This is a genomic window from Massilia sp. Se16.2.3 (assembly GCF_014171595.1).
GTDB lineage: Bacteria > Pseudomonadota > Gammaproteobacteria > Burkholderiales > Burkholderiaceae_D > Telluria.
The window spans coordinates 4,720,811-4,777,279 of sequence record NZ_CP050451.1; the positions used below are offsets into that span (position 1 = coordinate 4,720,811).

Genomic DNA, 56,469 nt, shown 5'->3' on the forward strand with positions numbered 1-56,469 from the left:
ACCGGCAAGCTCGGCGCCAGCCTGATCGCGCGCCTGATCGGCTGCCTCCTGAATGCCGGCGGCAAGCATGCGGGCGTGGCCAATGGCGAAGGCCTGTACCTCGACGGCCGCCAGGTGCACAAGGGCGACTGCACCGGCTTTGCCGCGGGCGAGCGCCTTCTCATCAACCGCAACATGGAAGCGGCCGTGTTCGAATCGAATGCGCGCAGCATCCTGGCCGAGGGCCTGCCCTACGACCGCTGCGCGGTGGGCATCGTCACCGACATGGGAGGCCTGGAGGACGTCGCCGAATTCCATATCCGCGACAGCGAGGCGCTGGCGAACGTCATCCGCAGCCAGGTCGACGTCATCCTGGGCGACGGCAGCGCGGTGCTGAACGCGGCCGATCCGGAAGTGGTGAAGCTGGCCGAATTCTCGGACGGACGCGTGATCTTCTACGCGATGGACGAGCAGCTCGCGGTCATGCGCGAGCACCGTGCGCGCGGCGAACGCGTGGTCTTTGCCCGCAACAACCACATCGTGCTGGCCGAAGGCGAGATCGAAACCTCGCTCCTCGACCTCGGCAAGATCAAGCCCGCCACCGTCAAGCATCCCGCCAGCGTGCTGGCCGCCACCGCCGGCGCCTGGGCGCTGGGCCTGCCGCACGACCTGATCTGCGGCGGCCTGCGCGCCTTCGACGCCACGCCCAAGAAAACGAATTATTAAACATGTGTCCCCGCCGGCCGGGACACCAGTGCACACATTGTCCCGGTCCGCCGGGATATCGGCGCCGCCGCTTCCACGGACGGGGCGGCCCTCATAAAGGAATACAGGTTTATGGAAGTATCTCGCGTAAGGGCCCTGCGCGGCCCTAACCTCTGGAGCCACCACACCTCGGTCGAGGCCATCGTCGCCTGCACCCCGGACGAGGAATCGATTGCCGCCCTGCCCGGCTTCGAGACGCGCCTGCGTTCGCGCTTTCCCCAGCTCGGCGACCTGCAGCCGCAGGGCCATGAAGAGGACACCCTCGACCCGGTGCCGCTGGCGGAAGTACTGGAAATCGTCGCCCTGGCCCTGCAGGCCGAAGCCGGCTGCCCCGTCACCTTCAGCCGCACCACCGCCACCGTCGACAGCGGCATCTACCAGGTCGTGGTCGAATACAGCGAGGAAGCAGTCGGGCGCCTGGCGCTCGAACTGGCCCGGCAACTCATCGACGCCGCGCGCAACGATGCGCCTTTCGACCTGCAGGCCGCGCTGGTCCAGTTGCGCGACCTCGACGAAGACGTGCGCCTCGGCCCGTCCACCGGTTCGATCGTGCAGGCCGCCGTCGAGCGCGGCATTCCCTACCGCCGCCTGACCGAAGGCAGCCTCGTGATGTTCGGCTGGGGCAGCAAGCAGCGCCGCATCCAGGCCGCCGAGATCGACGCCACCGGCGCGATTGCCGAAACCATCGCCCGGGACAAGGAATTGACCAAGCGCCTGCTGGACGCCGCCGGCGTGCCCGTGCCGCTGGGCCGTACCGCCGTCGACCCCGACGACGCCTGGGCCGTGGCCCGGGAGATCGGCCTGCCGGTCGTGGTCAAGCCGAAGGACGGCAACCGGGGCAAGGGCGTCACCGTCAACATCATGACGAAAGAGCAGATCACGGCCGCCTTCCATTCGGCGTCCGAGTTCCGCGACGATATCCTGGTCGAACGCTACCTGCCGGGCCACGACTACCGCCTGCTCGTCATCGGCGACAAGCTGGTGGCCGCCGCGCGCCGCGATCCGCCGAACGTGGTGGGCGACGGGGTGCACACGGTGCGCCAGCTGGTCGAACAGGTGAACCTGGACCCGCGCCGCGGCAACGGCCACTCGACCTCGCTGACCAAGATCCGCTTCGACGACATCGCCCTGGCCAGCTTGAGCAAACAGGGCCTGCAGGCCGACTCCGTGCCCGAGAAGGGCCGCCGCGTCATCCTGCGCAACAACGCCAACCTGTCGACCGGCGGCTCGGCCACCGACGTCACCGACGACGTCCATCCGGAAGTGGCGGCGCGCGCAATCGCTGCGGCGCACATGGTGGGCCTGGACATCTGCGGCGTCGACCTCGTCTGCGACAGCGTCCTGAAACCCATCGAGGACCAGCACGGCGGCATCGTCGAAGTGAACGCCGCGCCGGGCCTGCGCATGCACCTGTCGCCTTCGTTCGGCAAGAGCCGCGACATCGGCTCGGCCATCGTCGACATGATGTTCAAGGACGGCGACGACGGCCGTATCCCGGTAGTCGCCGTCACCGGCACCAACGGCAAGACGACCACGGTGCGCCTGATCGCCCACCTGTTGACGGCTTCCGGCCTGCGCACCGGCATGACCAACACCGATGGCGTCTACATCGAAGGCCGCCGCATCGACAGCGGCGACTGCAGCGGCCCGCGCAGCGCGCGCAACGTGCTGCTGCACCCGGACGTGGACGCGGCCGTGTTCGAGACCGCGCGCGGCGGCGGCCTGCTGCGCGAAGGCCTGGCCTTCGACCGCTGCCAGGTGGCGGTGGTGACCAATATCGGCGCCGGCGACCACCTCGGCCTGAACTACATCACCACGCTGGAAGACCTGGCGGTGCTGAAGCGCGTGATTGTCCAGAACGTCGTCGAAGGCGGCATGGCGGTGCTGAACGCGGCCGATCCGATCGTTGCCGAAATGGCGGATTACACCCGGGGCGACGTCACTTTCTTCGCCCAGGATGGCGGCCTGCCGCTCATCGCCATGCACCGTGCCCAGGGCCGGCGCGTGGTCTTCGTCGACAATGGCTTCCTGGTCTGCGCCCGGGGCAGGCAGGAGACGAGGATCGCCCTGGCGGAAGTGCCGATCACCCGCGGCGGCGTGATCGGGTTCCAGGTCGAGAACGTGATGGCCTCGGTGGCCGCGGCCTGGGCCGTCGGCCTGGACTGGGACAAGATCCGCCTCGGCCTCAAAACCTTCGTCGGCGAAAGCGACAACGCGCCCGGCCGCTTCAATGTGTTCGATTATCGGGGCGCCACCCTGATTGCCGACTACGGCCACAATCCGGACGCGATCGCGGCCCTGGTGTCGGCGGTGGAGAACATGCCTGCCAAGCGCCGTCTGGTCGTGATCAGCGGCGCCGGCGACCGCCGTGACCAGGACATCACCCAGCAGACCGAGATCCTCGGCAAGTCCTTCGATGACGTGCTGCTCTACCAGGACCAGTGCCAGCGCGGCCGCCCGGACGGCGAAGTCGTCGCCCTGCTGCGCCAGGGTCTGACCGGCGCCACCCGCACCACCCACATCGAAGAGATCAACGGAGAATTCGTCGCGATCGACCGCGCGCTCGCGCGCTTGAACGCGGGCGACCTGTGCCTGATCCTGATCGACCAGGTGGACGACGCATTGGCGCATATCGCCAGGCGGGTCGCGGAAGCATGATTCGTAGGGTAGGCGGGTCTCCCGCCTACGCGTTCGACAGCGGCTCGCATATCCGTACCGGTAATTTCTTGCCGTGGTTGAACGCGTAGGCGGGGAACCCGCCTACCCTACGTCCGCATCATTATTCGAATAAGAAAACCATGCTCGCACCCGACCAGTTCCTCGCCTTCCTGCTCGCCGCCATCCTGCTCACCGCCTCTCCCGGCCCGGACAACCTGATGGTGCTCGGCCTGGGCATGTCGAAGGGACGCCGACCCGGCATGGTGTTCGGACTGGGATGCGCGCTGGGGTGCCTGAGCCACACGCTGCTGGCCGTGGTCGGCGTCAGCGCGGCGATTGCCGCCAACCCGGCCGCCTTCGACGCGCTGCGCATCGGCGGCGGCGTCTATCTGGTGTGGCTCGGCATCGGCGCGCTGCGCAGCCAGGGCGGCGCTACCGCCAGCAAGGACGTTGCCCCGCACTCGCTGCGCAAGCTGTTCATGAAGGGCCTGCTGGCGAACGCCATCAACCCGAAGGTGGTGCTGTTCTTCCTGTCGCTGCTGCCGCAGTTCGTGGTGCCCGCCAACGGCAACGTGCCGGGCCAGATGCTGGCGCTGGGCGTGACCTTCACCGTGCAGGCGGCGGTCCTGTTCGGCCTGCTCGGCTATTTCGCGGGCGCCATCGGGGCCTGGCTGGAGCGTCAACCAGGTGCCGGCAAGTGGCTCGACCGTCTTGCCGGCACCGTGTTCATCGGGCTTGGCGCCAAGCTGATCCTGTCGCGCTGAGCACCTGGCCCGGCTGCCGCCATGGACGATTTACGCGGCCGCGCGCCTGCGCCGTGCCGCGCCGATCCCGCACAGGCCCGGGCCCAGCATCGCGAGCGTCGCCGGCTCCGGCACCTGGACGGCGCCGTTGGCGTCGGGCGTAATCGCCACGCGGGCACGGAAGTATTCGAGCGGATCGCTCGGGAAGAAATCCTGCATGTACAGGGTCCAGCTGCCGTACATTTCCATCCCGTCGAAGGCCGACAGCGCCTGCTCGGGCCGGAACACGCCGGCGCTGATGCGAGGACCTGGGCGGTTTGCCGCTTCATCGTCGAAGCTCACGCCAACGCGGCCGGCGCCGCTGCCCGCCCGGACCTTCGTTGTAGGTACCGTAGGCACGGACCAGGTCGACGCGCCGGCCGTCCGGCGCAATCAATGCGAACGAGAACTCGTCCTCATACGGAATGCCGCGTCCGATGCAGCGGCTGCCGTCCGCGCCGATCGGCGGGTCGTCGCATTTCGAAAATTCAAGGTAGATGTTCAGGTCGGAAATAATGCCGCGCGCATTGACCCGGAGCTGACGGGTCGCTTCACTGCCATCGACGAGCGCGTATCGGGAGTTGGTGCCGATAACGGTGGCCGAAGCGGAGGCGCAAAACAGGAAGGTCGCGATGGCGGGGGCGAGACGTCGGGCAGCGTGGCGCATGGGCTCTCCTTATTGTTGGAATAAACCATGAAGCAAGTTTCGCGCCGCATTCGGAATCTGCGCGATATCAAGCGCTTGGCAAGCCGCCAGCAAAGGCCAGCGCGGCGCCTGTAAAGCATATCGACAAGGCACGGCCGGCGCGCCTTGTCTTCGCTACGCCCTGCCGCGTTCAGTCCTGCCCGGCGCCGGCCACGCGCCGCGGCAGCAGTTCATGGATGATCGCGTGCAAGCCGTCGATCGACACCGGTTTGCCGAGGTGGGCCGAAAAGCCGGCACTGCGCGCCTGGGCGATATCGATGTCGCGCTGCATGCCGCTGACGGCGATCGCCGGCAGTGCCGCTAGTTTCGGATCCTCGCGCACGCGGCGCAGCAATTCGTAGCCATCCATTTCCGGCATCGAGATATCCGAGATCAGGAGATCGACCGGTTCGTGTTCGAGAATCTCGAGCGCCTCGCGCGCGCCGGTGGCTTCGAACACGGTCGCGCCGCCCATCTCGAGCAGGGACTTGAAGACCATCAGCATCTCTTCCATGTCGTCGACGGCCAGGATGCGCAGCCCGGCCATGGTGTCATGGATGTCGCCTGTGGACTCGTCCTGGGGAATCGCGCGGCCGTCGAGCAGCGGTAGCCAGAAGCTGAAACGGGAACCTTTGCCCACGCCTTCGGAGTAGGCCTCGACCCGTCCGCCGTGCAGCGCCACGATCTCGCGCACCAGCGCCAGGCCGATACCCAGGCCGCCCTTCGAGCGCGTCGTCACCGAGGTGCTCTGGCCATACATGTCGAACACGTGCGGCAGGAAAGTCGGTGCGATGCCCTGGCCGTTGTCGACCACGTCGACGCGGGCGTGCCCGTCGTCGCGCCCGATGCGCACTTCGATGCGCCCGCCGGCCGGCGTGAATTTCACCGCGTTGCTCAGCAGGTTCATCATCACCTGTTCGATGCGCACCATGTCGGCCAGCACATAGGCATCGTCGGCATCGTTGACGACGTCGATGCTGACGTCGCGCGTGGACGGGTCGGCACGCTGGACCTCGGCGATGCCCTGCAGCATCGGGCCCAGCGCCGCCGGGGCCATCGCCAGCGACAGCTTGCCGGTGCGTACCCGCGACATGTCCATCAGGTCGTCGATGATTTTCGCCTGGCTGATCACCGCGTTGCGGATCGTGCTGGCGGCGCGCGTGAAGACCGGGGACTTGCGGATCTCCGGCATGCGCGCCAGCAGTTCGACGTTGATGTTGATCATGTTCAGCGGATGGCGCAGCTCGTGCGACATCACCGACAGGAACTCGTCCTTGAGGGCGACCGCGTTCTGCACTTCCGACTCGCGCGCCGTGGCGTCGCGCGCGATCTTCACGTAGCCATGGAATTCGCCATTGCGCAGCGGTGTCGTCACGCCGCTGCAGTAGACGCGCTTGCCGTCCCTGCGCATGTGCCAGCGCTCGTCCCGGCGCGACCCTCGGCGCGGGCGCGCCGCAATTCGTCGACCGGCACGCCGGCGACCACGTCTTCCGGCGCGAACAGGCGCACCGTGCTTTGCCCCTCCATCTCCTGGAAGTTCCAGCCGAACAGGCGCGTGGCGCCGTTGTTCCAGCTGGTGACGAGTCCCTCCTCATCGAGGGTGATGATGGCATAGTCGTCGGTGCTCTCGGCAACCATGCGCATGCGCGCCTCGCTGGCGCGTGCCTGCTCCTCGGCCTGGCGCCGCGCCGTGATGTCGAAGAAGGTCATCACCGCGCCTTCGATGCGGTCTTCGTTGGTACGGTAGGGCAGCAGGCGCACGATATAGCAGCGCCCCTCGGTGCTGCGCACCTCGCGCTCGACCAGGCGCAGCGTCTCGAAGGTGGCGCTGACGTCCTCGGCCAGTCGGTCGTAGTCGAGGCGGTGCGTCAGGTCGAGCAGGGAGCGGCCGATGTCGGTGGAAATGATCGAGAACAGGTCGGCCGCGCGCGGCGTGAAGCGCTTGATGCGCAGGCCGCTGTCGACGAAAATCGTGGCGATGTCGGTGGAGGCGATCAGGTTGTTCAGGTCGTCGTTGGCCTTGCCGGTTTCTTCGACCTTCACCTTCAGTTCATAGTTGACGGTGACAAGCTCCTCGTTGACCGATTGCAGCTCTTCCTTGCTCGTTTCCAGCTCCTCGGTGGCCGAACGCAGCTCTTCGTTAATTGCCTGCAGTTCCTCGTTCGATGCGCGCAATTCCTCGGTCGAGATTTCCGAATTCTCTATCGTTTCCTGCAACTGCTCGCGCTTGCGCTGCAGTTCCGCTTCGAGCTGGGACAGCACCACGTCGTGGCTGCCATACGTGGTCGACACGGCGGTGCGTTCGGCCGCCGGTTCGGCGCGCTTGAACAGCACCAGCAGGAAGTCGGTGTCGGCCTCCTCGTCACGGAAGGGCCGCACCGTCATGGCGACGGTGCCAAGCTCGGGTTTCTCATGCAATTCGATCGGCCGGCAATCGACGTTGTTGCCATTCTGCGAGGCCTGGTACATCGCCGAGCGCAGTTCCAGGCGCAGTTCCGGCAGCACCAGGGTCAGCAGGCTGCGCGAGGGCTCGCCGCCGGCAAGGCGCAGGAACTGCCCCGCCTGCTCCGACATGTGCACGATATTGCCTTCGGCGTCGACGATGGCCGACGGCGGCGCGCACTGGGCCAGCGCGCGCTGGTGCAGCTCGGCATAGGAATACTGGCGCTTGCCCGTGGTCTTGGAACGGACCGTCTCGACCGGGCGCGCACCGGCCGCAGCCGAGCTCGAGGGCTGGTAGCTCACGGTGCGCATGCCGCCGCGGGCGCGGTAGATCCGGTTCTTCTTGTCTACCGGAACGAAATATTCGGACACCGACTCGGCCGACTCGGAACTGCCGAGGAAGAGGTAGCCCCCGGGTTTCAGCGCGAAATGGAAGATCTGCAGTACGCGGGTCTGGACTTCGCGGTTCAGGTAGATCAGCAGGTTGCGGCAGGAAATCAGGTCGAGCCGGGAAAACGGCGGATCGCGCAGCAGGTTGTGGGAAGCGAACAGGATATGGTCGCGCAGCGACTTGCGGATGCGGTAGCGGTCTTCTTCCTTGGTGAAGTACTGGCGCAGGCGCGCCGGCGCCACGTCGGTAATGATCGCGGAGGAGAAGGACCCCGAGCGCGCGCTGGCGATGGCGCGATCGTCGATGTCCGATGCGAACACCTGGTAGCTCGGCGGATGGTCGGACTGCGCGGCCTGGTCGGCCAGCAGCATCGCCAGCGAATAGGCTTCCTCGCCGGTGGCGCAGGCCGCCGTCCAGACACGCACCTCGTCGCTAGGGCCCTTGTCCTTGAACAGTTCCGGAATGATCTCGCGCTCGACCGCCTCGAAGGCCTCGCGGTCGCGGAAGAAATTGGTCACGCCGATCAGCATGTCGGCCAGCAGGGCCTTGTGCTCGGCGGCGTCGGAGGCGAGCAGGTCACGGTATTCGGGCAGTGTGCGCATGCCGCGCACCTGCATGCGGCGCTCGACACGGCGCAGCACGGTAGCGCGCTTGTAATGGCGAAAATCGTGGCCGGTATTGTTCAGCAGCCCGGCAAGGATGTCGCGCAGGGCGTGCTCGGCGTCGGCGGTATCGACCGGGCTGGTCGTCAGCGCGAGCGGCGCGTCGCCATCGTCCACCGGCGGCAGCTCGATGCTGCGGGCATTGTTCCACAGGTCGATCAGCCTTTGCGGCATCTCGATTACGGGCAGCACGAAATCGACGGCGCCGGTGAGAATGGCCGCGGCCGGCATGCCTTCGTGTTCCGCGTCAATCGGCGCCTGCACGATCGTGACGCCGCCCTGCTCCTTGACCCGCGCCAGGCCGACCGCCCCATCGGCACCGGTACCGGACAAGACGATCGCCACCGCGCGCTCGCGGTGCACTTCGGCCAGGGTACGGAAGAACATGTCGATGGCGATATGCTTGCCGCGCGGCCGGTCGAGCTGGTCGACCACCAGCAAGCCGTCCATCATCGACATCTGCTGGTTGGGAGCAATCACGTACACGTGGCCACGCTCGATGTGGACGCGCGAACTGACTTGAATGACAGGCATGCGGGTGGCACGCTGCAGGATCGCCGCCGCCGAGCTCGGATGCCTGGGCGAGAGGTGCAGGATCACCACGAAGGCCATGTCGTTTACTGCTGGCATGTTTTCGAACAGCTGCACCAGTGCAGGCAGACCGCCGGCGGAGGCACCGATGCCGACTACCGGAAAATCGAGGTTGCTGCGCACGACCCCGGGGTGGGTGGGCGTGCTGGGCGCGTTAGTGGAATCGTACATCGTAGCCATCGAGGAAAAGGATACGCAAGTCTAAACGATCCGCCATCGCACAGGGAAAAGTTATGAACATAATTAACACATTATCCCGTACGCATGCCCCCACTCGTCAGCTTCCGAAGTAGCGCAGGTCGAAGTCGAGTACCCACTGGATCTTGGACGTGGACAGCGGCTCGGCCACCGTCGCGTCGCATTGCGCCTGCCACGCTTCGTTGGCGGCCGGAGCGCCGGGGGGCTCGATGCCGACAATAGCGGCGCCCGGCGCCAGCGCCCGCAGCTTCTGCACATAGCCGCTCGCCTCGCCCTCCGCGCTGCCGGACATGGCGGTGAAGATGACGTCAAAACGCACTGTGCCGAGCAACTTCAGCGCCGCTTGCCGGGTGACGGTCACGGCGATGTGGCCCATGCTCCCCAGCAAACTGCGGATGTCGGCGGGGGTGTGGTCCGATGAATGGATCACCAGGATCGTTTTTCGTTGAGTTGCCATGCTACTTGGGTTACGTCGTTCAGCGATAAATCAAGACCAGCTCCCTATTTTATTTTCGTGCCGTTCCTTTTGGAACGGTTTCGGACCGGCAAAAAGACCGGCTTGGATGGGCGAGCGACCGCGCGGGCAATCGTTCGCTGCGGATTCACCGTTTGCTTCATACTGAAGCCTGTTCCGTACCCGAACAGGAAAGGCGGGTTGGTATGCAATCGATCGGGAAAATTGCAATGCAGGCTACACTGAATGTCGACTGGTCTTTTTCCAGCATGACGAAGCCACGCGCCATGCCCGCGCATGGCGAGCGAGAGAACGAACACGCCCAGTCCGGCAGCCTGGTCCGCAAGGTGATGGTGGTCGACGACGAGGAAGACCTGGCCAACCTAGCCGAGGCCTTGCTCAGCAGCGAGGGGCTGGAGGTCATGGTCGCCAACTCGGCCAGGGACGCGCTGGACCTGCTCGGGCAACACGACGACATCGACGCCATCTTCTCCGACGTGATGATGCCTGGCATGACGGGGCTGCAGCTGGCCGACGCCGTGAGCGATATGTATCCGCGCATTAAAGTGGTGCTCACTTCCGGCTACACGCTGCCGGCCCTGCTGGCCGACCGCAAGCGCCAATACCTGTTCACGCCCAAGCCCTACCGGCTGGAGACGATCATGAAGCTGCTGCGCAGTTAAAGGACAAAGGGCCCTGAGCTGGGGCCCGCACCATTTTCAACACACTTGGGGGAAGCACCATGCGACACATCCAGCTCGAACGACGCAACGACCTGCACCGCGAACACCTTGTCGATGTCGGCCTCATGCTCAAGAATGCCCACGGCGCCGACTTCGCGCGCGACTACCTCGAGGAAGCCGAGGTTCCCGAATCCCTGATCAGGCGAGTGCTCACGGTGTCGAAGATGCGCGCATCGGACGCGGTGACGCCGAGCGGCTTCGACGATTTCATCTGATGTCGGCCCCACTGCCACCCGTCTTGCATAAAATGCATTGTTGATCTTGCCACCTTTACTGGATGGATATACAGTTGTGCGCTCTATCCGCACGACACATCCATCCAGGGAGGATCACATGCTCGACCACATGACGTTTCGCGTGACCGATATCGGCCGCACCAAGGCCTTTTACAGCGCGGCGCTCGCGCCACTGGGCTACAGCCTGCATGCCGAGGGCAACTACGGCATGAACGTACTGGGCTTTGCGCGTCCCGACGCGCTTGAGCCCGACGGCAAGAAGACCGATGTCTGGTTTGTCGATGGCCCCTCGCCCTACGGTGGTCCCGCGGCCACGACCGGCTGCCACCTGGCCTGGCGTGCCGCCAGCCGCGCGCAGGTCGATGCCTTCTACGAGGCGGCCATTGCTGCCGGCGGCAAGGACAACGGCGCACCCGGCCTGCGCCCGGACTACCACCCTCATTACTACGGCGCCTTCGTGATCGACCCGGAGGGCAACAATATCGAAGCGGTGTGCCACCAGCCGCGATAGCGGACACCGGCTGCCGGGTGCGCTCGCCGCCCCGGCGCTATCACTTCGCCATCTCCAGCCCAGCCGATGGTTGTAGAATGTCGGTCCTGGCCCGGCGCCGCCGCCCGGCCTCCCAGAACCCGATCGACATGACCACCGTCCCTACCGAAATCAACGCCGCCGCGGCAAAAGCAGCGTCGGAGAAGCACACGCCCATGATGCAGCAATATCTGCGCATCAAGGCCGACTACCCCACCATGCTGGTGTTCTACCGCATGGGCGACTTCTACGAGCTATTCCACGACGACGCCGAAAAGGCCGCGCGCATCCTCGGCATTACCCTGACCGCGCGCGGCGCGTCGAACGGCAATCCGATCAAGATGTGCGGCGTGCCTTTCCACTCGCTGGACGGCTACCTGGCCAAACTCGTGAAACTGGGCGAATCCTGTGCGATTTGCGAGCAGATCGGCGACCCCGCAACGTCCAAGGGTCCGGTCGAGCGCAAGGTAGTGCGCGTGGTCACGCCCGGCACCCTGACAGATTCCGACCTGCTGCCGGAAAAGGCCGAGCGCCCGCTGCTGGCTTTGTACTCTCTGCCCGCGCGCAAGAACGTCACGGTCGGCCTGGCCTGGCTGTCGCTGGCCAGCGGCGCGCTGCGCCTGATGGAATTTTCCGGCGACGCGAAAACCGTCGACACGCGGCTGGCCCAGGAACTGGAACGCATCGCCCCGGCCGAGATCCTGCGCGCCGACGATGGGGCGCATGGCGGATTCTTCGACGACGATCCGATTGCACACACCCAGCGCGTGCCCGACTGGCATTTCGATGTCGTCAAGGGCCACAAGGCCCTCCTCGACCAGCTGAACGTGGCCACCCTCACCGGCTTCGGCGCCGAGGGACTCGGTGCCGCGTTTGGCGCGGCCGGTGCGCTGCTGCGCTATGCCCAGGCGACGCAAGGGCGCGGCCTGCAGCACGTGAACAGTCTTTCGGTCGAAAGCGAAAACGAATTCATCGGCCTGGACGCCGCCACCCGCCGCAACCTGGAACTGACCGAGACCATCCGCGGCCAGGAGTCGCCCACGCTGTTCTCGCTGCTGGACGGCTGCAAGACGGCGATGGGTTCGCGCCTGCTGCGCCACTGGCTGCACCATGCACGGCGCGACCAGGCGGTCGCCCGTTCGCGCCATGAAGCCATCGCCGCACTGGCCCAGGCGGACGCGGGTGCGGGCTTGTCCGGGACGCTGGGCGAGGTGCCCGATATCGAACGCATCACCACGCGCATCGCCCTCCTGAGCGTGCGTCCGCGCGACCTGGCCAGCCTGCGCGATGGCCTCAAGCAGCTGCCGGCACTGCGCGAGCAAGTGGCGCGCTGCTTCATCCCCGGCGACTCCTGCCTGCTGCGCGCACTGCACGACGCCATCCAGACGCCGACGGCCTGCGCGGATTTGCTGGCGCGTGCGGTGGCCCTTGAACCGGCCGCGATGGTGCGCGACGGCGGCGTGTTCGCACCCGGGTTCGATGCCGAGCTGGACGAACTGCGCGCGCTGTCGGAAAACGCCGGCCAGTTCCTGGTCGACCTGGAAACGCGCGAGCGCGCCCGCACCGGGATTGCCAACCTGCGCGTGGAATACAACCGCGTGCACGGCTTCTACATCGAGGTCACCAACGGCCAGGCCGACAAGGTGCCGGATGACTACCGCCGCCGCCAGACCCTGAAGAACTGCGAGCGCTACATCACGCCGGAACTCAAGGCCTTCGAGGACAAGGCGCTGTCGGCGCAGGACAAGGCGCTGGTGCGCGAGAAGCAGCTCTACGACGAGCTGCTGGCCTGCCTGGCACCGCACATCGGCGAGTTACAAAGCGTGGCCGCCGGCCTGGCGCAGATCGACGCGCTGGTGGCACTCACCAACCACGCGCTGGCCCACAACTGGTGCGCCCCTGCCCTGGTCGACGCGCCCTGCCTGAGCATCGTCGAGGGCCGCCACCCGGTGGTGGAGCGCCAGATCGAGCGCTTCATCGCCAACGACTGCAAGCTCTCGAACGACCGGCGCCTGCTGTTGATCACCGGCCCGAACATGGGCGGTAAATCGACCTTCATGCGCCAGACCGCGCTGATCGTCCTGCTGGCCTATGTGGGCAGCTACGTGCCGGCGACCAGCGCCACCATCGGCCCGATCGACCGCATCTTCACCCGCATCGGCGCCAACGACGACCTGGCCGGCGGGCGCTCGACCTTCATGGTGGAGATGACCGAATCGGCCGCGATCCTGAACGGCGCCACCGAGCACTCGCTGGTCCTGATGGACGAAGTCGGGCGCGGCACGTCCACGTTTGATGGCCTGGCGCTGGCCTGGGCGATTGCGCGCCACCTGATCGACAGCAGCCGCAGTTTTACCCTGTTCGCCACCCACTATTTCGAGCTGACCCAGCTTCCCGAGACCCACCCGAGCGCGGCCAACGTGCACCTGTCGGCGGTCGAGCACAAGGACAGCATCGTCTTCCTGCACGCGGTGCAGGAAGGCCCCGCGTCGCAGAGCTACGGCCTGCAGGTGGCGCAACTTGCCGGCGTGCCGCCGGGCGTCATCAAGGCTGCGCGCAAGCACCTGGCGCGGCTGGAATCGCAGGCGGTGGGCAGCACACCGCAGCTCGATCTGTTCGCGCTGCCCTGCGACGAGCCTGAGGACGCCGATGCCGCGGCTGCTGCCGCTGCGCCGGAGCCCCAGCTTGCGCCCGCGCTGCTCGACGCCCTGGCCGAACTCGACCCGGATGCGCTGACGCCGCGCGAAGCCCCTCGCGCGCCTGTATGAACTGAAGCGTCTCGCTGCCGACAGTTGCGCCGTGAGCGGCACCGCCTGATGGGGCGCCCGCGCGTCGCCGCCCTGCTGGCCGCCGCGCTGTGCGTGGCGGCGTGCGCGTCGTCTGCCGTCGCAAGGGACGGGGTACCGGACAAGAAGCACGAACTGGCCCGCCACGGCGCCCGCCTTGACGCCCGCAAGGCGCGGCCTGACGGCGCCGCGCACCGCTTCGGCATCATTGGCCACAGTTTCGCCGTGCCCGGCGACACCCGCTTCAAGAAGGCCCTGGCCGACACCAACGACAGCTCGCTCGCCTTTGTCGTCGTCACCGGCATCAAGGGCGTGCAGGAACCCTGCGGCGACAAGCTGTACCGGGAACGGCGCGAACTGCTCGAGCGCGCGAGGCGTCCCGTCATCGTGCTGCCGGCGGGGAGCGACTGGACCGAATGCCGCAACACGGCGGGCCGCACCAACGCGGCCGAACGCCTGAACCGCATGCGCGAGCTGTTCCACGGCGAGCCGGAGTCGCTCGGCGCGAAGAAGCTCCCGCTCACGCGCCTGTCGACCAGCCCGCGCTTTCGCAGCTATGCCGAGAATGCCCACTGGACGGTGGACCGGGTGATGTATGCCACCGTCAACCTGCCGGCGAATAACAACCACTACCTGGCCGCAGCGGGTCGCAACAGCGAGTACGAAGACCGGCAGGTGGCCACGCGCTTCTGGCTGAACCGCCTGTTCACGCTCGCGCGGCGAGACAAGGTCGATGCCATCGTGCTGTTCTCCGAAGGCGACCTGAAACCCCTGGCCGAACCCACGGGCTTGCGTAGCCTGCTGCGGCGTGCTCCCGCCACCTTCGACGGCTTCGCCTCCGCGCGCAAGCAGGTCCAGGCGCTGGCGCAGCGCTTTGGAGGCAAGGTTTTGCTGGTCGACAGCGCGGCACTGCCGAAGAACGGCCATCCGGCGATCGAATGGCGCGAGAATGTGGGGCACCTGTCGGTGGGGGGCGAGGCGGTCGAGGTGGATGTCAGGCCGGGGGAGAAGAACCTGTTCAGGCTGAAGGAGGCGGGGGAATAAGCCCTTCAGGCGCCGTTTCGGTCAGGGCGAACGAAACGCCGAGCGTTGCGGCATGTCCCGCGTGGGCACAGGGCGCCCACCCTACGAAAGTTGGCACGCGTAGGGTGGGCGCCCCGTGCCCACCGCGCATGTTCGATTCGCCTTGGTTCGTAGGGTGGGCGCCCCGTGCCCACCGCGCATGTTCGATTCGCCTTGGTTCGTAGGGTGGGCGCCCCGTGCCCACGCGGACATCGGATTCGTCACCTCGCCCGTTCGTCCCGCATGTCGAAACCGTAGGGTGGAAGGCTCCACCTCGATGCCTGCACCGAGGCAGCGCATGCGCCGTCCACGCGTTCAACCACCACCCGAAACCTCGCGACCGGCATCCGGCGCTTGAACGCGTGGACGGCATCACGGCAGCGTGCCTGCCCATGCTCGGGTTCAGCCGTCCACCCTACGCAAGGCCCAATGCAAAACCGGGGACACCAGGTTCCCGGTTCTCGACTACTTAATGCAGCGGCTGGCTACGGAAATGATCGCCCGGCTCGCCTTCGTCGCCGCCCTCTTCCTCTTCACCATGGTGGTGACCGTGGGCGCCGTGCACGTGGCCGTGGGCGATTTCTTCGGCGGTGGCTTCGCGCACGTCGATCACCGACAGCTCGAAACGCAGGGCCATGCCGGCCAGCGGGTGGTTACCGTCCAGCACGACCTTGTCGTCGGCGATTTCGGTGACGGTGAAGATCAGCGGCTCTTCGTCCGGCGCGCCGTCGGCCATGCCCTCGAACTGCATGCCCACTTCCAGCGGCTCGGGCAGGACCTTGCGGTCTTCGACCTTGACCAGCTCGGCGTCGTAGTCGCCGAATGCGTCTTCCGGCTCGACCTGCAGGGTCGAGGTGAAGCCGACTTCCTTGCCGTCGAGGTGTTCTTCGATTTTCGGCAGCGTGTTCTCGTAACCGCCATGCAGGTAGACCATCGGCTGCACGCCTTCTTCGATCAGGTTGTTCTGCGCATCCGACAGTTTGTAGTTGACCGACACGACCGTGTTCTTGGCAATCTTCATCGCACTTCCTTTCGTTGTAAGCTGCGGATTATACCCCTGCCCCAGCCTTGCCTGCGCATGGGCCGTGCATGGCCCTGCTTTGGCCTCCACGGGGCTCGCTCCGCTATAATGAAGCATGAAAAATTTACCGCTCCTGGGGAACCTCACCCCCGCCCAGTTCCTGCGCGATTACTGGCACAAGAAGCCACTCTTGATCCGTAACGCCATCCCCGGTTTCAAACCCCTGCTCAAGTTCGACAAGCTGGTCGAAGCCGCCGCCAGGAATCACGTCGAGTCGCGCCTGGTCACCCTGCAGGACGGCCAGTGGGACATGCAGCACGGCCCCTTGCTTGAGCTGCCGCCGCGCACCCAGCGCGAATGGACGCTGCTGGTGCAGGGCGTGAACCTGTTCGACGAACGCGCCGACGCGCTCCTGCGCGAATTCCGCTTCCTGCCCGACGTGCGCCTGGACGACCTGATGGTCAGCTATGCCACCGATGGCGGCGGCGTCGGCCCGCACTTCGATTCCTACGACGTCTTCCTGCTGCAGGCGCACGGCCGCCGCCGCTGGAAGATCAGCGCCCAGCAGGACCTGTCGCTGGTCGAGGGCCTGCCGCTGAAGATTCTGTCGAACTTTACGCCGGAACAGGAATTCGTGCTCGAACCGGGCGACATGCTGTACCTGCCGCCGCACTACGCCCACGACGGCGTGGCCGAGGGCGAATGCATGACCTATTCGATCGGCTTCCGCTCGCCCTCTTACCAGGAACTTGGCGAAGCTTTTCTCCAGTTCATGGCCGACTCGATCGACCTGCCGGGCCGCTATGCCGACCCCGGCCTGCAGCCGGCGAAAAACCCGGCCGAGATCCCGAAGGAGATGCTCGCCAGCGTCACCGAGGAACTCAACAAGGTGCGCTGGGACCAGGAAGACGTGACGATCTTCTTCGGCGAGTACATGTCCGAGCCGAAGCACAACGTCTTCTTCACGCCCCCGGGCAAACCGCTCGTCGTCGGGCGCTTCATGGAGGCTGCCGCCAAGCGCGGCCTGAAGCTGTCGCCCAAGACGCTGATGCTGTATCGCGGCAAGCATGTATTCATCAATGGCGAGTCGTTTGCCGTCAGCCGCGCCGACAAGCCCGTGCTGGACCTGCTGGCGAACGAGCGTCGCCTGGAGGGTGCCGCGCTGGAGCAGGCGTCCGACGATGTACTCGAGGCGCTCTACACCTGGTACCAGGACGGCTGGATCGAACTGGGCTGACTGAAAGGAACCGAACATGCTTGAACCGGCAAGCCTGCGTTTCGACACCCGCCGCGACTGCGAAGCGCACTGGCGCCAGGTAGTGGGGCTGGCGCGCATGCGGCTCGACATGTTCGATCCGGACTGTTCGGTCTTTCCCTTGGGCGCGGTGGATGTCGAGACGCTGCTGCGCGGTTTTTTCGCGGCCGGCGGCCGGCTGCGCCTGGCGCTGCACGACAGCCGCCACATCGAACGCCATGCGCCGCGCTTCCTGCGCCTGCAGCGCGACTACGGCCACCTGATCGAGTGCCGCCAGACACCGCGCACGCTGCGTCACCTCACCGATTCCTTCACGATCGCCGACGATCTGCATGTGCTGCGCCGCTTCCATAGCGACCACATGCGCGGGGAAGCTGCCTTTGCCATGCCGAGTGCCGTCGAGCTGCCCGCGCACCGTTTTGGCCTGCTGTGGGAAGAGGCGCATCCAGCCCTGAAAACGACGCTGACCGGCCTTTAATTGTGTATACATTTCAACAAGTTAGGCCTAATTCTTGTTGCTGTAGCATCTTGTAACAAAATGAACCTTAACAAGTCACAAAATACTTACATTTTGGCATGCTTTTTCTATTGCGATTCGGTAAATTTGGCTATAATATCGGGTTAGGAAGGTTCCGTTGTCTATCAGGCACTGTTACCAGTATGAAAGTACACGAGAATTCCGACGAGCGATAATTACCGGTAATTATTAATCGCGACAACAAGAGTACTTACTTAATTAAGGAAAAAATCATGAAAAAATCCCTGCTGATCATCTCCCTGATGGCTGTTGCCCTGGCTGCTTGCTCGAAGAAAGAAGACGCTGCTACCACCACCCCAGCTGCGACCGAAGCTCCTGCTGCAACCACCACCACGACCACCACCGACGCTGCTGCTCCTGCTGCTGCACCGGCTGACGCTGCTGCTACCACCCCAGCTGCTGACGCTGCTGCTGCTGCCGCTACCGCTTCGGCTGCTGCTTCGGAAGCCGCTTCGGCTGCTTCGACCGCTGCTGACGCTGCTGCTGACGCTGCCAAGAAGTAATCAGATTTTTTCTGATGCGAAAGCCGGCCTACGGGCCGGTTTTTTTTCGCCTGGCGGTTTGTGGACGGTGGGCTCGGGGCGCCCACCCTACAGCTGCACGCATGTCAATTGGGGCGTAGGGTGGAGTCCCGACTCCACGCGGTGCGCCGGATGCACAGTGTTCCCATTCTCCTGGAGCGGTACCCGTGCAGCCCGGTGCTCTTTACCGTCGGGCCGGCGCAGGCACGGCCGCGTGGAGTCAGGACTCCACCCTACGGATGGGTGCCACTGGCGCACTCTGCCTTTGCGTCACTTACGTAGGAAACCCAGCGTCTGAAGGTTCGCAGGGTGGAGTCCCGACTCCACGCGGTACAGCACATGCATCGCGCTCAGGACGCGTCGCCCAGCACGCAGGCATTCCGATGCTCTTTACCGTCGGGCCTGCGCAGGCACGGCCGCGTGGAGTCGGGACTCCACCCTACGGATGGGCAGCACCCGTGCTCTCTTTCCTGGGGGCGCGAACGTAAAAAAGCCGGCCACACGGGCCGGCTTTTTGCTGAGCATGATTGACGCTTACTTCAGCTCGTCGTTCAGCTGCGTCAGGATCTTGGTCGCGGTCGCCGAGGTATCCGGCTGGCCGGCGTTGTCCTGCACCGTCACCGTGCTGCTGGTGCCGGTGTCGGCGCCCTTGACGATCACGCGGTAGCGCTGCGCTTCCTTGGCCTTCTCGGACTCGCCGAAGCTGAACAGGCGCGAGAAGAAGCCTTCCTTGTTCGAGCCGTCCGGATCGACGTAGCGCACGAAGTAGACGCCCTGGACGCGGTCGCGGTCTTCGACGGTGAAGCCGACGCGGTCGAGCGCCAGGCCGACGCGGCGCCATGCGCGGTCGAAACCCTCGTCGACTTCGACAGCGTTGCCCACCAGCTTGGCGTGCAGCGGCGCCTGCGTGGCGTTGGCAACCGTTTCCTGCGCGGCCTTTTCCTGCGCCGGCTCGGTGGCGCCGGTCAGGCGTGCCACCAGGCGGCCCAGGAACTGGGCTTCCAGCGCCGGATCGTTCGGACGCACGGTCCAGACCGTGGTTTCCTTCTGGGCGCCGCTCAGCACCTCTTCGGCGCCGCGGTGGCTGATGTAGATTTCGGTCGAGCCGTCCGGCAGGCGCTCGAGGCGGGTGCGGTATTTGTCGCGCTCGCCGGTCGAGTAGGCATTGCCGAACACGCGGCCCAGGGTGCTGCGCAGCATGTCCTGCGGGATCTTCGAGCGGTTTTCCTGCCACTCGGTTTCCATGGTGCCGGTCGTCTGCGATTCGCTGGCGATCGTGAAGCCGGCCTCTTCCCAGAACTGGCGCAGTTGCGGCCAGAGCTGCTCGGGGGTCTGCTTGACCACCAGCCAGCGCTGGTCGCCGGCGCGCTCGACGCGCACAGCCTCGGTCGAGACCGGGCCGATCGTGCCACTGGCGGCGGCAAGGCCCGCGCCAGGAGCGGCCTGCGTGCCCGCGCCCATGCCGGACGCGGTGGCCACGCCACGGCCTTCCGGCACGGCATAGCGATTGTCCTTCTGCAGTTGGGTCAGGTCCGGCGGCACGTCCAGCGGCGCCGCTTTCTTGGAGGACTTGTAGTCCACCCGGTCGGATTCGAAAATGGTGGTGCACGCCGCCATCGACAGCGCCAGCGCGGTCAGGGCGACGACGCGTGCGGCAGGCGCGGAAACGTTCGCAAGCGGGAAGGTCATCTTGTTGCTTTTAGTCATATCGCAAATCACTATTTCAGATCGGTAAACCAACACCCTTGCGGGACTCAGGATTGTGGGAGCAGGCCCGCGCCAACCAGCGCGCCGCGAACGGTGTCGTGGAAGGAGCTCGACAGGGGTGCCAGCGGCAGGCGCAGGCCGGCGGGCATCTTGCCCATTTCCGCCAGGGCCCACTTGACCGGCACCGGGTTCGGCTCGATGAACAGCTTGGCGTGCAATGCCATCACGCGTTTATTGATCTCGATGGCGCGGGCGATGTCGCCGGCCATGGCGGCCGCGCACAGTTCGTGCATCGCGCGCGGGGCGACGTTGGCGGTAACCGAGATATTGCCGGCGCCGCCGCAGAACATCAGCGCCATCGCGGTCGGATCGTCGCCCGAGTACACGGCGAAGGACTTGTCGACCATGCTCAGCAGCTCGATGCCGCGGCCGATGTTGCCGGTGGCATCTTTCACGCCGACGATATTGTCGATCTGCGCCAGGCGCGCGATGGTCTCGTTGCTCATGTCCGCGACCGTACGGCCGGGCACGTTGTACAGGATGATCGGGATGTCGACCGCTTCGGCAATGGCCTTGAAGTGGCGGTACATGCCTTCCTGGGTGGGACGGTTGTAGTACGGCACCACCTGCAGCGAGGCGTCGGCACCGACTTCCCTGGCGTGACGGGTCAGCGCGATGGCTTCGACGGTCGAATTGCCACCGCTGCCGGCGATCACCGGGATGCGGCCGGCGGCATGGTCCACCGCCAGCTTGATCAGTTCGCCGTGCTCTTCCGGGCTGACCGTCGCCGATTCGCCGGTGGTGCCAACGATGACGATGCCGTCGCTGCCTTCGTCCACATGCCAATCGATCAGTTTGCGCAGGCTGTCCTGGTCGAGACTGCCGTCGTCGAACATTGGCGTGACGATTGCTACAATGCTGCCCTTAATCATATTCAGTGGAACGTGCCGAAAAATAAAAATCTGATTGTAGCGGATCGTCCGCCAATATGGTTCATTCCCGACCAGATAAATGGTCGAGCTTCGCCCCGGAGAATGCATACGCCCACCCTGCCGCGCACAGGCGCTGCACCCGCGCCGGCTTCGGATCGGCAATGACGCCGTCCTCGTAAGCCAGCACCTGCAGGCAGTTTGCCCCGGCCAGTTCCAGCAATTCGCCGGGACGCAGCAGGAAGGCGGGATTCGACGGCTTGCCAAAGGCTTCGTTGCCAAGGGCAAAGGTTTCGTAGATCAGGAGGCCGCCCGGCGCCAGGCCCGACAGCAGTGCCGGCAACAAGGGCCGGTGCAGGTAATTGGTGACGACGATGCCGGCGAAGCGGCCGGGGGCGAAGGGCCACGGTGCACCAGGGGCTTCCAGGTCGTATTCGAAGGTCGCGATGCCGGGCCCGGCGCTCGCGGCCAGGGCAGCGGGGTCGCGGTCGACCGCCAGTACGGCATGCCCGAGGGAAGCGAACAGGCGCGCATGGCGCCCGCCGCCGCCAGGCCAGGTCGAGCACCTCGCCCGCCGGCACGCAAGGCGCGAAGCGGCGGACCCAGGCGGACGGCTTGTCGAGCGGCGCGTGCATCAGCTCAGCAGCAAGGTGAGCGGGGTCGCCAGCAGTTTCACAGCCTGGCCGCCCAGCCACATCACGGGCTGCACCCAGAACGAGAGCACGTTCAGCCACAGCAGCGCCAGCAGGATGAAGAATCCGTACGGCTCGAGCTTCGCGAACTTGTAGGCCAGGCCGTGCGGGAGCATGCTGGTCACCACACGGCCACCGTCGAGCGGCGGCAGCGGGAACAGGTTGAAGGCGAAGATCAGCAGGTTGGTGACGACGCCCGCCTGCGCCACCTTGTGCGGGAATTCCTCGCCCACGTTCAGCGCCACCAGCACCATGGCGAAGATCAGCCACAGCAGCGCCATGACGAAGTTCGCGCCGGGACCCGCGAGCGCCACCCAGGCCATGTCGCGTTTCGGGTTGCGCAGGTTACCGAACTGTACCGGCACCGGCTTGGCGTAACCGAACACGAAGCCGGACGTCATGTACAGGGCGATCGGAATGATGATGGTCCCGAACAGGTCGATGTGCGACAGGGGATTGAGGGTCATGCGTCCCTGTGCATAGGCCGTGTTGTCGCCGAAGTAGCGGGCGGCAAAGGCGTGGGCAGCTTCGTGCAGGGTAATCGCGAACAGAACGGGCAGCGCGTAGACTGCGATATTGCGAATGATTTCATCCATAAGGGAACGATTCTAGCAGAGCCGGGCGCAATGGCCCGGCCTGGTGGGCGGCCTGTCAGAGGCCGAAGGCGGCGGGATCGCCCCTGCCCTCGCGCACGAGCTCGGGCTCGGCGCCGGTGAGGTCGATGACCGTGGTCGGTTCGAGCGTGCCGGCGCCGCCGTCGATGACGAGGTCGATCTGCTTTTCCAGGCGCTCGCGCACCTCGTCCGGGTCGGACAGCATGTGCTCGTCGCCCGGCAGCTGCAGCGTGGTGCCGATCAGCGGCTGGCCCAGTTCTTCGAGCAGCGCCAGCGTGATCGCGTTTTCCGGCACGCGCAGGCCGATGGTCTTGCGGGACGGATGCGACAGGCGGCGCGGCACTTCCTTCGTTGCTTCCAGGATGACCGTATAGGGCCCGGGCATGGTGGCCTTCAGCAGCCGGTACTGGACGTTGTCGACGCGCGCGTACTGCGCGATTTCGGACAGGTCGCGGCACAGCATCGTCAGGTGGTGCTTGTCGTCGATGCCGCGCACGCGGCGCAGCTTTTCGACCGCGCCCTTGTCGTCGAGCTGGCAGACCAGCGCATAGGCCGAGTCGGTTGGCAGCGCGACCACACCGCCGGAGCGGATGATCTGCGCCGCCTGCGCGATCAGGCGCTTCTGGGGATTTTCCGGGTGGATCTGGAAGAATTGACTCATGCGGTCGCTCCCTGGCGCAAGGCCTGCAATGCCGCGATGCGTTCTTCCATCGGCGGGTGGGTTGAAAAGAGTGCGCCCCAGCCGCCGCCGCTGCCGGAAATACCGGATGCCGTCATCGACGAGGGCAAGGCGCCGGGCTGCAGGCCGCCCAGGCGGGCCAGCGCGTGCTGCATCGGTACCGTGCTCCCCAGCAGTTTAGCGGAACCGGCGTCGGCGCGGAATTCGCGCTGGCGCGAGAACCAGGCGACGATGATCGAGGCCACCAGGCCGAAGGCGATCTCGCACACGAACACGGTGGCCATGTAGCCGATGCCGGGGCCGCGGTTGTCGTTCCTCAGCAGGACCTTGTCGACAAAGAAGCCGACCACGCGCGCGAGGAAGACGACGAAGGTATTGACCACGCCCTGGATCAGGGTCAGCGTCACCATGTCGCCGTTGGCGATGTGCGCGACCTCGTGGCCGAGCACGGCCTCGACCTCGTCCTGGTGCATGCCTTGCAAGAGGCCCGTGGACACGGCGACCAGCGCGGAATTCTTGAAGGCGCCGGTGGCGAAGGCATTCGGTTCGCCCTCGTACACGGCCACTTCCGGCATGCCGATGCCGGCGCGCTCGGCCAGCCTGCGCACCGTATCGACCAGCCAGCGCTGGGTGCTGTTTGCCGGCTGCGCGATGACGCGCGCACCAGTCGACCATTTGGCCATCGGCTTGCTCATCAGGAGCGAAATGATGGCGCCAGTGAAGCCCACTACCAGCGAGAACACGGCCAGGGCGCCCACATCGATTCCCTGGGCGCTCACCGCCCGCCCTACCCCCAGCAGGTTGAGGACGACCGTCAGCACGAGCACAACCGCGAGGTTGGTCGCAAGGAATAACAGGATGCGTTTCATGGGGTGCTCCAGGGGCTTGATGGCATTAAGAGGCTGCCAAGATATGGCTGCGCAGCGGGAAATTCAAGCGTGGAGGCTTATGGCGGGCTTAAACGTAGGGTGGGCACTCCGTGCCCACCCTACGCCTGGCGTATCGGCCCCTCAGAACCAGTCGTGCCAAACCGGCGTCACGCCGCTCGGCAAGGGCGGCAGGGCATCGAACTCCACCCGCGACTCCCCCGGTGCATGAAAATCCGTCCCGCGCGATGCGAGAAAGCCATACCGCCGCGCCACTTCCGCGTACGTGGCGTACTGGTCCGGCGTGTGGCTGCCGGTGACGACCTCGATGGCATTGCCGCCCAGCTGGCGGAAGGTGTCGAACAAGGCGTCCTCGCCCGTTTGCGTGAACTTGTAGCGGCCCGGGTGGGCGATCACGGGGATGCCGCCGGCGCTCTTGATCCAGCCCATCGCGTCTTCCAGCGAGGCCCAGCGGTGCGGCACGTAGCCTGGCTTGCCTTCGGTGAGGTATTTCTTGAACACTTCCGCGGTCGTCTGGCAGGCGCCGCACTCGACCAGGTAGCGCGCGAAGTGCGTGCGCGAGAGCAGGTCCGGGTTGCCGACATATTTCACGGCGCCCTCGTAGGCGTTCGGGATGCCGGCCGCGTCCAGCTGGCGGGCGATCTCGCGCCGCGCGCGTCGCGGCCATGGCGGGTGGCCGCCAGGCCGGCGAGCAATGCCGGGTCGTCCTCGTCGATCTGCAGGCCGACCAGGTGCACGGTCTGGTTGGCCCAGGTGACGGAAATCTCGACGCCGGACACGAAGTGCATGCCCAGCTCATCGGCCGCGACCCGCGCCGCCTTGATGCCGCCGACCTCGTCGTGGTCGGTCAGGGCCCATACACCGACGCCGGCCTTGCGTGCATAGGCGGCGACGGCGATCGGCGCGAGGACGCCGTCGGACACGTTCGAGTGGCAGTGCAAATCGACTTTCAACGAATCATTCAACATGGTACTGAGGCGGTGCTTTCCTGGAAGAGCAAACATTGTACGCCGCATCCTTGCGCGGCGCATTCCGGGCCAGGCGCGGCTGCATAGTCATGCCACCAGGAATGATAGAGTTGGCATTTCGGCCAGGGGAAACGACAGATGAAGACCTACCACGGCAGCTGCCATTGCGGCGCGGTGCGTTACGAAGCGGACATCGATTTCAGCCGCGGCACGATCAAGTGCAACTGCACGGTCTGCACCAAGATGCGCTTCTGGGCGGCGCAGGTGCCGCCGGAGGCGTTCCGCCTGCTGAGCGGGAACGACAGGCTCGGCGAATACCGCTTCGGCGCGCGCCGCGACGGGCACCATTTCTGCCGGCAGTGCGGGATCAACCTGTTTTCGACCGGGACGTCACGCAGTGGACGTTTTGTTGCGGTGACGGTGGCGAGCCTGGATGATGCGAGTGTTGCCGAGATGATGAGCGGGCCGGTGCGATATATCGATCGGCGCAATGATGAGTGGGATGTGGCACCGGAAGAGATTCGGCATTTGTGAGGCGCGTTTGGATGCCGTGCAGAGGAAATTTGCATTGGAGGCTGGCGAGGCAAATATTGTTTGCATTGTGGGCAGAGGCGATGTCGCCGAAATGCAGGTGATGAGACCGCGTGGGCTCAAGAGCCCACCCTACGTACCACGGCAGATCGTAGGGTGGGCTCTTGAGCCACGCGGTATGACACTCTCCATACCGCTCGGCATCCGACACCACGAGAAGCTAATCGGCGATACCGCTATTTGGCTCACTTCGCCAAAAACGCCTCGATCAAGCGTGCCAGCACCTCCGGCGAGACCGCGTGGGCTCAAGAGCCCACCCTACGTACCACGGCAGATCGTAGGGTGGGCTCTTGAGCCCACGCGGTATGACACTCTCCATACCGCTCGGCATCCGACACCACGAGAAGCTAATCGGCGATACCGCTATTTGACTCACTTCGCCAAAAATGCCTCGATCAAGCGTGCCAGCACCTCCGGCGAGACCGCGTGGGCTCAAGAGCCCACCCTACGTACCACGGCAGATCGTAGGGTGGGCTCTCGAGCCCACGCGGTATGACACTCTCCATACCGCTCGGCATCCGACACCACGAGAAGCTAATCGGCGATACCGCTATTTGACTCACTTCGCCAAAAACGCCTCGATCAAGCGTGCCAGCACCTCCGGCTGATCATGGTGCACCATATGCCCGGCATCCGCCACGATATGCGGCTCGACCGAGGCCATGTGCGCCAGGCGGCGGTCGACCTCGGCGCGCATTTCTTCCTGCGGCCCCATCCACTTCCACATCTCGGTATCACGCGCCTCGATCCACAGCACCGGCGCCGTGATGCGCTTCCACGAAGCGATCATCTCGTCCAGGTGGTAGAGCAGCGGCCCGCTCATCTTGTGCGCCGGGTCGCCGAGGATCTCGTATTCGCCCGCCGCGTTCTTCGCCGACCAGTGTTCGGCCAGGAAGGCCGCCCGCTCGGCAGGCAGGCGCGGATTGGTTTTCGTCAGGCGCGCCGCCACCTCTTCCAGGCTGGCATAGCTGCGCATCGTCGGCGGGTTGCGCAGTTCTTCCAGCCACTTCGCCATGCGCTTGGGCGCCTGTTCCGGCCGCGCACCCATCAGGCCGATGCCCTCCAGGTTGATCAGCCTGGCAACGCGCTCGGGCCGCGCACCGGCGTACAGGCTGATGACGTTGCCGCCCATGCTGTGGCCGAGCAGGTTCACCGGCTGCCCAGGCGAGTAGTGTTCCAGCAGCGCGTCGAGGTCGGCCACGTAGTCGGGGAACCAGTAGGTGTCGGAATGCGTGCGCTCGGACAGGCCGAAGCCGCGCCAGTCGTGCGCGATCACGTGCCAGTCGCCCTCCAGGGCGTCGACCATGAACTGGAACGAGGCGGACATGTCCATCCAGCCATGCGCCATGAAGAGCTTGGGTGCGCCCTCGCGGCCCCAGTGGCGCACGTGGGTGCGCAGGCCGCGAATGGTGAGGAATTCGGAACGGGAAGGTGTCATGGCGGGCTCGAACGGTAAAAAAGGCAGAAAAAAAGAACGACCGTTCGCATTATACGGGAGCCGTTGAATTCCTGCCGGCCGCCCCCATTTGCCGTCAATCGACAGCAGGACGGCGCCGGCGAGCGGACCGAAGGGCGTAAAATAGCGGCAACTTCACCCTTTACGCGATCACATCCATGGCGATTTACCAGCTGGGCGAGCATGCGCCCCAGATCGATGCGTCGGCCTTTGTCGCCGATACGGCCAGCCTGATCGGCAAAGTGACCCTCGAGGCGAACGCCTCGGTATGGTTCGGTGCCACGCTCCGCGGCGACAACGAGCGGATCACGATCGGCGAGAACAGCAACGTCCAGGAGGGCACGGTGATGCACACCGACATGGGCTACCCGCTCGTGCTCGGCAAGAACGTCACCGTCGGCCACCAGGCGATGCTGCATGGCTGCACGGTGGGCGATGGTTCGCTCATCGGTATCCAGGCCGTGATCCTGAACGGCGCGAAGATCGGCAAGGGATGCCTGGTCGGGGCCGGTGCCCTGGTTACCGAGGGCAAGGAGTTCCCCGACCATTCGCTGATACTCGGTTCGCCCGCCAAGGTGGTGCGTACCCTCACGGAAGAAGACCTGCAGCGCCTGCAGGGCAGCGCCGCCAGTTATGTGGCGCGCGGCCAGTTGTTCAAGGCGCAGCTCAAGCAAATCGGATAAACAATGACGACAGTAGAAACCCGCGACACCCTCCAGAAATTCATCTTCGACAACGCCGCCGTACGCGGCGAGCTGGTCGAGATCTCCGACACCTGGCGTGAAATCCAGGCGCGCCACGGCTACCCGAAAGCGGTGCGCTCCATGCTGGGCGAAATGGTGGCGGCCGCGGCCCTGCTGTCGGCCAACCTGAAATTCAACGGCTCGATCGTGATGCAGATCCACGGCCACGGGCCGGTGCGCCTGATGGTCGTCGAGTGCGACGCCGACCTGCGCATCCGCGCCACGGCAAAACTGGCGCCGGACGTGGACATCGCCGACGACGCCACCATGACCGAGCTGCTCAACGTGAATCGCCTCGGGCGCTTCGTGATCACGCTCGACCCGCTGGAAAAGATGCCGGGCCAGCAGCCCTACCAGGGCATCGTCCCGCTCGACGGCGACAGCATGGCCACCGTCATCGAAAACTACATGCTGCGTTCGGAACAGCTCGACACGAAACTGTGGCTGGCGGCCGACGACCAGGTCTCGCGCGGACTGCTGCTGCAAAAACTGCCGCGCCACAGCGGCAAGGAAGACCAGACGGCGCAGGCCACCGTCGAGGAAGACCTGGAAACCTGGAACCGCGCTGTCGTGCTCGGCAGCACGCTGAAGCAGGAAGAACTGCTGAGTACCGATATCCAGACCCTGCTCACTCGCCTGTTCTGGGAAGAGACGATCCGCGTCTTCGATCCGCAGCACCCGCACTTCCACTGCAGCTGCACCCGCGAAAAGGTCGGCAACATGCTGAAAATGCTGGGCCAGGACGAAGTGGAATCGGCACTGGCGGATCTCGGCGAACTGGGCATCAACTGCGACTTTTGCGGCAAGCACTACGCCTTCGACAAGGTCGATTGCGCGCAACTGTTCGCCACCCCGACGACGGCCGACGCGATGGTGCCGGCCGGCGAAGCGAAACATTAATCGAGGAACCCGTTGACGATGCGCGACACGCCCCGCTCCGCCTTCCCCCACTTCCTGGCGCTGCCGACGCGCTGGATGGACAACGACAGCTACGGGCATGTCAACAACGTCAACTACTACAGCTTCTTCGACACCGCGGTCAATCGGTTCCTGATCGACCGCGGCGTGCTCGACATCCACAAGGACGAGGTCGTGGGCTTTGTCGTCGAGACCAGCTGCTCCTACTTCAGTTCGATTTCCTTCCCCGACACCGTCCACGTCGGCGTGCGTGTCGCCAGGCTCGGCAATTCCAGCGTGCGCTACGAACTGGCCCTGTATCGCAACGACGAAGCCCTGCCCTCGGCGGCCGGGCATTTCGTGCATGTGTACGTGGACCGGCGCACGAACAAGTCGGTGCCGATTCCGGAACCGGTGCGCGCCCTCCTGGCGACCATCGCACCGGCCTAAGAGCCTATCCCGGTAGTCCGGGGAAAGCTGGTGGCGATGCATGGCAAGCGCGGGCAAGGCGCGAGGAGGCCGCATGGCTGGCCATGCAACGACGAGCAACGCAGCACGCGTTTGTCAGGCGCGCCAGCAGCGACTCCGGACTACCGGGATAGGCTCTAAGTACTCGCCCAGAAATAAATGTGTTTTTGGCTGCCATAACCGGCGCGCTGCTGCGTTGGCTCCCGCTTGCAGTGCTCGCACTGCGGCGCACTCGCCGCCTAGCATCGCATCCGGTTCTGTTTGCCAAAACTCACATTTATTTCTTGTCGAGTACTTAGCCCGCGCCGCAGCCGGCATGGCCGGCCGCACGCCACCCATCGGCCCGGCTGTCGATTCGTCGCATGCCGCTTTGCCGCCCGGCTTGCCGCCCTTAAAATGCGGCAATGAAACTTTCTTCCACCCTTGCCGCCGCCGGGACTCGCTCTGGGTCCTGCAGAAGCGCCGCAGCCAACCCGCCTGGGCGCGCGTGCTGGCATGCAGCGGCGTGGCGGCCGGGCTGGGTGCGGTCATGATGCTGCTGACGGGCCTGTTGACAGGCCTGGCCAGCGACGGCAACTGGTGGCGCCTGATGGGGCCGGTCAACCTGACCATCTGCATCGTTACCGCCAATACGGTGCTGGCGCTGTTTCGCCTGCTCGAACTGCTGCTGCCGGCGCGTGTGCTGGCCGCCATGGCCGAGGGCCGCTACTGGAGCACGACCGTCATCCTCAACACCGTCGGCCTGGCCGGCCTCGTGCTCGGCTTCGTGCTGGCCCTGCTGGTGCTGACCGGGGCGACCGGGCTGGGCCTCGAGGGTGTACGGCGCAATATCGGCGTTGGCGGCATCCGGCTGCGCATCCTGCTGTTCTTTGTCGTGGTCGGCATCGCCAACTGGGCTTGGTGGCGCCTGCGCGCCCGTGCCCGGGCCCAGCGGCGGCAAGCCACGGAAGCGCAGCTGCGCCTGCTGCAGGCGCAGATCGAACCGCACTTCCTGTTCAATACCCTCGCCAACGTGCAAAGCCTGATCGCCCCGACGACCGCGCGGCCGCGCGCCAGATGCTGGCCGACTTCAGCGGCTTCCTGCGCATGGGCCTGGAGCGCCTGCGCCACACCGACAGCACGCTGGCGCAGGAACTGGACATGGCACGCAGCTACCTCGACCTGTTCCGCATCCGCATGGGCGAACGCCTGCGCTACAGCATCGATGCCGATGCCGCCGCGCGCGCCGCGATCCTGCCGCCGCTGCTGCTCCAGCCGCTGATCGAGAACGCCATCACCCACGGCCTCGAGCCAAAAGTCGACGGCGGCACGGTGCACATCCATGCCCGGGTGCGCGATGGCCGGCTCGAAGTCTCCGTCAGCGACGACGGGCTGGGCCTGGATGCGCCCCGGCGCGCAGGCAAACCCCGCGGCAACGGCATGGCCCTCGAAAACATCCGCGCGCGCCTGCGCACCCGCTACGGCGCCAATGCGGCATTGAACCTGGCAGCGCGCGCCATGGGCACCCACGCCGCCATCCACCTTCCCTACACCGCGACGCCATGACACGTGCCCTGATCGCCGACGACGAACCCCATCTTGCCCAGCACCTGAAGGAGCAGCTTGCGCAGCTCTGGCCGGAACTCGACATCGTTCACGTGGCCAGGAACGGCTTTGACGCGGCCGAGCGGATCGCCGAGCTCCGGCCCGACCTGGCCTTCCTCGACATCCAGATGCCGGGCCTTTCCGGGCTCGAAGTGGCGCAGGGCATCGAAGGACCGACGCGCGTGGTATTCGTCACGGCCTACGACGAGTATGCCGTGCAGGCTTTCGAGCATGCCGCGCTCGACTACCTGCTGAAACCCTTGAAAACCGAGCGCCTGGCGCGCACGCTCGAGCGCGTGAAGGGAGCCCTGACCACCCCGCCGGCGACCGACGCCCAGCTCGCGCAGGCCCTGCAGAAGCTGCTGGCGCCACCTGCCCCGGCACCCCAGCGCCTGCGCTACGTGCGCGCCGCGCAAGGGCCGCTGACGCACCAGGTCCCGGTCGCCGACGTCCTGTTCTTCCATGCGGACGACAAGTACACGGTCGTGCGCACCGCCGCCGGCGAGCACCTGATCCGCACGCCGATCGCCGAACTGGCCGCCCAGCTCGACCCCGACCGGTTCTGGCAGGTGCACCGCTCTACCCTGATCAACCTCGATTTCCTGGCCGGCACCCGCCGCGACGAGACCAGCCGCCTGTTCGTGCGCATGGTCGGCATCGAGGCCGAACTGCCCGTCAGCCGCGCCTTTGTCCACCTGTTCAAGGCGATGTAGGGCGTGCGCGTGAACGCGGGCAAGGCATGGGCGGCATTCTGGACCTTGCGCAAGGCGCGGGGCGAGCCGGCATGGATGCGCGTAGCGATCGCCAGCGCGCTTGCCTGCGCGGTCAGCCTCGCGCTGGTCCTGCTGGCGGGCCTGCTGCGGCTCGCCCTGTTCGAGCCGGCCTGGTGGCGCGCGAATGCCCTGCCCTTCGTCTGCATCGGCGTCGTCACCGGCAACACCCTGCTGGCCCTGTTCCGCCTGCTGGAATTGGGGAGTTCGGAAGCCAGGCTCGCACGCCTGCGGGTCGATACCGGCTGGAGGACGGGCCTCCTCTTCATTGCCCTTGCCCTGCTCGGCATCGTGCTGGGCTGCGCGCTTGGCCTGGGGCTGGTCCACGTCTTCCATGACCCGGCCGCCTGGGGGCGCCTGGCCCAGCCAGGCCAGCGTATCCGTTTCGCGCTGTTCATGCTGGTGCTGGCGGGAGCGGGTGCCGTGGCATGGCTGCTGCGGGCGCGCCGGCTGGCGCGGCGGCGCAGCACGCTCGAAGCGCAGCTGCAGCTGCTGCAGGCGCAGATCGAGCCGCAATTCCTGTTCAATACGCTGGCCGATGTGCAGATTCTCCTCGAGCTCGACCCGGACGGTGCGCGCCAGATGCTCGAGGAGTTCACCGACTACCTGCGCGCCAGCCTGGGCCAGCTGCGCCGGGCCGACAGCACCGTCGCCGCCGAGCTGGACATGGCGCAATGCTACCTGCAGCTGCTGCGGCTGCGCATGGGCGAGCGCCTGCGGTTTTCGATCCAGGCGAGCACGGGGGCGCGCGCCGCAACCATGGCGCCGCTGCTCCTGCAGCCGCTCGTCGAAAATGCGGTCAAGCATGGGCTGGAACCGAAGCCAGAGGGAGGCTGCGTGCAGATCCATGCCGATGTGCGTGACGGCCGGCTGGAAATCGCCGTGATCGACGACGGCGCAGGCTTGCCCGCAACACCGGATCGGGCCGGGCTGGCACTCGAGAATATCCGCGCACGCCTGGCGGCGCGCCATGGCCCGGATGCGGCGCTGACCCTTGCGCCGCATGGCGCCGGCACGCGTGCGATGATCGTCTTGCCGTTGATCGGCGCTGCTGTCGATTCGTCGCAAGCCATGTAGCTTGCAGCCGGCGCCCTGCCATCCTTTGTCCTGTTCACACCACCATGACAAAGGATCCACAGCATGCCGGCCCCTCGCTTTAACCTGGTTTTCGCTTTTCTCGTCCTGACCGGCCCTGGAGCCCATGCGCTTGCCGCCGACGACAAACCTTTCGAACCCGAGACGATGGCCATTCCGGCCGGCAGTTTCACGATGGGCTCGAACTACTGGAAAAGCACCTCGCCCGAGCGCGCCGTGCAGGTCAAGGCGTTCAGGATGGGCAAGTACGAAGTGACGGTGCGGGAATTCGGGCGCTTCGTCAATGCCACCGGCTACCGGGCGCCGCGCCAGTGCATCCAGATGGCCGGCAACCCCTGGTTTGCCAGCATGGCCGGTAGCTGGAACGCCAACACGCTCTCGCGCAGCCGCTACGAGCCCGTGACCTGCATCGGCCCGAAGGATGCAGAGGCCTACCTCGCGTGGATGTCGAAGGAAACGGGCAAGAAATACCGCCTGCCGACCGAAGCGGAATGGGAGTACGCGCACCGCGCCGGCAGCACGCGCAAATACCCTTTCGGGAACAACGAGGAGCTCGCCTGCCGCTACGGGAATATCGCCGACCGCTCGGCGGAAGCCGCCTTCAAGCGCGACTACGACGGCCTCGATTCGAAGTCGCACGTGGGCGTGGCACCCTGCGACGACAAATCGGAGTATGCGAGCATCGTCGGCATGTACGAGCCGAATGCGTTTGGCCTGCATGACACCCTGGGCAATGTGTCGGAGTTCGTGCAAGACTGCTTCAAGCCCGGTTACACGGGTGCCCCGGCGGACGGTTCGGCCGCCGTCGAGGCGAAGTGCGTGGCGCGGGTGAACCGCGGCGGCAACTGGCACTGGGAGGGCTGGGCCGCGTATCGCCGCGGCGACATGCCGGAAGACCTGGTCGGCGCACTGGAGGGCTTCCGGGTCGCGCTCGACGTGGACGATGCGGACGATGTCGTGGCCACGGCTGCGACGAGCGAGTTCGCGGCCGAGCTCGCGGACGCCCGGCAGAAGGAGCGCGACAGGCGCAGCCAGCGCGCAGCCATCAAGGCGGACTGATCCAGTTGCGCCGTGGGCGCACCGGCCACCCGGGGCCGACCGCAAGACCCCGCTAGCGCAGGTGCGCGATTTCGACGGAACCTTTTTCGTCGAAGATCGGCGAACCTGCGCCAGCCGGACGGCGTCGTTGAAGTCGCTTGCCGCGATGACGCAGTAGCCGGACAAGGGGCTGCTGCTCAGCTTTGCACCGACCAGCCGGGTGGGCACCTCGACGCTGCCGTGGCTGAGCGCGCCCCGGTCGAGCAGGGCCTGCCCCAGCCCCTCGAACCAGCTGTCCCAGCGCAGGGGATCATGACGCGGACCTTCCGCCTCCCCGACCGTGGCACCCCGAAAACGACCAGAAATTTTTCCATGCCGACTCTTCTCCGATGAAGTGCGGGGCCGCGCCCCTGCTGCGTTTGTACCCAACCGTAGCACAAGGCCCAGGCCGGCGACGCACGCAAGCGCGCCGGCGCGCGCAGGCAGAAGCCGCCTTCCGGCGCGGCCGCGGCGGTCCCGCAATCGGATCGTGCTTCAGCGATTTGCCGGCGGTGCTAAGCTGCTTCCTTCCTGATAGTGTTGCATTTTTAGCAAACACTAACATTTCACTTCTGGAGAATCGCAATGCACATGGATACTGGAATCAATGCGGAAGACCGTGCACGCATCGTCGAGTCGCTCTCGACCGTACTGGCGGACGCCTACATGCTGTACCTGAAAACGCACAACTTCCACTGGAACGTGACGGGCCCGATGTTCTCGACCCTGCACGTGATGTTCGAAGAGCAGTACACCGAGCAGTGGAACGCCCTCGACGACATCGCCGAGCGCATCCGCTCCCTCGGCCACTTCGCCCCGGCCACCTCGCGCCGCTATGCCGAACTGTCGAGCATCAAGGAAGAACCGGACGTGCTCTCGGCCAAGGAGATGATCCGCCAGCTGGTCGACGGCAACGAAACCATCGTGCGTACCCTGCGCGCCGGCGTGAAGGTCGCCGACGACCTGGACGACTACCCGACCGCCGACATGCTCACCACCCGCATGGAAGTGCACGAGAAGAACGCCTGGATGCTGCGCTCCTTCCTCGAGCAGGGTGCGGGATCGACGCAGGGCGAAGCCTCGTCGGATTGACGACGCCCGGCGGCAGACGCCGCCTTGCCCACCCTCGCCGGCACGCTTAGCGGATGCCGGCTGCCGAGGTATCGCTCGGCCGGCGATACGGCTCCGGCTGGCTGGTCTGTGGGGGCGTGTAGTAGTAGGGCGTGGAGCGGCGCTCCTCGGCTTCCTCGCGCTGCTGCTTGCGTTCAGCGACGAGTTCGTTGTACCGGAGAATATACCGGTTCACCGCCTCCAGCCCTTCGTCTGCCTCGTCGATGGTGTTTTCGACAGTTTTTTCTGCGGCGTCAACCATCGCGACATTCGACCGGCTGCCGAGACGGCGCAGCTTGTCCAGGTCACGGTCGGACAGGCATCTGGCCGACGAAGTGGTACCGCAGGCGAAGCGTCGCAGGCGGGCGGCAAATGCTTCACCTTCTGCGAGCTGACCGCTCCCGAGCTCCCAGTCCCTGTCTTTCTTCATTTTTTCCGCACAGGCACGATAACTGTCGATACGTGCGATGAGCCTATCGCGCGCCGCGTCATCGAAATTGCCGGATGGTTCCGAATAGGGCCAGTCGCCGCAAGCTGCCGCCACGGAGCGCACCTTGCGCGCATCGTCCAGGTCCTTCTCGGCCTCCGTGATCAGTTCGGCGAGCAGCGGCTCAAGATATCGCAACGGGTCGGCCTCGACCCGCGCCATCGCAGCATCGAGTTGCTGCGCGACAAACGCATCGTTTTTTGCAAGCAACGGGGCGGCCTTTGCCTTGTTGAACGAAACCTCCTCGTTAATGCACATTTCGCGGTCGGAACGCGCTGACTTGAGCAATGCCGCCTTTTCCTTGCGCAATTCGCTCGCGTCATTCCAGACCAGCATCTCGGCGACCTTGCCCTCCAGCGGCGCGTTGCAGGCAGTCGCAACGGGCGGGGCGGGGGCAGGCTTGCGCGCCGCAGGCGCTGCCTGGACGGTGCCGGCGGCAAGGAGGAAGAGAAGAAGAGTACGGGTGAGTGTCATGAATATCTCGATTGGCGTGGGCGGACAGGGAAGGTAGCGCTGCGACAGGACTTGCCGCTGGATTGCTTGGCAAACCGCTACCATCCCTTGCAAACCAGTCATTATCGTGACGCGAGGAAAGTTAGTAAAGAAAGAAATTCCCGCCCGGTTCCTCGCGTTGTAATGACACATCGCGTGCATGGCCAGCTCAGGCCGGCCTGGCCACCGTCATCTTCTCGAGCAATTGCGCGACGCTTCGCACTTCAGGAACGGCAATGAAACCGTGGTTCGTCGTCTGCTGGCGTCCCCTGCTGTCCCGGACGGATTCGCGCTCGAAGATCACGTCGCCCGAGCCGTCCGCATGTTCGGTGCGTTCGAGCTCGCCGATGTCGGCAATCTGATAGGACTTGACGGTAATCGAGTCCTTGCCGGCGATGATGAGGGCGCGCCGGTTGGTGAGCCCATACACGATCCATGCCGCTTTTCTCCGCAACCAGAACGGAGAGCTCAGCCCGGCAATCCCGATCAGCAGGAAGGGCAAGCCGAACAGCGGAAACAGGCTCCAGCCGTCCTCGAACGAAGGCAGGCGAAAGCCCGACGCGCCGGCCATCCAGAAGAGGGAAAAGGCGGTCCAGGGGATGAAGAAGAACCAGAGCTTGAAGGCATCCTTCATGTAGCGCCGAGGCGAGGGCTGGCCAGTCCAGAGGAGGCTTTCGCCGGTGTTGAGTTCCGCGCGCAGGCGCTGCTGCAAGGGTTCGGGTAATGCGGCCAGGTGTGCCATGTGCTTCCTCTATGTGCTGCCGTGGGTCTGTCAGGTGCTGCTGCTCGACGGTATTGCCGCTGAGTATGAATATGTATTGCCAAGCTCAAATCGTGACGAGCCAGAGCCAGCGGCGGCGGTACCGGCGTTCAGTCGGCCGCTACTTTGTTGGCATGCAGCGCCACCAGTTCGCCGACCGTCAGCCCCTGCCTGCAGGTTGCCCGCTCGCCCGCGATGTCGTAGTGGCTCGCGCGCTCCATCGCCATCGCCTGCGCCAGGCGCGCCTGGAGCTGCGCGGCCGGGACCTCGACAGCGGGCGCGAAGTCGACACGATGCACGGCCTGAAGGAGTTCAGGGCTGTCCCGCTCGGGCAGCTCGGTTCCGGTGCTGCATGAAGCCCAGTTGCCGTCCCGCGTCGGATACACGAAGGAATACGGATAGCGGACGTGAACATACGCGCCCGCCCCGTCCTTCTTCACATACAGCAGCACCGGGTTTTGCTCGGCAAAGCGCGGACGGCCGTAATGGTCGACCGCGATGAACTCGATCGTATCCTGCGTGTGCTGGCCCGCCACGACCTTGAGGACCCGATATTTCGCCTTCAGCCTGGTGTTGAGGCGCATGCTGACGCGCTGCATGCCGCGCTCCTTCATCACGCGTTCATCCTCGGCTTTCCTGGCGGCGATCTCCTCCGGCGTGTCCGGGAAGACCTCGACCGAGATCTTTTCGCCGACGAAGGCGACGACGTCCGCAGCCAGCTGCGAGGCCGGGGCAGGCGTGGCGCCGGTGCCGGCCAGGACGGCCAGCGGCAAGCAGCCGAGTGCGATCAGGACGCCCGACAGATGGTGTTTGTTGAGCAAATCGGCCTCCTCTTTCAGTATGGTCTGGCGTTTCCGGACTGGCGATGCAGCGCGCGCCGCTGCGGACTCAAGGCGTACCGAGGAAAGCCTTGACCTCGCCCTGGAAGCGCTGGGGCTGGTCCCACATGATGAAGTGGGCGCTGTCCTCGATGCGCTTCAGGTTCAGGCTTTTCACGGGTGCGTAGGCGGTTTTATAAAAGCCATCGAACATCGCCGCGGGAATCGGCACGCTCTTCGGCTGGACATACAGCACGGTGACCGGGACGGTGATCTTCGCCAGTTCGGGCGTGAGGTCGGTGACGATCAGTTCGCGGTAGGCGCGCACGCCCACGTCAGGGTCGCTGGCCAGCGAATCGGCGGTCGCGCCGGCGCGCATCGCCTCGGTGTTGACCATGCCGGCGATGGTGTCGCCCGCCCGCTTGCTGCGTTGTTCGGGAGTGGCCGCGCGCATGCCGGCGGCGATGCCGTCCGCGACCGACTCGACCTTCTGGGCGCTGGCGCCGGGCCCGGCGAACAGCGGACCCATGTAGGGGGCACCATGTCGACCACCATCAGCCGCGACAGGGCTTGCGGATGGCGCGCGGCCAGCATCATGCCCATCGTGCCGCCCATCGAGTGGCCGATCACGGCCGGCTTGCTCAAGCCGGATTCCGCGATGTAGCGGGCAATCTCTTCGGCGACGGGCGCGGCGACCAGGCCCTCCTTGTTTGCGCCGGCAGGCTGGACCGGCGAAGCCCGCAACCTGCACCGGTGGTAGCGGTAACCGGGCACCGCGGACACGGTCGAGGCCCAGGCGCGCGGCGAGGAGTTCAGGCCGGGGATCAGGATGACATCGGGCCCGTGCCCTCGGTGCGCACGGTGATGCGTTCGGAAGCAAAGGGTGCGGCCAGGGCGCCGGCGATCGGCAGCGCCGTCGCGACAGCCGCCAGCACCGCCATGAACCCGCGGCGCGAAAATTTGCTGCTTCCCATCCCTGCTTTCATCCCGTCTCCTCGGCATTATCGGTGGCATCGCGGCAGGCTCCCCGACGGGGACGCAGGCTGCCGGTCAATACACGGGCTAGGTTAGCTGATAATGCTGAGCAGAAAACTATCGCATTGTCACAACGCAATACGATACCGGTCCAGGTGTGCTTCAGGCCGTCGGCAGCGTGTAGTCGAACTCGTAGAAATGGTTGCGCTCCTCGATGCGGATGCGCATGGTGCCGCTGATGCCGGTGAGCTTGCCGGTGCCGGAATCCGGTACCACAGTGATCGACAGCTGCTGGGCACCGCGCGCCATGGTGCCCGAGTGCTGCAGCACGAAGCTGCCGCTCTTGCCGTGCAGGGTGCCGGTCACGCGTTCGATGGCGACGTAGCCGGCCGAGCCTTCGGTGACGGTCATGGCGGACAGCATTTCACCGGAGCCGCGGCCGTTCAGGTCGCCGTGATAGAGCTTGTCGATCGCCATGCGGCCCGTGGTGGCGTTGTCGACGACGACAGGCTCGCCTTGCGGGGTGACGGTGACATCGAACGGTCCGGCGGCGTGGAGCTGGCTCATGGTGCGATTCCTTCAGGTATGAAAAAGATATGACACATTCTAGGGGAATGTGGGCGGTAAATCACCCGTCGTGCGCATCTGCGCTGCCCTTGACCCGGACGGCGGCGCCAGATCCGGCCAGCGCGCCCAGCCAGGCAGGCGCTCTCCGGGTGCGGGAGCAAGGCTTGTCGTTGTATGATTGGCAAGCACCCGTTTCCGGAGACTGAAGACCATGTGGAAGACCTTGTCGATCGTGCTGCTGTGCTGCTCGTCCCTGCCCGCCTGGGCGTTTGATCCCTGGTGCAGCCCGCGCGGCAAGCAGGCTTACCGCTTCGAATGGGTGGTCAAGGGCAAGGCCGAGGACCTGGACGGGTCCTTTGTCGGCGAGGTGCGCATCCGGAACGCATCGGGCAAACTCGTGCAGGTACTCGGGAACGTCAGCAACTACTACGGGGAAGACAGCGAATGGCTCCCTGGCGCCCGGGATTACAACAACGACGGCTGCCCTGACCTGGTGATGACGAGCCAGGTTGCCGGAATCGGCAACGCAAGCGTCGAGGCCTACCTGTACAACCCCCGGCGGCGACGGTTCGAGCTCAACGAGGCCTTGTCGAACATCGGCGGCCTGGATGTCGATCCGCGCGACAAGAATTGCGTGACCGGCGGATGGAAGAGCGGTGCCGACAGTGTGTATGCGTCCCGGCATTGCTGGAAGAAAGGCAAGCTCGTCCTCGTCAGCGAATACAAGATTTCGCCGCGCTACAAGGAGGGATCGGAGTCCTTTTGCTACGAGCACATCGAGACGACCTACCGCGGCGGCAGGAAGCGCACGCGCACGAAGTGTACGAAGACATTCGAGTAAAAATTCCCCCGGAGGCCGAAGCTGATGTGGAAGACCCTGTCGATTGCCGTGCTGTGCTGCTCGTCCCTGCCCGCCTGGGCCGCCGATCCGTGGTGCAGCCAACGAGGCAAACCCGCCTATCGCTTCGAGTGGGTGCCGGAGAAAGAAGCTGACCGCACCCGCGGCAGCGTGCACATCAGCGACGCGTCCGGCAAGACGGTGCAGGTGCTCGCCAATCTCGGGAACGAGCGCGCAAACAGCGAATCGCTCGATACAAGCCGCGATTTCAACTACGACGGCTGCCCTGACCTGGCCGTCACCAGCGACGTCGGCGATACCGGCAACGAGAGCCTGACGGTGTTCCTTTACAAGCCCAAGGGGCGCCAGTTCGAACTGAGCAAGGCTTTGTCCGAGATCGGCGGCCTGGATATCGACAACCAGCATGGCAAGTGCGTCAGCGGCGCCTGGAATGTCGGCGAAGCGGAATATTATTCGTCGCGACACTGCTGGCGCCAGGGCAAGCTCGTCATCGACCACGAATACGACAGGACGACACGCGTCAACGAGGATGGCGAGTTCGTCTGCATGCTCCACGTCGAGACGACCTACCGTAACGGCAAGAAACGCACGCAAACGAAGTGTACGCAGGAGCCTTCCGTGCTTTGGTAGGGTGGACGGGGAACCCGTCCACCCTACGGATTGGATCGATTGACGCTAGTGGGCCTGCCCCGGCAGGTGCAGGTCGATCACCTTCATGATGGCGAGCGTCGTCGCCATGCTCATTTCGCCGCGGGCGAAGGCCTGGCGTAGTTCAAGCTGGGGCAGGCCGGCGGCGGCCGCCAGGTGGGTGGTGCCCTCGGCCTGCGCCGCCACTGCCGGGGCCTCCGCCAGCTGGGCGCTGTCGCCGCTCTCGAAAGCGGCGGCCAGGTAGGCGGCAAGCGCCTCGAGCGTGCTCAGGCCCGTTGCGGGATCCTGCGGGATGCGCCATCGGCGCCATGGTCGGCTTGCATGATGTCAGTGGGTGGGACCGTTGCCGCGGCCGGCGTCCTGGCCGCCCTTGCCGGGTTTCGGCGGCGGCGGCGGCGGCGGGACGGTCATCGATTCGGTCGGTTGTTCGTCCTTGCGCAGGACCTGGACGAAGATTTCGTTCTGCTTGATCATGCCCAGTTCCAGGCGCGCACGTTCCTCGACGGCGCCCAGTCCTTCGCGCAGGTCGCGCACTTCCGATTCGAGCTTGGCGTTGCGGGCCTGCAGCTTGCCGGTGTGGACCTGGGCCAGGTCGACCTGGTCGCGCAGGTCGGAAACGGCCAGCATGCCGCCCTTCCCCAGCCATAAAGGGTATTGGATCAGTACCAGCAGGGCGGCGAGAACGAGCGTAATGAGGCGCATGGGGACAATGTTACGCCGGCCAGTCAGGGTGACCGGCCGGGTGGATACTTACTTGATGTGCTTCAGCTGATGCCGAGCCGTTTGTTGCGGCTCTGCATTAACTTATTTCAGATTATAGAACGCATCGCGGCCAGGGTAGCTGGCAACGTCGCCCAGGTCTTCCTCGATACGCAGCAGCTGGTTGTACTTGGCCATGCGATCCGAACGCGACATCGAGCCGGTCTTGATCTGCAGCGCGTTCAGGCCGACCGCGATATCGGCAATGGTCGAGTCCTCGGTTTCGCCCGAACGGTGCGAAATGACGGCCGTGTAGCCGGCGCGCTTGGCCATCTCGATGGCGGCGAAGGTCTCGGTCAGGGTGCCGATCTGGTTGATCTTGATGAGGATCGAGTTGGCGATGCCCTTCTGGATGCCTTCTTTGAGGATCTTGGTGTTAGTGACGAACAAATCGTCGCCGACCAGCTGCACGCGCTTGCCCAGGGCCGCGGTCAGCGTCGCCCAGCCTTCCCAGTCGCCCTCGTGCATCGCGTCCTCGATCGAGATGATCGGGTACTTGTCGACCCAGGTCGCGAGCATGTTGGTGAAGTCGGTCGAGGTCAACTGCAGGCCCTCGCCTTCCAGGTGGTACTTGCCGTCCTTGTAGAACTCGCTGGCGGCGCAGTCCAGGCCGATGGCGATCTGGGTGCCGGCTTCATAGCCTGCCTGCTCGATCGCCTGCATGATCAGCTTGATCGCTTCTTCATGGTTCGCCACCGATGGGGCAAAGCCGCCTTCGTCGCCGACCGCGGTCGACAGGCCCTTCGAGTGCAGGATTTTCTTCAGCGTGTGGAACACCTCGGCGCCGTAGCGGATGGCTTCCTTGAACGAAGGCGCGCCGACCGGGATGATCATGAATTCCTGGATGTCCAGGTTGTTGTCGGCGTGGGCGCCGCCGTTGATGACGTTCATCATCGGTACCGGCATCTGCATCGCGCCCGAACCACCGAAGTAGCGATACAAAGGCAGGCCCGCTTCCTCGGCGGCAGCCTTGGCGACGGCCATCGACACGGCCAGCATGGCGTTCGCGCCCAGGCGGCTCTTGTTCTCGGTGCCGTCCAGGTCGATCAGGGTACGGTCCAGGAAAGCCTGTTCGTTGGCGTCCAGGCCCATGATTGCTTCGCTGATCTCGGTGTTGATGTTCTCGCAGGCCTGCAGCACGCCCTTGCCGAAGTAACGCTTCGGGTCGCCGTCACGCAGTTCGATCGCTTCGCGCGAACCGGTCGACGCGCCCGACGGCACGGCCGCACGGCCCATCACGCCCGATTCCAGCAGCACGTCGCATTCGACGGTCGGATTGCCGCGCGAGTCAATGATTTCGCGGCCGATAATATCAACGATAGCACTCATGTCTCAAATCTCCAGAAGGTAAAAAATCCTGTCGCACATGAAAGTCGAGGCGCCATATGAGGCGCCTCGACTTGCAAGCTAAATAATCCCAATAAGCAATTATGCCTTGAAACTGTTCTCGAGGAAGCCCGCACGCTTGACCACGCGGTCCAGTTCGACCAGGGTCGTCAGCAATTCCTTCATGCGGCCCAGCGGCACCGCGTTCGGGCCGTCCGACATGGCGTTGGCCGGGTCCGGGTGGGTTTCCATGAACAGGCCGGCGACGCCCACGGCAACCGCCGCGCGCGCCAGCACCGGCACGTGTTCGCGCTGGCCGCCCGAGGACGTACCCTGCCCGCCCGGCAGCTGAACCGAGTGGGTGGCGTCGAACACCACCGGGCAGTTCGATTCGCGCATGATGGCGAGCGAACGCATGTCGGACACCAGGTTGTTGTAGCCGAAGGAAGCGCCGCGTTCGCAGGCCATGAAGTTGTCCTCGTTCAGGCCCGCATCGCGAGCTGCCGCGCGTGCCTTGTCGATCACGTTCTTCATGTCGCCCGGCGCCAGGAACTGGCCCTTCTTGATGTTGACCGGTTTACCCGAACGCGCGCAGGCGTTGATGAAGTCGGTCTGGCGGCAGAGAAAAGCCGGCGTCTGCAGGACGTCCACGACGCTGGCCACTTGCGCGATCATCTCTTCGTCGTGCACGTCGGTCAGCACCGGCACGCCGATTTCGCGGCGCACGTCGGCGAGGATCTCGAGGCCCTTGTCGATGCCGGGACCGCGGAAGGTCTTGCCCGACGAGCGGTTCGCCTTGTCGAAGGACGATTTATAGATGAAGGGGATGCCCAGCGCGCTGGTGATTTCCTTCAGCGTGCCGGCCGTGTCCATCGCCATCTGGCGCGACTCGATCACGCAGGTGCCGGCGATCAGGAAAATCGGGTGTTCCTGGCCTACTTCAAAACCGCAGAGTTTCATGCTGCGTCTCCTTGCAAAGCTTGTTCGTTGGCCGCGGCCGGGGCGCTGCGCGCCTGGTGCGCGAGCGCGGCCTGGATGAACGAGGTGAACAGCGGGTGGCCGCTGCGTGGGGTCGACTTGAATTCAGGGTGGAACTGCACGCCCATGTACCACGGGTGCGCGTTCTCTCCGCTGCGCGGCAGTTCCATGATTTCGCACAGGTCTTCGTTCGGGGTGCGCGCCGCGACGACGAGGCCGGCCGCTTCCACCTTCGGCAGGTAGAAGTTGTTGGCTTCGTAGCGGTGGCGGTGGCGCTCGGTCACGACGCTGCCGTAGATCTCGGCCGCCAGCGTGCCCGGTTTCACGGCGCAGGTCTGCGCGCCCAGGCGCATGGTGCCGCCCAGGTCCGAGTTCTCGTCGCGCTTTTCCACTTTGCCGTCGTGGTTCTGCCATTCGTTGATCAGGGCGACGACCGGCTGGTCGGTTTCCAGGTCGAATTCGGTCGAGTTCGCGTTCGGGAAGCCGGCCATGTGGCGTGCGTATTCGATCAGCGCCACCTGCATGCCGAGGCAGATGCCGAGGTAAGGGATCTTGTTTTCGCGTGCATAGCGCGCGGCCATGATCTTGCCTTCCACGCCGCGCTTGCCGAAGCCGCCCGGCACCAGGATGGCGTCGTACTTGGCCAGGTGCTCGCAACCTTTCGTTTCGATCTCTTCCGAATCGAGGTACTCGATGTTGACGCGGCTTTCGGTATGGATGCCGGCGTGGCGCAGCGCTTCGGTCAGCGACTTGTACGATTCGGTCAGGTCGACATATTTGCCGACCATGCCGATGGTGACTTCGTGCTTCGGGTTTTCCAGCGTGTGGATCAGTTTCGTCCACATCGACAGGTCGGCCGGCGGCGCCTGGATATCCAGCGCTTCGAGGATGATGTCGTCCAGGCCCTGGTCGTTCAGCACCTGCGGCACCTTGTAGATGGTGTCCACGTCCCACACCGAGATCACGGCCTGCTCTTCGACGTTGGCGAACAGCGAGATTTTCGCGCGCTCGTCGTCGGGAATGCGGCGGTCGGCGCGGCACAGCAAGGCATTCGGCGAAATGCCGATCTCGCGCAGTTTCTGCACGCTGTGCTGGGTCGGCTTGGTTTTCAGTTCGCCGGCCGACGCGATATACGGCACCAGGGTCAGGTGGACGAAGGCCGTCGACTTGCGGCCGGCGCGCAGCGACAGCTGGCGCGCCGCTTCCAGGAAGGGCAGCGATTCGATGTCGCCGACGGTGCCGCCGATCTCGACCAGCGCGACGTCGACGCCTTCGGCGCCGCGGCGGATGTAGTCCTGGATCTCGTTGGTGATGTGCGGGATCACCTGCACGGTCTTGCCGAGGTATTCGCCGCGGCGCTCCTTGCGGATCACGGACTCGTAAATCTGGCCGGTGGTGAAGTTGTTCACCTTCTTCATGCGGGTGCTGATGAAGCGCTCGTAGTGGCCCAGGTCGAGGTCGGTCTCGGCGCCGTCGTCGGTGACGAATACTTCGCCGTGCTGCATCGGGCTCATCGTGCCCGGATCCACGTTAATGTAGGGATCGAGCTTGAGCATGGTGACTTTGAGGCCGCGCGATTCGAGGATCGCGGCGAGGGAGGCGGCTGCGATCCCCTTGCCCAGGGAAGACACGACGCCGCCGGTGACGAATACAAATTTGGTCATTTGCTGAAGGTGCCGAACGGCACGCGCGGGAAATTGAAATTATACCCTAAACGGGCTGAAACTTTCTCTTATCAAGAGGATAAGGGCGGTTTTCGCCGATGTTGGGGGCATTTCATGCTGAACAATTGTTTTTGCGCAGCAAACAGAAGTTGGCATGGTCGGCCCAGCGCATTCCCTTCGCGTCATGCCGGTTGTGAAAACGCGTGGAGTCGGGACTCCACCCTACACCACGGCGGATAGTCCCTCGTTCGCATGCGCAGCGACCGCGCATAGGCCGTACCGCGTGGGCACGAGTGCCCACCCTACGCCAATTCACAGGTTGCGTGCCGAAAAAATGGCGGCGCCTTGCCATCGTAGGGTGGGCACTTGTGCCCATGCCGTCTCACCATCTGAACATCGGCGCCGCCATCCCGTACCGCGTGGGCACGAGTGCCCACCCGACGCCAATTTACAGGTTGCGTGCCGAAAAAATAGCGGCGCCTGCCATCGTAGGGTGGGTACTTGTGCCCACCCCACGCCAATTCACAGGTTGCGTGCCGAAAAAATGGCGGCGCCTTGCCATCGTAGGGTGGGCACTTGTGCCCACGCCGTCTCACCATCTGAACATCGGCGCCGCCATCCCCTACTTCGCCTGCCCCGGCTTCAACAAATCCAGCAACACCGCCGTCTCCGCCGCGATGAAGGAACGCACGGTCGGCTTGAAGTCCGGCGCCCACTGTGGCGAGTGCGTGCCCGGCGGGTACTTGCCGGCGGCGCGCGCATCGGCCAGTTTCTTCGGCTCGACCGCGCCCACGTGCAGCAGGATGGACTTGATCCCGGCCTGGCCGTAGTTGGCGAAGTCTTCGGAGGTCATCTTGGCCGGCATCTCGACCACCCTGTCGGCCCCCAGCGCGCCCTGGATCGCGGCGACCGCGCGTGCGGTCAGCTGCGGATCGTTATAGACCGAATCGGCGCCGGGCACGATGTCGACCTGCGGCTTCTTCGGCGCGCCCGCGGCCATGGCTTCGCCCTCGACTTCGCGCACGATGCTGGCCAGCACGCGCTTGCGCACTTCCGGCTTGAAGGTGCGCACGGTCAGCAGCAGCTTGACCTGGTCGGGCACGATGTTCGCCTGGGTGCCGCCGTGGATGCTGCCGACGGTGATGACGACCGGGTCGGCCGGATTGTTCTCGCGCGAGATCAGGGTCTGCAGCGCCATCACGACGCGCGCCGACATGACGACCGGGTCGCGCGTTTCCTGGGGCGTCGCGCCATGTCCGCCCTGGCCGTGGATGGTGATGGTGATGGTATCGGCCGAGGCGCGGAAGTGGCCGGCATGCCAGCCCACCGTGCCGGCCGGCAGCGTGCCTTCGTCGTGCATCGACATCGCGTAGTCGGGCTTCGGGAAGCGCTTGAAGAGACCATCCTTGATCATCGCGTTTGATCCCGTCAGCGGCTCCTCGGCCGGCTGGCCGAGCAGCATCAGCGTGCCGCTCCAGGCCTTGCGGTTCTCCGCCATCAGCTTGGCGGTGGCGAACCAGGCCGACATGTGCACGTCGTGGCCGCAGGCGTGCATGGTCGGTACCGTTTCGCCCGCCGCGTTTTTCGTCGTGACGGTGCTGGCGAACGGCAGGCCGGTCTTTTCCTGCACCGGCAGCGCGTCCAGTTCCGTACGCAGCATCGCGGTCGGGCCGGGGCCGTTCTTCAGGATGGCGACGAAACCGGTGCCGCCGATGCCGGTGGTGACCTCGTAGCCCAGCGCCTTGACGCGGTCGGCAAGCTTCTTCGCGGTCTGGTGTTCGTTGAATGCCAGTTCCGGATTGCGGTGCAGGTCCTGGTAGAGCGCTTCGATGGCCGGATAATCCTTGTCGAGCTGGGCGGCGAACTCCGGCGGCAAGGCGGCAGCCTGGAGGGTTCCAGCGGCGCCCAGGCCGGCCAGCAGGAGGGGAAGAAGACGGGTGGAGGGGTTCATGAGCGTCTCGGCAAAGGGCGTCACGGAGGGCGCGGGTGAGACAGAATCTAGTGCAGATTCACGGGGGCTGCAAGAAGCACACTTCCCTTGCCCTGCTGGGCGATTTAACAATTGATGGCTTAACCATGCGGCCAAAAGTGTCGTAAAAATTTCCCTGCGTCACTTTTTCTCTGGCGCAGCATGGCCCGCACGCCTTAGAATTCGTCATCTCCGGAGCGCTTCCAGGGACGCTCCCCGGCCGCCCTGCGCGTCCATCGCCAGGCCTGCCGCCGCCCTCTTCCACCAATACCTGAAGGAATGCTGTAATGGGTTTCATTTCCAACATCAAGATCGGCAAGCGCCTCGGTCTCGGCTTCATGCTGATCCTGGCCATGACCGTGCTGATCGCCTGCGCCGGTGTCTGGCGCCTGGGCGAAGTGGCCGAAGCCACCCGTACCATGATGGCCGCGCCCCTGACCAAGGAACGCCTGATCACCGATTGGTATAGCCTGAACTACGCTTCGATCCGCCGCACCGCGGCCATCGTCAAGAGCACCGACCCGGCGCTCGGCCCGTATTTCAAGGAAGACGCGGCCGCCTCGGTGAAGAAGGCTGCCGAACTGCTCAAGCAGATCGAACCGCTGATCGACGGCGGCGAGGAAAAGGCGCTGTTCGCGCGTATCCTGGAGCAGCGCAAGGCGTATTCGGCTTCGCGCGACGGCGCCGTCAAGGCCAAGGCCGCGGGCAACGAGGAAGAAGCGGCGCGCCTGCTCGACCAGAACTTCACCCCGGCCTCGAAGCTGTACCAGGAACTGCTGCAGGAACTGGTCGTCATGCAGCGCACCAGCATCGACGCCACCGCCAAGGCGATCGACGCCAGCGCCGCCCACAGCACGAAACTCATCGCCGGCCTGACCGCCCTGGCCGTGCTGCTCGGCGCCTGGCTGTCCTGGCTGCTCACGACAAGCATCACCCGTCCGATCCGCGCCGCGGTGGACCTGGCCGAAACCGTGGCCGGCGGCGACCTGACGCGCACCATCGACGCCACCTCGCGCGACGAAACCGGTGCCCTGCTGCGCGCCCTGCGCCACATGAACGACAGCCTGGTCACGATCGTCGCCCAAGTCCGCAGCGGCACCGACACGATTGCCACCGGCTCGGCCGAAATCTCGGCCGGCAACCTGGATCTGTCGGCCCGCACCGAGCAGCAGGCCGGCGCGCTCGAAGAAACCGCCGCCTCGATGGAAGAGTTGACCACGACCGTGCGCCAGAACGCCGACAACGCCCGCCAGGCCAACGAGCTGGCGATCACGGCATCGACCGTCGCAGCCGAAGGCGGCGCCGTAGTCGGCGACGTCATCACCACCATGGGGTCGATCAACGAGTCGGCACGCAAGATCGTCGACATCATCGGCGTCATCGACGGCATCGCCTTCCAGACCAATATCCCCGGCGCTGAACGCGGCCGTCGAAGCGGCTCGTGCGGGCGAACAGGGCCGCGGCTTCGCCGTCGTGGCGTCCGAAGTGCGCACGCTGGCCCAGCGTTCGGCCGCCGCCGCCAAGGAAATCAAGTCGCTCATCGGCGACTCGGTCGAGAAGGTCGACATGGGTGCCAGGCTGGTCGACCAGGCCGGCGCGACGATGGAGCAGGTGGTGGAATCGATCCGCCGCGTCACCGACATCATGGGCGAGATCACCCACGCCAGCGCCGAACAGACCGGCGGCATCGAGCAGGTCAACGCGGCCATCGGCCAGATGGACCAGGTCACGCAGCAGAACGCGGCCCTGGTCGAGGAATCGGCCGCCGCCGCGGCCTCGATGCAGACCCAGGCCGCCACGCTGGCGCAGGTGGTCGGCGTCTTCAAGCTGGCCGGCACGGCAGCGGCGCCGCAGGCGGCACGCACGACGGCACCGGCGGCCCGCCCTGCCCTGGCCGTGCGCGCCGCCAGGCCGGCCGTCAAGCCCGTGATCAAACCCGCTGCGGCGAAAGCGACCGTGCGCGTCGGCGGCGAGGAGTGGGAAGCCTTCTGACCGCTTCCGACAGAGCGGCATCGCCAGCCAAACCGCCCGCCAGCCGGGCGGTTTTTTTTCGCGCTGACTGGACCGCAGTCCCCGCGCGACCGCCCGCGAGCGCCGCATTGCGGGGGCACGCCGCGCTCGGGTATGATCGATCTGCCAAGTCCTTCGAAAGCGTCCGTGACCGCCGCCCGCAATCTCCTCGCCCTATGCATCGGTACCGCCCTGCTGGCGCCCCTGTCCGCCGCCGCTTGCGCCATCGCGACACCGGAACAACGTGCCGAGTACCAGCGCAAGGCGATCATCAAGGCGAAGGAAGACGTGCTCGCGCTGCGCGACCGGGCCGACCTCGTCTTCACGGGATGGCTGAAACGCCTGGACGTGCATGAGGAAACCCGCGACATGGGACCGGGCAAGAAACAGGACCTGCTGGTACACGAGGCGGTCTTCGATTCGGTCACCGAGATCAAGGGCAGTTACGTGCCCGGGCAATTGCTGTCGTTCACGACCATCAAGGACCGTATCGTGATCGGCTGCGGCACCGATTTCATGGACAGCCTGCCGCAGCAGAACGGCGCCGGCGAGCGCTACCTGGTGTATGCGAAGGACGGCGTGATCCTGCGTACGAACCACATGCCGGACAAGGCCCCGGTACTGCGCGCGTACGAAGAACTGGAAGTGATGCGCGAGAATAGATAAGGCGCTGAAAGCCGGGCGAAAGTCTGGTCAGGATGGCCATGCTTTGACGACAGCGCGCGACAACCGGCCTCGTCAGGGCATGCGCGCCTTGACGCTTACCCTGCGCTGGGGCAAAGTTGCGCCATGGCACTGCCAGAGCGCAGTGCGTCCTTCCGTTTCCGACCTCTTTTCCATGCCCATCGACTTCCAGCCGCCTCCCACGTCCGCCCAAACCCAGCCGGCCAGCGCCCCCTCCTTCGACGAACAGTACGAAAAAGCCCGCAATCTGGCCAACGGCGGCCAGCCGGCGCTTGCCGTGGCCGCCTACAACGCGCTGCTGGCGCAATCGCCCGGCAATGTCGACGTCCTGCTGGGACGCGGCATCGCCTACACGCGGCTGGAGCGCTGGGAAGATGCCCAGGCCGACCTGGAAGCGGCAAGCAAGGCCTCGCCCGACTACGCCGACGTCTGGCAGGCGCTCGGCAACCTGCACCAGTGGAATGACCGGCCGCAGCAGGCGGTCGATGCCTACAGCCGCCTGGTCGCGCTGCGCCCTGATGACGCTGCCGCCTGGATGGCACGCGCGCGTGCTTACCGCGCCCTCGGCCGCAGCGCCGAAGCGAAGGCCGACCTGGTGAAAGCGCGCGCTGCCGGCGGCAATGCCGCCGAGATCGATGCCTTTGAACAGTCGCTGCAGCCGAAGCCGCAGCCGGCGCCCCAGGAACAGCCGCAGCCACGCGCAGGCAATCCGGAAGCGGTCATGGCCGAGGGCTATACCGGGCAACGAGCCTGTCGGGCAGCTGGACGGATGTCGGCAGCGGCCCTGCTTGGAACGACCAGACCGCCAGCGTGCGCCACTACACGAAGCGCGGCTCGCTCGGCTTCGAAACCCTGCGCGCGCACCGCTTCGACCAGACGGGCTACGCCTGGGCGCTCGACGCCTATACCGACCTGTGGGAGGGCGCGTATGCGAATATCCGCTACCAGCGCGCCCCGGCCGCTCGCCTGTTCCCGGCCAATTCCGGCCGCATCGAAATCTACCAGGCGCTTGGCAACGGCTGGGAAGCCGCGCTCGCCGACGACGTGCTCGGCTTCGATGGACGCGTCAACATCTATGGCATCACCCTCGGCAAGTACGGCGGCAACTGGTATGTGCAGCTGCGCCACCAGAACATCGTCACGGCGGATTCGCACAGCAACGGCCAGCGCCTGATGGCGCGCTACTACTATCGCGGCGACGCCGACAGTTATCTCGAAGGCACCATCAACCGTGGCCGCAGCGACGATCCGCTCTCGCTCTCGGGCGGGCGCAGCCGCTCGGGCGGCGGCAGCGTGAGCTGGGTGCGCTACTGGTCGGACAACTGGGGCACCAAGGCCAGCGCCAGCTTCTCGCGCGACGGCCAGGACGCGCGCGAACGCGGTGTCTCGGTCGGACTGTACCGCCGATGGTAAGCGGCAGCACCACGCCTGAGCGCCCGCGCGCCGCGCTTGCCTGGCTGGCGCGCGCCTTCGCCTTCCCTGTCGATGCGCTGCCGGCGCTGGTGCTGGCCTGGCTGTGCCTGCGCATTGCCGAAGCCATCCACGCCAGCAGCGCCGGCGTGCCGCAGGCGACCCTGTTCGGCGCGGGCCTGGGCAATGACCTGCTGTCGCTGCTGCGCCGGGCTTCGTGTTCATCGCCGGCGCCCTGCCGCTGGCCCTGATTCCCTCGCTGCGCTGGCGCACGCTGGCGCTGGGCATGCTGTGGAGCGTGCTGCTGGTGGTGCATACCGGACTGCTGCAGTACCACTGGATTTCCGGCGTCCCGCTCGGGGCCGACCTGTTCGCGTATTCCAGCGACGAGGTTCGCACCACGGTCGGCGGCGGCTGGCAGGTCAGTCCGCTGCTGGGCCTCGCGCTGGTGGCGGCTTTGGCGGTGCTGTGGACGCTGCTGTCGATGAGTGAGCGTGCGCTCCTGGTGGCCGCGCGCCGGCGGACGCACCGTACTGGTCGCGGCCATGGCCAGCGCCCTCGCCTTTGCGCGCTGCTGCCGGTGCGCTTCGCGCCGAAGGTGGCGCGCACCGATGCCGACCTGGCCTACCTGACCAACAAGACGGCGTACTTCGTCGACAGCAACCTCGCGCACCTCTGCGGCGCGGGCGAGGAGCGCGCGCCGCAGAACGCGCAGGCCGCGCAGGCGCTGACGCCCTGGGCCGGCAGCGATCCGCGCTACCCCTTCCTGCATGCCGAGCGCACGCCCGACACCCTCGGCCCGCTCTTCAACCCGCAGGCTGGCAAACCGCCGAAGATCGTATTCATCATCGTCGAGGGCCTGGGACGCACCTTCTCCGGACCCGGCGCGCGCCTGGGCAGCTTCACGCCCTTCCTCGACGAACTGGCGGGACGCAGCCTGTACTTCGAGAACTTCCTGGCCGGCCAGGGCCGTACCTTCGGCGTGCTCACCACCGTCTTCGGTTCGCTCCCCTTTGGCGAAAACGGCCTGACGGCCCTGGGCGAGCGCCTGCCGCGCCACGAATCGCTGCTGTCGATCCTGAAACGCCAGGACTACCGGCTGCGCTTCTATTCCGGCTCGAACCTGGAGTTCGACAACGAGGGCCTGTTCCTGCGCCGCCAGGGCGTCGACACCTTTGTCAGCGAAAAGGATTTCAGTGCGCCTTACGAACGTGCCAACGACTGGGGCTACGCCGACCGCGACCTGATGGAAGTGGCTGTGGCGCGCGAGGCCCAGGCCCCGGCGGGACCGGCGGTCGCCGTCGTCCAGACCACCAGCATGCACAGCCCCTTCACCTTCCCCGGCAAGGAAGCGTACATGCGGCGCGCGGCCGAACGCGTGGCGCAACTGAAGCTGCCGGCCGCTCCCGTGTACGAGAACGACCGCGCCATCTTCGCCAGCATTCTCTACACGGACGATGCGCTGCGCATGTTCTTCGAGCGCGCCGCCAAATGGCCGGACTACGACAACACGATCTTCGTCATCACCGGCGACCACCGCCTGCCCGAGCTGCCGATGGACACGCGCATCGAGCGCTACCACGTGCCGCTGATCGTGTACTCGCCGCTGCTGAAGGCGCCGCGCGCGATCAAGGCGATCTCCTCGCAGTTCGACATCGCGCCTTCGCTCCTGGCCTACCTGGCAAACAACCATGGCCTGCAGTCGCCGCGCGACGTCACCTGGATCGGCACCGGCCTGGACACCGAGCCGTCCTTCCGCAACCTGCACGTCATCCCGCTGAAACAGACCAAGAGCGAGATGAGCGACTTCGTCTCCGGCACGGCCTACCTGGCGCAGGGCCAGCTCTACACGATCAGCGACGGCATGCAGGCCGACCGCGGCGACGACGCGCAGGCGCTGGCACGCGCCCAGGCGCAGTTCCGCGCCTTCCTGACCGACAACGGTGCCGCCGGCCGCAGCGCGGCGCTCGGGCCCGCGCAGGCGCAGCTGGCCAGCTACGGCGGCGAGCGCACCCTGCGCACGGCAACGCTGGCGGCGGCTGCCGGCGACATTGGCGTGACCGGCCTGCGCCGGGTTGCCGGTGCGGACGGCGCGCCGGCCTTCGAGGCGACGTTCACCAACCACGGCGCCACCCGCTCGCCCGAATTCATGCCGCTGCTCGTCATCGCCAACGAGCACGGACTGGAACTGGGCGAAACGGCGGGCGCCCCGCGCACGCTGGCACCCGGCGAGCGCGCCGTCATCACCCTGCGCCCGGACCTGCGCAAGGTGGCACCGGGCAGCTATTTCGTCTCGGTCCTGCCCTCGCATCCCGACACCGGGCGCTCGATCGGCATGGGCCAGTACCACGTGGAAGCGAAGCTGTGAACATGGCCATGAAACGCTTCGCCGCGGCCCTGCTGGCCTGTGCCTGCACCCCTGGCGCAGGCTGCCCCTGCCGCGCCTGCCGCCGCTACGGCGCCGCGCGCCATCTGGACCTGGGAAGAAGATTCCTATGACATGCTCGAGCAGCCCGCCGCCGCCGGACGCGCCATCGACTTCCTGAAATCGAAATCGGTCGATACCGTGTTCCTGTATGCGGACGCCTTCGGCGGGCGCAACCTCATCGTGACGCAGCCGCAGCTGTACCGGCGCCTGGTGCGGCGCCTGCACGCCTCCGGCATGAAAGCCTATGCCCTGCTCGGTTCGGGCTACCTGCACACCGAGCGCTACGTGCTGCCCCAGCACCGCGCGCAGGCGCTGGCGATGCTGCAGCGGGTGCTCGACTACAACAAGAGCGCGGCGCCCGAGGAACGCTTCGACGGCATCAACGTCGACATCGAACCGCACATCCTGGCCGAATGGTCGACCCGCAAGATGGAGCTGCTGGCGCATTTCGTCGATTTGTCTGGCGCGCTGATGCGGGCGAAACACGCATCCGGCCAGGATCTGCCGCTGGGACCGGCGATCCCCTTCTGGCTCGACGGCATCCTGCTTGACCACGGTGGCGAGAAAAAGCCCGTCAGCGAGCACGTGCAGGACCTGTACGACTACGTGGCCCTGATGGACTACCGCGACCACGCACTCGGCGGCGACGGCATCGTCAGCCACGCGATGGACGAACTGGCCTACGCCGACAAGGTCGGCAAGCGCGTGCTGATCGGCGTCGAGACGCTACCGAACAGCATCAAGAAGGTGTCGTTCGAGCACCTGAAGGAGGCCGACATGGAACGCGAACTGGGGCTGACGGCGCAGCAGGTCGGTGCCATGAAGCCCTTCGGCGGCTTCGTGATCCATCATTACGGGCAGTACCGCAGGTGGCTGGGGCTGGACTAAAGTACTCACCCAAAATAAATGTGTTGTTGGCTTCCATAACCGGCGCGTTGCTGCGTCGGCCCGCGTCCGCTTGCGGCGCAGTGCTCGCACTGCGGCGCTCTCGCCGTCTTGCACCGCATCCGGTTCTACACGCCCCCCAGGCGCGCGGCCACCTCCTCGTTGATGAGGCGGTAGTATTCGGCCCGACTTTTTCAGCTCAGACCGCCGATGAGGCCGATGACCTGCGACGAAGCGGTGGGGACAGCGGCTGGCGGCATGCGGGCTCCTTCGGGGTCGTGGGTTGACCCCGCCAGTATGGTTCCCCCTCTTCAGTCGGCCACCACGTGCCACACCTCCTTGACCTTGTCGCCCTTGCGCTCGCCCGGCTTGGTGTCGTTGGCGAACAGGTAGAGGGGCTTGCCCTTGTAGGCGAGCTGCTTGCTGCCGTCCTCGCGCGTGACGACGGAATACGGCGCCGCCGCCGGCGTGCTGCCCGCGGGTACGGGCGGCCACATCTTCACGCAGCCGTCGTTGCAGGCGCTCTTGCCGGAGCCGGCCGTATCCTTGTCGAAGGTGTAGACGGTCATGCCGGCGGCATCGACGAGCACGCCGTCGGCCTTCTTCAGGGCGGACTGCGCACCCGCCGCGGTGGCGGCCAGCAGGAGCACGGCGCCGAGCAGCGCAGGGACAGGGTGGAACGCTTTCATGGCAATCTCCCGGGGATGGTCCTGGGCTGAGTATAGACCTGGACAGTGTGCCCATTGCCGTGCGCGCGCCGTATGCGCAGATAAACAACACCCTTGTGCGTTGCCTGCTGTTCATGTTTTGAAAGCCATGTCCCGGATACACGGTACGCGGCGCCATTTCTGGCGGGAGCCAGGGATAATGGTGGCCTACCACACCTGCGCGCGTCTCACGATGATCTCCGCTCCCCTGTTCAGCCGCGCCGATGCCTTTCGCCAGCGCCTTGCCGACCACGACTGGGCGGCATCGGTGCTCGGCCCTGTCGACACCTGGCCGCTGGCCATCCGTACCGTGGTGCGCCTGATGCTCGATGCCAAGCATCCGATGTTCGTCTTCTGGGGACCTCGGCTGGGCTTGCTGTACAACGAGGCCTATACCGACTTCCTGCAGGACAAGCATCCCGCCGCCATCGGCCAGCCCTTTTCCCGGGTATGGCCGGAAATCTGGCCGGCACTGTCGCCCCTGATCGCGCGCGCCCTGGCGGGTGAATCGATTTATGTCGAGGACATGCCTTTCGTCATGTTCAGGAATGGCCGGGACGAGCAGACCTGGTTCACGTTCTCTTATTCGCCGATCTACGACGACGGCGGCCGCATCGTCGGCCTGTACGGCACCGGCGTCGACACCACGGCCAGGGTCACGACCGAGCGCCGCCTCGCCTTCCAGGTGCGCCTGGGCGACGAGCTGCGGGACCTGGCCGATCCCTACGCGATCTGTGCGCGCACGGCTGCCCTGCTGCGCGCCGAGCTCGCTGCCAGCCGCGTCGTGTTCAGCGAAATCGCGGCCGACGGCGAACACGGGATCTTGCACTCGAATGCGCTCGATGGCGCCTTGCCCGGGCTGACCGGCAGTGTCGCGGCGGACGACTTTGGCGACGCGGTGTTGCCGACGCTGCGCAGCGGCGAGGCCAGGGTGCACAACGACATCGTGGCCGAACTCGGCGCGCGCGACCCGCGGGCCGCGGCGCGTTTCGTCCAGGCCGGGATCAAGGCCGAATTGAGCGTGCCGGTGATGCGCAACGGACAGCTCAGCAGCGTCCTGGTCGTGCACGGGACAAGGCGCGTGCCTGGGCCCCGCACGAGATCACCCCGGTGCAGGACATTGCCGAGCGCAGTTGGAGCGCCGTCGAGCGCGCCCGTACCGAGGCGCGCCTGCAGGACGCCCGGATGCAACTGGAACAGCTACTGGGCGAGCGCACGGCCGAGCGCGACCGCATCTGGGACATCGCCCAGGATATCCTCGCCATCGCCAGCACGGACGGCTATTTCCTGGCCTGCAATCCGGCCCTGACGCGCATGCTCGGCTGGACCGAAGCCGAACTGCGGTCCACGCCGTTCACGGCCTTTGCCCATCCCGAGCAGCTGGCGGAACTGGGTGCCGTCCTGGCACGCCTCGTCGCCGGCGAGACCGTCAATCAGTACGAGATCCGCAGCCGCCACAAGGACGGCTCCTACCGCTG

General features: G+C 65.7%; 53 protein-coding genes and 8 pseudogenes (2 of these 61 only partly in view). 33 read left to right on the forward strand and 28 right to left on the reverse strand.

The window, feature by feature from the left end:
* The 3 genes and pseudogenes from cphA (G4G31_RS21580) to G4G31_RS21590 form a co-directional block, all read left to right on the forward strand.
* Positions 1-705, forward strand: a pseudogene (gene cphA / locus G4G31_RS21580) (cyanophycin synthetase); it begins 1,471 nt to the left of the window's first position.
* A gap of 111 nt (positions 706-816) precedes the next feature.
* Complete coding sequence (gene cphA / locus G4G31_RS21585) at positions 817-3,402, forward strand: cyanophycin synthetase (RefSeq protein WP_182989327.1); 2,586 nt, start codon at positions 817-819, stop codon at positions 3,400-3,402.
* Between the two features lie 140 nt (positions 3,403-3,542).
* Complete coding sequence (locus tag G4G31_RS21590) at positions 3,543-4,166, forward strand: LysE family translocator (RefSeq protein WP_182989328.1); 624 nt, start codon at positions 3,543-3,545, stop codon at positions 4,164-4,166.
* 30 nt (positions 4,167-4,196) lie between these two features.
* Here the strand turns inward: G4G31_RS21590 and G4G31_RS21595 are convergent, their stop codons facing one another.
* The 5 genes from G4G31_RS21595 to G4G31_RS21610 all read right to left on the reverse strand — a co-directional run bounded on the left by G4G31_RS21595 (position 4,197) and on the right by G4G31_RS21610 (position 9,610).
* The gene (locus G4G31_RS21595) at positions 4,197-4,487 is read right to left on the reverse strand and encodes a PEP-CTERM sorting domain-containing protein (RefSeq protein ID WP_202033669.1); all 291 of its coding nucleotides are present in this window, start codon (positions 4,485-4,487) and stop codon (positions 4,197-4,199) included.
* Complete coding sequence (locus tag G4G31_RS21600; protein ID WP_182989329.1) at positions 4,471-4,851, reverse strand: hypothetical protein; 381 nt, start codon at positions 4,849-4,851, stop codon at positions 4,471-4,473. The genes G4G31_RS21595 and G4G31_RS21600 overlap by 17 nt, the downstream gene beginning before the upstream one ends.
* 169 nt (positions 4,852-5,020) lie before the next feature.
* The gene (locus G4G31_RS28705) at positions 5,021-6,280 is read right to left on the reverse strand and encodes a hybrid sensor histidine kinase/response regulator (protein ID WP_308621829.1); all 1,260 of its coding nucleotides are present in this window, start codon (positions 6,278-6,280) and stop codon (positions 5,021-5,023) included.
* Positions 6,241-9,126, reverse strand: a complete 2,886-nt coding sequence (locus tag G4G31_RS21605; RefSeq protein WP_308621831.1) for a CheR family methyltransferase — start codon at positions 9,124-9,126, stop codon at positions 6,241-6,243. The genes G4G31_RS28705 and G4G31_RS21605 overlap by 40 nt, the downstream gene beginning before the upstream one ends.
* A gap of 106 nt (positions 9,127-9,232) precedes the next feature.
* On the reverse strand, positions 9,233-9,610 hold the full coding sequence (locus tag G4G31_RS21610) for a hypothetical protein (RefSeq protein WP_182989330.1): 378 nt from the start codon (positions 9,608-9,610) through the stop codon (positions 9,233-9,235).
* Positions 9,611-9,837: 227 nt separating this feature from the next.
* Here G4G31_RS21610 and G4G31_RS21615 point away from each other — a divergent pair, with 227 nt between their 5' ends.
* From G4G31_RS21615 to G4G31_RS21635, 5 genes and pseudogenes are all read left to right on the forward strand, one after another.
* Complete coding sequence (locus tag G4G31_RS21615) at positions 9,838-10,290, forward strand: response regulator (protein ID WP_229425178.1); 453 nt, start codon at positions 9,838-9,840, stop codon at positions 10,288-10,290.
* A gap of 59 nt (positions 10,291-10,349) precedes the next feature.
* On the forward strand, positions 10,350-10,565 hold the full coding sequence (locus G4G31_RS21620) for a hypothetical protein (RefSeq protein ID WP_182989331.1): 216 nt from the start codon (positions 10,350-10,352) through the stop codon (positions 10,563-10,565).
* Positions 10,566-10,683: 118 nt separating this feature from the next.
* A complete protein-coding gene (locus G4G31_RS21625) occupies positions 10,684-11,097 on the forward strand; it encodes a VOC family protein (RefSeq protein WP_182989332.1) in 414 nt (137 codons plus the stop codon).
* Between the two features lie 128 nt (positions 11,098-11,225).
* Positions 11,226-13,932, forward strand: a pseudogene (gene mutS / locus G4G31_RS21630) (DNA mismatch repair protein MutS).
* Positions 13,932-14,945: a hypothetical protein gene (locus G4G31_RS21635; RefSeq protein ID WP_182989333.1), complete on the forward strand. Its 1,014-nt coding sequence runs from the start codon at positions 13,932-13,934 to the stop codon at positions 14,943-14,945. The pseudogene mutS and the gene G4G31_RS21635 overlap by 1 nt, the downstream one beginning before the upstream one ends.
* Before the next feature lie 487 nt (positions 14,946-15,432).
* On the opposite strand, the gene G4G31_RS21640 is transcribed toward G4G31_RS21635, so the two are convergent.
* On the reverse strand, positions 15,433-15,984 hold the full coding sequence (locus G4G31_RS21640) for a peptidylprolyl isomerase (RefSeq protein ID WP_182989334.1): 552 nt from the start codon (positions 15,982-15,984) through the stop codon (positions 15,433-15,435).
* Positions 15,985-16,099: 115 nt separating this feature from the next.
* Here G4G31_RS21640 and G4G31_RS21645 point away from each other — a divergent pair, with 115 nt between their 5' ends.
* From G4G31_RS21645 to G4G31_RS21655, 3 genes are all read left to right on the forward strand, one after another.
* Positions 16,100-17,221: a cupin domain-containing protein gene (locus G4G31_RS21645; protein ID WP_182989335.1), complete on the forward strand. Its 1,122-nt coding sequence runs from the start codon at positions 16,100-16,102 to the stop codon at positions 17,219-17,221.
* 16 nt (positions 17,222-17,237) lie between these two features.
* Positions 17,238-17,717, forward strand: a complete 480-nt coding sequence (locus tag G4G31_RS21650; protein ID WP_182989336.1) for a hypothetical protein — start codon at positions 17,238-17,240, stop codon at positions 17,715-17,717.
* Between the two features lie 272 nt (positions 17,718-17,989).
* On the forward strand, positions 17,990-18,280 hold the full coding sequence (locus G4G31_RS21655) for a hypothetical protein (RefSeq protein WP_182989337.1): 291 nt from the start codon (positions 17,990-17,992) through the stop codon (positions 18,278-18,280).
* Between the two features lie 552 nt (positions 18,281-18,832).
* On the opposite strand, the gene bamC is transcribed toward G4G31_RS21655, so the two are convergent.
* From bamC to G4G31_RS21690, 7 genes and pseudogenes are all read right to left on the reverse strand, one after another.
* Positions 18,833-19,987 carry an outer membrane protein assembly factor BamC gene (gene bamC / locus G4G31_RS21660; protein WP_229425179.1) on the reverse strand — a complete coding sequence of 385 codons (1,155 nt, stop codon included), beginning with the start codon at positions 19,985-19,987 and terminating at the stop codon, positions 18,833-18,835.
* A 65-nt stretch (positions 19,988-20,052) separates the two neighbouring features.
* Entirely contained in the window at positions 20,053-20,937 is an 885-nt protein-coding gene (gene dapA / locus G4G31_RS21665; protein WP_182989339.1) for a 4-hydroxy-tetrahydrodipicolinate synthase, read from the reverse strand.
* Positions 20,938-20,998: 61 nt separating this feature from the next.
* Positions 20,999-21,569: pseudogene (locus G4G31_RS21670) on the reverse strand (class I SAM-dependent methyltransferase).
* On the reverse strand, positions 21,569-22,222 hold the full coding sequence (locus G4G31_RS21675; RefSeq protein ID WP_182989340.1) for a site-2 protease family protein: 654 nt from the start codon (positions 22,220-22,222) through the stop codon (positions 21,569-21,571). Before G4G31_RS21675 ends, G4G31_RS21670 begins: the two are co-directional and overlap by 1 nt.
* A 55-nt stretch (positions 22,223-22,277) precedes the next feature.
* Positions 22,278-22,901 (reverse strand): L-threonylcarbamoyladenylate synthase, encoded by a 624-nt coding sequence (locus G4G31_RS21680; RefSeq protein ID WP_182989341.1) that lies wholly within the window; start codon positions 22,899-22,901, stop codon positions 22,278-22,280.
* Positions 22,898-23,788, reverse strand: a complete 891-nt coding sequence (gene htpX / locus G4G31_RS21685; RefSeq protein ID WP_182989342.1) for a protease HtpX — start codon at positions 23,786-23,788, stop codon at positions 22,898-22,900. Before htpX ends, G4G31_RS21680 begins: the two co-directional genes overlap by 4 nt.
* 141 nt (positions 23,789-23,929) lie before the next feature.
* Positions 23,930-24,774: pseudogene (locus tag G4G31_RS21690) on the reverse strand (3',5'-nucleoside bisphosphate phosphatase).
* A 138-nt stretch (positions 24,775-24,912) separates the two neighbouring features.
* Here G4G31_RS21690 and G4G31_RS21695 point away from each other — a divergent pair.
* A complete protein-coding gene (locus G4G31_RS21695; RefSeq protein WP_182989343.1) occupies positions 24,913-25,308 on the forward strand; it encodes a GFA family protein in 396 nt (131 codons plus the stop codon).
* Between the two features lie 616 nt (positions 25,309-25,924).
* Here the strand turns inward: G4G31_RS21695 and G4G31_RS21700 are convergent.
* Entirely contained in the window at positions 25,925-26,803 is an 879-nt protein-coding gene (locus G4G31_RS21700; protein WP_182989344.1) for an alpha/beta fold hydrolase, read from the reverse strand.
* A 176-nt stretch (positions 26,804-26,979) separates the two neighbouring features.
* Here G4G31_RS21700 and G4G31_RS21705 point away from each other — a divergent pair, with 176 nt between their 5' ends.
* From G4G31_RS21705 to G4G31_RS21740, 10 genes and pseudogenes are all read left to right on the forward strand, one after another.
* Positions 26,980-27,504 (forward strand): gamma carbonic anhydrase family protein, encoded by a 525-nt coding sequence (locus G4G31_RS21705; protein WP_182989345.1) that lies wholly within the window; start codon positions 26,980-26,982, stop codon positions 27,502-27,504.
* 3 nt (positions 27,505-27,507) lie between these two features.
* On the forward strand, positions 27,508-28,464 hold the full coding sequence (gene hslO / locus G4G31_RS21710) for an Hsp33 family molecular chaperone HslO (protein ID WP_182989346.1): 957 nt from the start codon (positions 27,508-27,510) through the stop codon (positions 28,462-28,464).
* A gap of 18 nt (positions 28,465-28,482) precedes the next feature.
* Complete coding sequence (locus G4G31_RS21715; protein WP_229425659.1) at positions 28,483-28,911, forward strand: thioesterase family protein; 429 nt, start codon at positions 28,483-28,485, stop codon at positions 28,909-28,911.
* A gap of 709 nt (positions 28,912-29,620) precedes the next feature.
* Positions 29,621-29,923 (forward strand): annotated as a pseudogene (locus tag G4G31_RS27765) (sensor histidine kinase); the annotation flags it as partial.
* 92 nt (positions 29,924-30,015) lie between these two features.
* Positions 30,016-30,060 (forward strand): annotated as a pseudogene (locus G4G31_RS27770) (hypothetical protein); the annotation flags it as partial.
* Positions 30,061-30,069: 9 nt separating this feature from the next.
* Positions 30,070-30,474: a sensor histidine kinase gene (locus G4G31_RS27775; protein ID WP_267873687.1), complete on the forward strand. Its 405-nt coding sequence runs from the start codon at positions 30,070-30,072 to the stop codon at positions 30,472-30,474.
* On the forward strand, positions 30,471-31,226 hold the full coding sequence (locus tag G4G31_RS21725; RefSeq protein ID WP_182989347.1) for a LytTR family DNA-binding domain-containing protein: 756 nt from the start codon (positions 30,471-30,473) through the stop codon (positions 31,224-31,226). The genes G4G31_RS27775 and G4G31_RS21725 overlap by 4 nt, the downstream gene beginning before the upstream one ends.
* A gap of 3 nt (positions 31,227-31,229) precedes the next feature.
* Entirely contained in the window at positions 31,230-32,360 is a 1,131-nt protein-coding gene (locus G4G31_RS21730; RefSeq protein ID WP_229425181.1) for a sensor histidine kinase, read from the forward strand.
* A gap of 63 nt (positions 32,361-32,423) precedes the next feature.
* Complete coding sequence (locus G4G31_RS21735) at positions 32,424-33,437, forward strand: SUMF1/EgtB/PvdO family nonheme iron enzyme (RefSeq protein ID WP_182989348.1); 1,014 nt, start codon at positions 32,424-32,426, stop codon at positions 33,435-33,437.
* 603 nt (positions 33,438-34,040) lie between these two features.
* A complete protein-coding gene (locus G4G31_RS21740) occupies positions 34,041-34,547 on the forward strand; it encodes a Dps family protein (RefSeq protein WP_182989349.1) in 507 nt (168 codons plus the stop codon).
* 46 nt (positions 34,548-34,593) lie between these two features.
* Here the strand turns inward: G4G31_RS21740 and G4G31_RS21745 are convergent, their stop codons facing one another.
* The 7 genes from G4G31_RS21745 to G4G31_RS21770 form a co-directional block, all read right to left on the reverse strand.
* Positions 34,594-35,526, reverse strand: coding sequence for a hypothetical protein (locus G4G31_RS21745; RefSeq protein WP_182989350.1), 933 nt, complete (start codon positions 35,524-35,526; stop codon positions 34,594-34,596).
* A 187-nt stretch (positions 35,527-35,713) separates the two neighbouring features.
* Positions 35,714-36,286, reverse strand: coding sequence for a hypothetical protein (locus G4G31_RS21750; protein WP_182989351.1), 573 nt, complete (start codon positions 36,284-36,286; stop codon positions 35,714-35,716).
* A 128-nt stretch (positions 36,287-36,414) separates the two neighbouring features.
* Entirely contained in the window at positions 36,415-37,125 is a 711-nt protein-coding gene (locus tag G4G31_RS21755; protein ID WP_182989352.1) for a hypothetical protein, read from the reverse strand.
* 67 nt (positions 37,126-37,192) lie between these two features.
* Positions 37,193-37,456, reverse strand: coding sequence for an alpha/beta fold hydrolase (locus G4G31_RS29510; RefSeq protein ID WP_210283919.1), 264 nt, complete (start codon positions 37,454-37,456; stop codon positions 37,193-37,195).
* Entirely contained in the window at positions 37,429-37,905 is a 477-nt protein-coding gene (locus G4G31_RS29515) for an alpha/beta fold hydrolase (RefSeq protein ID WP_374011269.1), read from the reverse strand. Before G4G31_RS29515 ends, G4G31_RS29510 begins: the two co-directional genes overlap by 28 nt.
* Before the next feature lie 41 nt (positions 37,906-37,946).
* The gene (locus tag G4G31_RS27115; protein WP_229425183.1) at positions 37,947-38,108 is read right to left on the reverse strand and encodes a hypothetical protein; all 162 of its coding nucleotides are present in this window, start codon (positions 38,106-38,108) and stop codon (positions 37,947-37,949) included.
* Positions 38,109-38,259: 151 nt separating this feature from the next.
* On the reverse strand, positions 38,260-38,664 hold the full coding sequence (locus G4G31_RS21770; RefSeq protein WP_182989355.1) for a DUF3224 domain-containing protein: 405 nt from the start codon (positions 38,662-38,664) through the stop codon (positions 38,260-38,262).
* 211 nt (positions 38,665-38,875) lie between these two features.
* Between G4G31_RS21770 and G4G31_RS21775 the strand changes: the two genes are divergently transcribed.
* Positions 38,876-39,505, forward strand: a complete 630-nt coding sequence (locus G4G31_RS21775) for a hypothetical protein (RefSeq protein ID WP_182989356.1) — start codon at positions 38,876-38,878, stop codon at positions 39,503-39,505.
* 24 nt (positions 39,506-39,529) lie between these two features.
* A complete protein-coding gene (locus tag G4G31_RS21780; RefSeq protein WP_182989357.1) occupies positions 39,530-40,153 on the forward strand; it encodes a hypothetical protein in 624 nt (207 codons plus the stop codon).
* 45 nt (positions 40,154-40,198) lie between these two features.
* Here G4G31_RS21780 and G4G31_RS29520 read toward each other — a convergent pair whose 3' ends face one another.
* The 6 genes from G4G31_RS29520 to G4G31_RS21810 all read right to left on the reverse strand — a co-directional run bounded on the left by G4G31_RS29520 (position 40,199) and on the right by G4G31_RS21810 (position 46,849).
* Complete coding sequence (locus G4G31_RS29520) at positions 40,199-40,465, reverse strand: hypothetical protein (RefSeq protein ID WP_374011331.1); 267 nt, start codon at positions 40,463-40,465, stop codon at positions 40,199-40,201.
* 33 nt (positions 40,466-40,498) lie between these two features.
* On the reverse strand, positions 40,499-40,873 hold the full coding sequence (gene ftsB, locus G4G31_RS21790; RefSeq protein WP_182989359.1) for a cell division protein FtsB: 375 nt from the start codon (positions 40,871-40,873) through the stop codon (positions 40,499-40,501).
* A 102-nt stretch (positions 40,874-40,975) separates the two neighbouring features.
* Positions 40,976-42,259, reverse strand: coding sequence for a phosphopyruvate hydratase (gene eno / locus G4G31_RS21795; RefSeq protein ID WP_182989360.1), 1,284 nt, complete (start codon positions 42,257-42,259; stop codon positions 40,976-40,978).
* 99 nt (positions 42,260-42,358) lie between these two features.
* Entirely contained in the window at positions 42,359-43,216 is an 858-nt protein-coding gene (gene kdsA, locus G4G31_RS21800; protein ID WP_182989361.1) for a 3-deoxy-8-phosphooctulonate synthase, read from the reverse strand.
* Positions 43,213-44,898: a CTP synthase gene (locus tag G4G31_RS21805; protein WP_182989362.1), complete on the reverse strand. Its 1,686-nt coding sequence runs from the start codon at positions 44,896-44,898 to the stop codon at positions 43,213-43,215. Before G4G31_RS21805 ends, kdsA begins: the two co-directional genes overlap by 4 nt.
* A gap of 622 nt (positions 44,899-45,520) precedes the next feature.
* A complete protein-coding gene (locus G4G31_RS21810) occupies positions 45,521-46,849 on the reverse strand; it encodes an amidohydrolase (protein WP_182989363.1) in 1,329 nt (442 codons plus the stop codon).
* A gap of 305 nt (positions 46,850-47,154) precedes the next feature.
* Between G4G31_RS21810 and G4G31_RS21815 the strand changes: the two are divergent.
* The 7 genes and pseudogenes from G4G31_RS21815 (at position 47,155) to G4G31_RS21845 (ending at position 54,287) form a co-directional block, all read left to right on the forward strand.
* Positions 47,155-48,859, forward strand: a pseudogene (locus tag G4G31_RS21815) (methyl-accepting chemotaxis protein).
* A gap of 165 nt (positions 48,860-49,024) precedes the next feature.
* Entirely contained in the window at positions 49,025-49,543 is a 519-nt protein-coding gene (locus tag G4G31_RS21820; RefSeq protein WP_182989364.1) for a hypothetical protein, read from the forward strand.
* Positions 49,544-49,715: 172 nt separating this feature from the next.
* Positions 49,716-50,114: pseudogene (locus G4G31_RS29525) on the forward strand (tetratricopeptide repeat protein); the annotation flags it as partial.
* Between the two features lie 257 nt (positions 50,115-50,371).
* Positions 50,372-50,974 carry a YaiO family outer membrane beta-barrel protein gene (locus G4G31_RS21830; protein ID WP_182989365.1) on the forward strand — a complete coding sequence of 201 codons (603 nt, stop codon included), beginning with the start codon at positions 50,372-50,374 and terminating at the stop codon, positions 50,972-50,974.
* Positions 50,968-51,222 carry a hypothetical protein gene (locus G4G31_RS21835; protein ID WP_182989366.1) on the forward strand — a complete coding sequence of 85 codons (255 nt, stop codon included), beginning with the start codon at positions 50,968-50,970 and terminating at the stop codon, positions 51,220-51,222. The genes G4G31_RS21830 and G4G31_RS21835 overlap by 7 nt, the downstream gene beginning before the upstream one ends.
* A complete protein-coding gene (locus tag G4G31_RS21840; protein ID WP_182989367.1) occupies positions 51,189-53,339 on the forward strand; it encodes an LTA synthase family protein in 2,151 nt (716 codons plus the stop codon). The genes G4G31_RS21835 and G4G31_RS21840 overlap by 34 nt, the downstream gene beginning before the upstream one ends.
* Positions 53,340-53,378: 39 nt before the next feature.
* Entirely contained in the window at positions 53,379-54,287 is a 909-nt protein-coding gene (locus tag G4G31_RS21845) for a hypothetical protein (RefSeq protein WP_182989368.1), read from the forward strand.
* A gap of 308 nt (positions 54,288-54,595) precedes the next feature.
* Here the strand turns inward: G4G31_RS21845 and G4G31_RS21850 are convergent, their stop codons facing one another.
* Positions 54,596-54,973 carry a hypothetical protein gene (locus G4G31_RS21850; protein WP_182989369.1) on the reverse strand — a complete coding sequence of 126 codons (378 nt, stop codon included), beginning with the start codon at positions 54,971-54,973 and terminating at the stop codon, positions 54,596-54,598.
* A 178-nt stretch (positions 54,974-55,151) separates the two neighbouring features.
* Here G4G31_RS21850 and G4G31_RS21855 point away from each other — a divergent pair, with 178 nt between their 5' ends.
* Both G4G31_RS21855 and G4G31_RS27120 read left to right on the forward strand, forming a co-directional pair.
* On the forward strand, positions 55,152-56,300 hold the full coding sequence (locus G4G31_RS21855; protein ID WP_182989370.1) for a PAS domain-containing protein: 1,149 nt from the start codon (positions 55,152-55,154) through the stop codon (positions 56,298-56,300).
* Positions 56,255-56,469, forward strand: partial view of an ATP-binding protein gene (locus G4G31_RS27120; RefSeq protein WP_229425660.1) — the 5' end (the start) only. 1,285 nt of this gene lie beyond the right edge of the window; 215 of the gene's 1,500 nt are visible here — the first part of the coding sequence; the start codon lies at positions 56,255-56,257; its stop codon lies off the right edge, out of view. Before G4G31_RS21855 ends, G4G31_RS27120 begins: the two co-directional genes overlap by 46 nt.

Coding starts and splice junctions, on each gene's coding strand:
- cphA (WP_182989327.1), top strand. CDS start 817: ATGGAAGTATCTCGCGTAAGGGCCCTGCGCGGCCCTAACCTCTGGAGC.
- G4G31_RS21590 (WP_182989328.1), top strand. CDS start 3,543: ATGCTCGCACCCGACCAGTTCCTCGCCTTCCTGCTCGCCGCCATCCTG.
- G4G31_RS21600 (WP_182989329.1), bottom strand. CDS start 4,851: ATGCGCCACGCTGCCCGACGTCTCGCCCCCGCCATCGCGACCTTCCTG.
- G4G31_RS28705 (WP_308621829.1), bottom strand. CDS start 6,280: ATGCGCAGGGACGGCAAGCGCGTCTACTGCAGCGGCGTGACGACACCG.
- G4G31_RS21605 (WP_308621831.1), bottom strand. CDS start 9,126: ATGTACGATTCCACTAACGCGCCCAGCACGCCCACCCACCCCGGGGTC.
- G4G31_RS21610 (WP_182989330.1), bottom strand. CDS start 9,610: ATGGCAACTCAACGAAAAACGATCCTGGTGATCCATTCATCGGACCAC.
- G4G31_RS21615 (WP_229425178.1), top strand. CDS start 9,838: ATGCAGGCTACACTGAATGTCGACTGGTCTTTTTCCAGCATGACGAAG.
- G4G31_RS21620 (WP_182989331.1), top strand. CDS start 10,350: ATGCGACACATCCAGCTCGAACGACGCAACGACCTGCACCGCGAACAC.
- G4G31_RS21625 (WP_182989332.1), top strand. CDS start 10,684: ATGCTCGACCACATGACGTTTCGCGTGACCGATATCGGCCGCACCAAG.
- G4G31_RS21635 (WP_182989333.1), top strand. CDS start 13,932: ATGGGGCGCCCGCGCGTCGCCGCCCTGCTGGCCGCCGCGCTGTGCGTG.
- G4G31_RS21640 (WP_182989334.1), bottom strand. CDS start 15,984: ATGAAGATTGCCAAGAACACGGTCGTGTCGGTCAACTACAAACTGTCG.
- G4G31_RS21645 (WP_182989335.1), top strand. CDS start 16,100: ATGAAAAATTTACCGCTCCTGGGGAACCTCACCCCCGCCCAGTTCCTG.
- G4G31_RS21650 (WP_182989336.1), top strand. CDS start 17,238: ATGCTTGAACCGGCAAGCCTGCGTTTCGACACCCGCCGCGACTGCGAA.
- G4G31_RS21655 (WP_182989337.1), top strand. CDS start 17,990: ATGAAAAAATCCCTGCTGATCATCTCCCTGATGGCTGTTGCCCTGGCT.
- bamC (WP_229425179.1), bottom strand. CDS start 19,987: ATGACCTTCCCGCTTGCGAACGTTTCCGCGCCTGCCGCACGCGTCGTC.
- dapA (WP_182989339.1), bottom strand. CDS start 20,937: ATGATTAAGGGCAGCATTGTAGCAATCGTCACGCCAATGTTCGACGAC.
- G4G31_RS21675 (WP_182989340.1), bottom strand. CDS start 22,222: ATGGATGAAATCATTCGCAATATCGCAGTCTACGCGCTGCCCGTTCTG.
- G4G31_RS21680 (WP_182989341.1), bottom strand. CDS start 22,901: ATGAGTCAATTCTTCCAGATCCACCCGGAAAATCCCCAGAAGCGCCTG.
- htpX (WP_182989342.1), bottom strand. CDS start 23,788: ATGAAACGCATCCTGTTATTCCTTGCGACCAACCTCGCGGTTGTGCTC.
- G4G31_RS21695 (WP_182989343.1), top strand. CDS start 24,913: ATGAAGACCTACCACGGCAGCTGCCATTGCGGCGCGGTGCGTTACGAA.
- G4G31_RS21700 (WP_182989344.1), bottom strand. CDS start 26,803: ATGACACCTTCCCGTTCCGAATTCCTCACCATTCGCGGCCTGCGCACC.
- G4G31_RS21705 (WP_182989345.1), top strand. CDS start 26,980: ATGGCGATTTACCAGCTGGGCGAGCATGCGCCCCAGATCGATGCGTCG.
- hslO (WP_182989346.1), top strand. CDS start 27,508: ATGACGACAGTAGAAACCCGCGACACCCTCCAGAAATTCATCTTCGAC.
- G4G31_RS21715 (WP_229425659.1), top strand. CDS start 28,483: ATGCGCGACACGCCCCGCTCCGCCTTCCCCCACTTCCTGGCGCTGCCG.
- G4G31_RS27775 (WP_267873687.1), top strand. CDS start 30,070: ATGGCACGCAGCTACCTCGACCTGTTCCGCATCCGCATGGGCGAACGC.
- G4G31_RS21725 (WP_182989347.1), top strand. CDS start 30,471: ATGACACGTGCCCTGATCGCCGACGACGAACCCCATCTTGCCCAGCAC.
- G4G31_RS21735 (WP_182989348.1), top strand. CDS start 32,424: ATGCCGGCCCCTCGCTTTAACCTGGTTTTCGCTTTTCTCGTCCTGACC.
- G4G31_RS21740 (WP_182989349.1), top strand. CDS start 34,041: ATGCACATGGATACTGGAATCAATGCGGAAGACCGTGCACGCATCGTC.
- G4G31_RS21745 (WP_182989350.1), bottom strand. CDS start 35,526: ATGACACTCACCCGTACTCTTCTTCTCTTCCTCCTTGCCGCCGGCACC.
- G4G31_RS21750 (WP_182989351.1), bottom strand. CDS start 36,286: ATGGCACACCTGGCCGCATTACCCGAACCCTTGCAGCAGCGCCTGCGC.
- G4G31_RS27115 (WP_229425183.1), bottom strand. CDS start 38,108: ATGAAAGCAGGGATGGGAAGCAGCAAATTTTCGCGCCGCGGGTTCATG.
- G4G31_RS21770 (WP_182989355.1), bottom strand. CDS start 38,664: ATGAGCCAGCTCCACGCCGCCGGACCGTTCGATGTCACCGTCACCCCG.
- G4G31_RS21775 (WP_182989356.1), top strand. CDS start 38,876: ATGTGGAAGACCTTGTCGATCGTGCTGCTGTGCTGCTCGTCCCTGCCC.
- G4G31_RS21780 (WP_182989357.1), top strand. CDS start 39,530: ATGTGGAAGACCCTGTCGATTGCCGTGCTGTGCTGCTCGTCCCTGCCC.
- ftsB (WP_182989359.1), bottom strand. CDS start 40,873: ATGCGCCTCATTACGCTCGTTCTCGCCGCCCTGCTGGTACTGATCCAA.
- eno (WP_182989360.1), bottom strand. CDS start 42,259: ATGAGTGCTATCGTTGATATTATCGGCCGCGAAATCATTGACTCGCGC.
- kdsA (WP_182989361.1), bottom strand. CDS start 43,216: ATGAAACTCTGCGGTTTTGAAGTAGGCCAGGAACACCCGATTTTCCTG.
- G4G31_RS21805 (WP_182989362.1), bottom strand. CDS start 44,898: ATGACCAAATTTGTATTCGTCACCGGCGGCGTCGTGTCTTCCCTGGGC.
- G4G31_RS21810 (WP_182989363.1), bottom strand. CDS start 46,849: ATGAACCCCTCCACCCGTCTTCTTCCCCTCCTGCTGGCCGGCCTGGGC.
- G4G31_RS21835 (WP_182989366.1), top strand. CDS start 50,968: ATGGTAAGCGGCAGCACCACGCCTGAGCGCCCGCGCGCCGCGCTTGCC.
- G4G31_RS21850 (WP_182989369.1), bottom strand. CDS start 54,973: ATGAAAGCGTTCCACCCTGTCCCTGCGCTGCTCGGCGCCGTGCTCCTG.
- G4G31_RS21855 (WP_182989370.1), top strand. CDS start 55,152: ATGGTGGCCTACCACACCTGCGCGCGTCTCACGATGATCTCCGCTCCC.